This is a genomic window from Erwinia sp. GW821-FHT03D09, from assembly GCF_059420805.1.
In genome coordinates this window covers 88,888-146,558 of the sequence record NZ_JBWKUK010000013.1, presented here as the reverse complement: position 1 = coordinate 146,558, position 57,671 = coordinate 88,888, and the positions used below count along the sequence as shown (strand labels likewise).

Genomic DNA, 57,671 nt, shown 5'->3' with positions numbered 1-57,671 from the left:
GTTGGTGTACACCATGGTCACCCCGCGCAGCAGCAGCATCATCACCAGGGTGGCGATAAACGCCTGAACCTTGCCTTTCGCGACAATCGTACCGGTAATACCGCCGATCAGGGTGCCCAGCGCCAGCGAAGCGACAACCGCCACCAGCGCATTCACTTCCAGGCCAACGATCGATGCCGCCACCGCGCCGGTCAGCGCCAGCAGCGAACCAACGGAAAGATCGATGCCCGAGGTCAGGATAACCAGCGTCATCCCCACGGCCATAATGGCGTTAACCGAGGTCTGTTGCAGAATATTGAACAGGTTCGCCACGGTGAAAAAGTTCGGGCTCATGCTGGAGACAATGGCGATCAGCACCACCAGCGCAATCAGCGATTTCTGTTCAAGCAGCCATGCCTTACTGATCAGGCGGCGTGAAGGGATTTTTTGCGTACTCATAGTTATGCCAGCTCCGTGCTGTATTGTTTGCCTACCGCTGCCGCCATCAGAATTTCCTGCGAGGCTTGTTCAATCGGGAAGTCACCGCTCAGGCGCCCTTCGTGCATCACCAGCACGCGGTCGCTCATGCCCAGCACTTCCGGCATTTCAGAAGAGACAAGGATGATGCTCAGCCCCTCTTCTTTAAACTGGTTAATTAGCTGATAAATCTCTTTCTTCGCGCCAACATCCACGCCGCGAGTCGGTTCATCCAGGATCAGCACCTTAGGCCGGGTCATCAGTCCGCGGGCGATAGCCACCTTCTGTTGATTCCCGCCGGAAAGCAGGCCGATCGGCTGATTCATCGAGGGCGTTTTGATGTTAAACAGCTTGATAAAATCCCCGACGGCCAGCTGCTCTTCACCGTGCTTCAGGCGACCGCCGGTATGGCTGAAATACTTCAGGGCGGTCAGCGACATGTTCTCTTTTACCGACATCCCCAGCACCAGGCCATCGCGCTTGCGGTCTTCAGAGATATAGACGATGCCGTTAAGCAGCCCTTCTTCTGGCGAACGCGCCACTACCGTTTTACCGTCCAGCGTTACGGTACCGGCTGAACGCGGCAGCGCACCGTACAGCACCTTCATTAATTCGGTGCGTCCCGCGCCCATCAGGCCCGCCACGCCGAGGATCTCCCCTTTGCGCAGAGTAAAGCTGACATCGTCAACGCCGGAGCCGCTGAGGTGCTCTACTTTCAGACGAACATCACCCGGTGCTTTGTCCAGCCGCGGATACTGCTCTTCCAGCTTGCGACCCACCATCATTTCGATCAGCGACTCTTCGCTTAACGAGTTGACCTCCCGTTCGGCAATAAACTGGCCATCGCGGAAAATAGTCACATCATCGCAAATCTCAAAAATCTCTTTCATACGGTGGGAGATATACACAATGCCGCAGCCCTGCGCCTTCAGCTCTTTGATAACGCGGAACAGCGAGGCAGTTTCGGTATCGGTCAGTGCATCCGTTGGTTCGTCCATAATGATGACTTTAGATTCAAAGCTCAGCACCTTGGCAATCTCCACCATCTGCTGATCGCCGATCGACAGATCGCCCACCAGCTTATGGCTGCTGAAGCGCAGATTCAGGCGTTTCAGCAACGCATCCGCCTTCTCGTGCATCGCTTTCCACTGAATGCGTCCAAAGCGGTTAACGAATTCGCGACCGAGGAAAATATTCTCCGCAATGCTTAGCTGCGGGATCAGATTAAGTTCCTGGTGGATAATGCCGATCCCCGCTTCCTGCGAGGCTTTAGGTCCGTTGAACGTTGTTTCTTTCCCCAACCACTCAAAGTTGCCGGCGTCGCGAGCGTAGATCCCGGTCAGGACTTTCATCATGGTGGATTTACCGGCACCGTTTTCTCCCACCAGCGCCATGACGCGGCCAGGGTAAACGGCAAGTGCAGCCCCCGACAGCGCTTTCACGCCGGGGAAGGATTTATCAATGCCTTTCAGTTGCAGTAAAGGTTGCATAACGGCCTCAGAAGGTCACGCCAGCGTTAAGGATGATATTCGCATACGGAGAACACTCCCCGCTGCGAATAACAGCCTTACTACGTTGTGTTTGTTGTTTGAACTGTTCGTGACTGATATAGCTGATACTAATTGTATTACCCTGGTGTTGTTGCAAGGATTTAAGCAGGGCGATCAGTTCACTGTGGAGCTGCGGATTGTGTTGCAAAATCTCTTCCGCAAGGATGGCGCTCTCAACCTGCATTTCTTCAATTACCGTTTTGGTTACCTGCAAAAAACTGGGAATACCGTGAGTCAGCGCAAGATCGATGCGCTGCGGGCCATGCGGAACAGGCAGGCCGGCATCACCGATGGTCAGGCTATCAGTATGTCCCAAACGGGAAACCACGGACGAAATATCAGAATTCAGTAAGGTGCCTTTTTTCATCTTTCACTCCAGAGCGAAACGTTTCGCTAACTAACAGTTTAAGCAATGGGGAAGGGGAAACAATCATCAAGTTGTGAAAATGTGATCGCTATCGAAACGTTTCGCTAATGAGATGCACTAATTAGTTTGGGGTAATTCCTCCCTCTGAATAATCCTGATTTTTTTACTGCTCACGTCGCCATAACCTGACTTTCCTGTCTCGACGCACAACACACTAAGCAGATAATATTTAAGGCTTCTCTATGTAATGACGGCATATTTTAGTTTATCGCGTAGTTGTCACTCGATAATTTTTATCGAGTGACTATCATAAAACACAGGATAATATTCACCAACTTTATATGTAATAACTAATTAAGTTAAGCAAAACATATAAGACAACATATCAAAGGAACATATTATGCTTCTAAACGAAAGATTTGAAAAAATAAAAAAATACTATATTGACTTTAAGAATTGGTCTAATGAAATAACTGGGAATCACATTCTTTGCTATCAACCAATCAATGAAGAGCAGCTATTAGATATAGTAAACTTCGCTAAAAATAACAATAAAAAAGTCAGACCATTGGGAATGAAACATAATTGGTCTCCACTAACTATTATAAACGGAGAAAATAACAGCAATGTAATACTTGTTGACCTAAAAAAAACCGTAAAAAAAGTTGCCATTACAAAACTTGGTGAACATGCGCTGGTCACAGCAAGAACAGGAATTACGATGCTGGAATTTGTTACTCAGCTGGAGCAACAAAAGCTGGGCTACGTTGGAATGCCAGCACCTGGAGATCTAACATTAGGTGGTGTTTTAGCTATTGGTGGACACGGCACCTGTATACCCGCTAAAAATGAAAAATACCCTCAGGGTGGATCTTATGGTTCTATGAGCAACTCAATTATTTCTCTCAAGGCAGTAGTATGGAATTCAGAATCAGAAAATTATGAGATGAAAACCTTCCAACGAACTGAACCAGAGATGGCGGCATTTATGGTTCACGTTGGCCGGGCACTGGTTTATGAAGTCACTTTACAAGTACCTCGCAACCAACGTCTACGCTGCCAAAGTTATGTTAATATTACAGCTGATGAACTTTTTGCTAAAGATAGTAGCGGGAAAAAAACGTTCAGCTCTTTTCTGGACCAATGTGGACGCGCCGAGGCTATATGGTTCCCTTTCACCGAAAAACCATGGCTTAAGACATGGACTATAACTCCTGTTTATCCCTCTATATCACGTCCAGTTCATTCCCCCTTTAACTATGAATTTTCAGATAATCTTCCCCTAAAAATCTCCAATCTGATTAAAAAAATCAACAATGGACAACCGGAGCTCACTCCGTCACTTGGAAAATTACAAGCCGAGCTTGTCGATATTGGTCTCGGAATAACAAACACCTTTGATCTGTGGGGCTGGAGTAAAGACGTGCTGATGTATGTCAAACCTACTACGCTACGTGTAACCGCAAATGGTTATGCGATTTTGACACGAAGGGATAACATTCAGAGCGTATTGTACGATTTTGTTAGCCATTACAGAAAAATGGTCGCTAGCTATGAAAGCCATAACTCATGGCCGATGAATGGTCCTATTGAAATAAGAGTCACTGGATTGGATAAACCTGATGAAACACTGATTTCAGGAGCAGTAATGCCAGCATTATCAGCGATAAAACCAAATAAATCTCACCCTGAATGGGATGTTGCCGTCTGGCTGGATATCTTGACTATGCCAGGAACTCCGGATGCATGCAGGTTTTATAATGAAATGGAAAAATGGATATTCTCCCACTTCAATAATAATGATTGTGCAGTTCGTGTAGAATGGAGTAAAGGGTGGGCATACAGTAATGAATCCGCATGGGATAATCAAGAAACCCTCAAAAAAACCATCCCTGAAACATTTAGCAATAAAGAGGAGGATAGCCAAAGCTGGAATGATGCCATTAGTACGCTAAACAACTATGATCCTTACAATTTATTCACATCCCCATTCATTGAGAAGCTTTTTGATATTGGTTAATGAACCGTAATAAAAAACCTCCATAAATGGAGGTTTTTTATCAATTAAAGAATTGAATGTTAGCCACCCCATTCCCAATCATAATGATAGGTTATACGGCTAGCATCACCACCAAGAAGGCTACCAGCTCCAGCTACAGCCTTAAAAAGTCCATAACCCAACGAGTCGGCAAAACGATGTACTCCCCCCAGTCCAACTGCATCAAAACTTTTACCTACTGATGAAACAAGCGTCGTATTAAGCACATCATTCGTAACTTTCACAGAATCAATTATAACATTTCCTTTGAAGCGTAAAACATCAGAAAAAAAACCAGCGCCGGACACTTGCATAATTTCTTGTGTTGTAAGCTCTTTCATTTTCATATCCTTATAACAAGATGAGATTTACTAAAATAATGCGAACACATCATTAACTTATATAAGGGTAAAAACAATAGCAAAACATACTGTTAATATTATAATTGTTGTTTTTTCTTATAAGTTATCTATTTTACGAACCTGTTTCACATCCAGCTCCACTGAATTAAAGTTCTTATCCAGTTTACCCTGTAATTCGACCTTATCCTGCGGACCAACGACCAGTCCTTTCCAGCGCTTATGGTCAATCTCGACCGTCATAGTGCCGGTGGCATCGCGAAACAGATAGTCTTCATCACCGATGCGTTTCTCGATATTACCGCGCATCGTTACCCAGGCGTCGTCTTTCATATCCTGCGCCTGTTTTACGGTCACCATCGTGCCATTCGGGCCGCTAAAGCCCCCTTCCTGAACGACGGACGTCGGTGCACTCGGATCAACAAAGCCGCCTCCCTGTACGGCCAGAACCGGGGTAGAAATCAGGGCGGTAATCGCCAGTAATGCAGCTGTTTTTTTCATGTTCATCTTTATCACCTTTCTTCCTGAACGGAGGCAGCGTTCCACTGCCGGAGGGTCTCTGAAAGTGATTAAAACAAACGCTTCTTAACAGGATCTTAAGGAACGCCCGCTGATGAGTTTATTTCTGTTTGTTGCGTAAATTCAGGCAATTTCGCCGATGCTTCCTGTACAAGCCGCATCCTCATTTCGTATAAAACGGCTAACAACAAAGGATAAGCCGATGAGAATTTTACTGATTGAAGACGATCGCCTGATTGGTGACGGAATTAAAGCCGGGCTGGGCAAGCTGGGCTTTAGCGTTGACTGGTTTACTCAGGGGCATGACGGTTTACTCGCCCTCAGCGCCGCGCCCTACGATGCCGTGGTGCTGGACCTCAGCCTGCCGGAGATCGACGGGATGGACATTCTGCGCCAGTGGCGACAGCAGGGCCGCGATGAGCCAGTGTTGATACTGACCGCCCGCGACGCCCTTGAGCAGCGGGTCGAAGGCCTGCAGCAGGGCGCTGACGACTATCTGTGTAAGCCATTTGCCCTTACTGAAGTGGCGGCACGGTTGCAGGCACTGATCCGCCGACGTCACGGCCAGCTACAGCCTACGCTGCAACACGGCGGTGTGATCATGGAACCCGCTTCCCACAGCGTCACCCTGGACGGCAAACCGCTGGAGCTGAAAGCGCGCGAACTGGCGCTGCTGGAGCTGTTTCTGCTCAACCCGGGTCGAGTGCTGACCCGCGCCCGGCTGGAAGAGAAGCTCTACGGCTGGGATGAAGATGTCTCGAGCAATGCGGTTGAGGTGCATATCCATCACCTGCGCAAAAAGCTGGGCAGTGAATTTATCCGTACCGTTCACGGCATTGGCTACACGCTGGGGGCATTATGAAAAAAAGAAGCCTGCGGCTGCGGCTGACGGTCGGTTTTCTGCTGCTGAGCATTCTGTGCTGGGGGGCGGCCGCAGTAGGCGGCTGGTGGCAAACGCGGCACAATATCAATCAGCTGTTCGATACCCAGCAGATGCTGTTTGCCAAGCGGCTGGCGGCAATCAATCCTGAACGACTCAGCACCGATCCCCTCACCCTGCCAAAAACCAAAAAACTGCTGCGCCATCATCGTGGCGATCAGGAAGATGATGCGCTGGCCTTCGCCGTGTTCAGCCGCGAAGGGAAAATGCTGCTCAATGACGGCGATAACGGCAAAGATTTCCCCTTCAGCTACCAGCGCGACGGGTTCACCGACGGCAGGTTAAACGGCGATGACGATATGTGGCGGCTGGTGTGGCTGACTACGGCGGACGGTCGCTATATCGTGGCGGTGGGCCAGGAGTGGGAGTATCGCGATGATATGACCCGCGATCTGGTTCGGGCCAGCCTCAGCCCCTGGCTGGTTGCGCTACCGGTAATGCTGCTGCTGATGCTTTGGCTGGTCAGCCACGAACTGAAACCCCTCAAGTACATTGCGCGACAGCTGCGCCAGCGGGCGGCGGATGATGCCGCGCCGCTCGAAACAGGGCGCGTCCCACAGGAAGTCCGTCCCTTGCTGGACGAGCTGAATCAGCTGTTTGCCCGTATTAGTGCCATGCTACTGCGTGAACGGCGCTTCACCTCCGATGCCGCCCACGAGCTGCGCAGCCCACTGGCGGCGCTAAAGGTCCAGGCCGAAGTGGCACAGCTGGCACACGACGATGCCTCAACGCTCGGCCACGCGCTGAATAATCTGGATATCGGTATCGATCGCGCCACACGGCTGGTGGATCAGCTGCTGATCCTCTCGCGGCTGGATAACGGCCAGGATCTGCAAAAACAGCCGCTGGAAATGCAGTCTCTATTGCAGCAGGCGGTGGTCGAGCACTATGAACAGGCGCGGGAAAAAGGGATCGATCTTAGCCTGGATGCGCCAGAAGAATCGCTCAGGCGCCTGGCAAACCCGCTTCTGCTGGCCCTGCTGGTGCGCAATCTGCTGGATAACGCCATCCGCTATGCACCGGAGGGCAGCAAGGTGGGGCTGGTACTAACGGAAAACAGCCTGACGATAAGCGATAACGGCCCCGGTATTCCGGCGGACATCCTGCCGCGCATCGGCGAACGTTTTTACCGGCCTCCGGGCCAGGAGCAATCCGGTAGCGGTTTGGGATTATCGATCGTTCATCATATTGCCCGGCTTCACGGCATGAGGGTGACGCTGAAGAATCGGGATGAGGGAGGATTAGCCGTTACGGTATGGCTGTAGGGCGCGGCCATATTCAGACCGCGCCCGCCGATCAGATTTCGACCTGCGTACCCAGCTCGATCACCCGGTTAGGCGGGATTTCAAACTGATCCGGCGCGCGCAGGGCGTTCTTTTGCAGCATCAGGAACAGCTTGCCGCGCAGGCGCAGATACCACGGTCGTTTACCGATAATTAGCGATTCGTGGGACATAAAGAACGAGGTTTCCATCATCCGGCAGCTCAGCCCTTCCAGACCGCAGCGGTGGAAGATCTCCTCAACGTTTGGCGTTTCGCGCCAGCCATAGCTGGCCACCACGCGCCAGAAGGTTGGAGAAAGCTGCTCAATGGTCACGCGTTTCACATTATGCACGTACGGCGCATCTTCGGTGCGCAGCGTCAGCAGCACCACGCGTTCATGCAGCACCTTGTTATGCTTAAGATTATGCAGCATGGCAAAAGGGATCACGTTCAGCGCGCGCGACATATACACTGCGGTTCCTGGCACCCTGACCGGCGGCGATTTCTCCAGTGAGGCGATCATCGCCTCCAGCGAATTCCCGTGTTCATGCATACGGCGCAGCAGGCGGAAGCGTTCGCTTTTCCAGGTAGTCATAATCACAAACATTACCAGTGCCAGCGTCAGCGGTAGCCAGCCGCCGGAGAAAACCTTCACCAGGTTGGCCGAGAACAGGGAAACATCAATACACAGCATCGCCACAAGGATTAGCAGTGCCAGATAGCGATTCCAGTGCCAGTTTTTGATCGCCACCGTTGTACACAAAATAGCCGTCAGCACCATGGTACCGGTCACCGCAATACCGTAGGCCGCAGCGAGGTTGCTGGAGTGCTTAAAGCCAACGATCACGATCACCACGGCAACAAACAGCAGCCAGTTAATCACCGGAATATAGATCTGACCGGATTCCTGCTCTGAGGTGTAAACAATACGCATCGGCGGCAGATAGCCCAGACGAACCGCCTGGCGCGTCAGCGAGAATACGCCGGAAATCACCGCCTGAGAGGCGATCACCGTGGCCAGGGTCGCCAGCAGCAGCAGCGGGATCAGCGCCCAGTCAGGCGCCAGCAGGAAGAACGGGTTTTTGATGGCTTCAGGATGTTTCAACAGCAGCGCCCCCTGGCCAAAATAGTTCAGCACCAGCGACGGCAGCACCACGATAAACCACGCCAGTCGAATAGGGAATTTGCCAAAGTGGCCCATATCCGCATACAGCGCTTCCACCCCGGTAATTGCCAGCACCACGGCACCCAGCGCGAAGAACGACACGGTTTTATATTCAATAAAGAAGTGAACCGCCCAGTAAGGGTTCATTGCCTGCAGTACGTCCGGGTTATTGAGGATGCTGCGCGCGCCCAGCACCGCCAGCACCACAAACCACACCAGCATCACTGGCGCAAACAGCTTACCGACGATACCGGTACCGTGTTTCTGAATCACAAACAGCAGAGTCAGCACGGCAATCGCCAGCGGGACGATATAGCTGTCGAGCGACGGTGCCGCAATCTCCAGCCCTTCTATCGCCGACAGCACCGATACCGCCGGGGTTATCACCACTTCGCCATAGAAGAAGCTACCGCCAATCAGGCCCATAATCAGCAGGATCGCGGTTGCACGCCCGCCGGTATTGCGCCCGGCCAGCGACATCAGCGTCAGAATACCACCCTCACCGGCGTTATCCGCTCGCATGACGTAGGTGATGTACTTGAGGGATACCGTCAGAATCAACAGCCAGAAAATCAGGGAGAGGAAACCAAATACCGCATCACGCTCTACGCCAAAGCCGAACTGTCCCGACAGACATTCGCGCAGGGTATACAGTGGGCTGGTACCGATATCACCGTAGACCACGCCTATTGCGGCAAGGGTAACGGCACCAAGGGATTGCTTTTTGTCAGAGCTCATAGGTTAATCTTTTGTTGCAGCCGGCCAGCGCGGGATTGCGCACAGTATGCATGATTCATCACGAATGCCTATTGTTTATTGACGGGATATCGCCCAATCGGAACTCACTTCAATGGCCAGTGTCACCCTTTGACAATAAAAAAGCTGACTGCTATCAACTCTTTCAAGCATCATAGTCAGTAGTGTTTGCGCTCGCCAGCCATCAATGCTGGCCTGACCGTAGAAAAAGGATGGATGTTTGATTATGGCCCAGTCTCACCTACTGGCGGAGCGTATTTCCCGCCTGAGCAATGCATTAGAGAAAGGACTTTACGAACGCCATCACGCGATTCGACTCTGCCTTCTTGCCGCGCTATGTGGCGAAAGCGTTTTTTTACTGGGGCCGCCGGGCATAGCCAAGAGCCTGATCGCCCGACGCCTGAAGTTTGCTTTTCAGCACTCCCGCGCCTTTGAATATCTGATGACCCGCTTCTCAACGCCGGAAGAGGTGTTTGGCCCGCTGTCCATCCAGGCGCTTAAGGATGAGGGGCGCTATCAGAGGCTCACCAAAGGTTATCTTCCCGACGCGGAGATCGTCTTCCTTGATGAGATCTGGAAAGCCGGTCCGGCGATCCTCAATACCCTGCTGACCGCCATCAACGAGCGCCGTTTTCGCAACGGCGACAATGAAGAAAAAATTCCAATGCGGCTGCTGGTGACCGCCTCCAACGAACTGCCGGAAGCAGACAGCGGACTGGAAGCGCTGTATGACCGCATGCTGATCCGCCTGTGGCTGGATAACGTCCATGAGAAACAAAATTTCCGCAGCCTGCTGACCCACCAGCAGGATGAAAATCAGAATCCGGTGGCGGAATCGCTGTGCATCAGCGACGAGGAGTATCTGGCCTGGCAGCAGGGCATTACCAAAGTGAACCTGCCGGATGATGTCTTCGAGCTGATCTTCCAGCTGCGCCAGCTATTAGAGAACCAGCCGGGGGCGCCGTATATTTCCGACCGCCGCTGGAAAAAAGCCATTCATCTGCTGCAGGCCAGCGCCTTTTACAGCGGGCGCAATTCTATCGCGCCGATCGATCTGATCCTGCTGAAAGACTGCCTGTGGCACGACGTGAATTCGATGAAACTGCTGGATCGTGAAATTGATAATTTGCTGACTCAGCAGGCGTGGCAGCAGCAGCCGATCCTGATAAAACTGCAGCAGGTTAACGCCCGCCGTCTGGCGCTTCAGCAGCAGCAGAGCGTTGAGCAGGCCATTCGCCTGGAGAAGCACGGCGGCATGTTCAGCCGTAAACCGCACTTCGAGCTGCCCGCCGCGCTGTCGGCCGATGAGCTGACCCTGATGCTGCAAAAGCCGCTGACGCTGCATGATATGCAGGTTACGCACGTCACCCTTGCCCGCGAGGCGCTACATCACTGGCTGCAAAAGGGTGGAGAGGTGCGCGGCAAGCTGAACGGTATCGGCTTTGCGCAGGTGCTGGACCTGCACGTGGACGCTCAGGAATGCCTGACGCTGCGTGATATCAGCCTGCAAAGTTCGCGGCTGATGCTGCCCGGCAAACTCCAGCAGACGCTGCCGGAAGAGATTATCCAGACGCTGGATGAGCTGGATACTCAACTTCGCGCCCAGCGTACGCTGTTCAGCCAGCACCATCGCTGCCTGTTTATCAGCGATGACTGGCTGGCCCGCGTCGAAGACAGCCTGCAACAGGTGGCCGAACAGCTGAAGCAGGCACGTCAGTGATCTCACTCGATACGCTGAGTATGTTACTGACCATCAGCGAAAACGAGCTGATCGAAGAAGTGGCCATCGCCATGCTGGCCTCCCCCAAGCTGGCCGCTTTTTTTAAAAAATTCCCGGGGCTGAAAAATGCCCTGACCCGCGATTTACCCAACTGGAAAGCCGGGGTTCTGCAACAGCTGAAATCCACCCCGGTACCGGAGGATGTGGCCGAAGAGTTCAGCCGCTTCCAGCACTTTCAGTCACTGAACAGTCACGAATTCAGTGTCCAGTTGCCCGAACTGCTCACGTGGCTGGATACGCATTCATCCCAGTTTGCGGAAAAAGCCCGTCTGCTGGTCGAACATGCGGAGATCGGTCATCTCAGTGCGGCGCAGCAGACGCTGTTTCTACAGCGCTGGCGGCTGAGCCTGACGCTGCAAACCCTGTCGCTGAACCAACAGCTACTGGATCAGGAGCGCGATAAGCTGCTGGCGGAACTACAACACCGGATGGCAATGAGCGGCCAGCTGGCTCCGGTACTGGCCAGCGATGATGATGCCGCAGCGGGCAGGCTGTGGGATTTGACCCGCAGCTCGCTTCAGCGCGAGGATTATCAGCTGATTGTGCAGTACGGCGATTTTCTGGCGGGGCAGCCCGAGCTGATGAAGCTGGCCGAACAGCTGGGCCGCAGCCGCGAAGCCAAAGCCGTTCAGGCGGAAGAGGCACCGCTGGAAGCCTTCCACCAGCTGGTACGCGAGCCGGAAAGCGTGCCGGAGGAGGTCAACGGGCTGCATCAGAGCGATGATATCCTGCGCCTGCTGCCGCCGGAGCTGGCCACCCTCGGCATCAGCGAGCTGGAATTCGAATTTTATCGTCGGCTGGTGGAAAAACGGCTGCTCACCTATCGGCTGCAGGGTGAAAGCTGGCGCGATAAAATCACCGAGCGGCCCGTGATCCATCAGCATCATGACGAACAGCCGCGCGGGCCGTTTATCGTCTGCGTGGATACCTCCGGTTCCATGGGCGGGTTTAACGAACGCTGTGCAAAAGCCTTCTGCCTGGCGCTGCTTAAAGTGGCGCTGGCCGACAACCGCCGCTGCTACGTTATGTTGTTTGCCCATGAGGTTGTGGGCTACGAACTGACCGCCGGAGACGGCATCAGCCAGGCGATACGATTTCTCAGTCAGCGCTTTCGCGGCGGTACCGACCTCGCCGCCTGTCTGGATGAAGTGCTGAAAAAACTCAGCAGCAGCCCGTGGCAGGATGCCGATGCGGTGATCCTCTCCGATTTTATCGCTCAGCGCCTGCCGGAAGAGCTGGTCAAACGCGTTCGCGATCATCAGAACCGCCAGCAGCAGCGCTTCCACGCCGTTGCCATGTCCGATCATGGAAAACCGGCCATCATGCGCATCTTCAACCATATCTGGCGCTTTGACACCGGGCTGAAAAGCCGCCTGCTGCGCCGCTGGCAGCGCTAACCCCTCTCCCCTGCGCCCTTTGCGCAAAATCCTGCAAACCTTATTTGCTATAGTCATATATCGGCTTTAGCCAACCGGCAGATGGGAGCATCACGTGACAGCACAACAACAACATCAGAGCGGACTTCCCGCCCCTACCCGCACGCTTCTTCTTAACGGCGGCGATCCCGAACAAAAACGTCAACAGCTGCTCGCTTACTTCCGCCAGACTTGGGAACTCTACGAGCGCCTGTTTGACTGCCTGGCGGACGAACAGGCGTATTACACTAAAGCGATCCCGCTACGCCATCCGCTGATCTTCTATTTTGGCCATACCGCCACCTTCTACATTAATAAACTGATGGCGGGCAGGCTGATTGACGCCCGAATTGATGACCGGATCGAAGCCATGATGGCGATCGGCGTTGATGAAATGAGCTGGGACGACCTGGATAACAGCCACTACAGCTGGCCATCGGTCAGCGAACTGCGTGACTATCGCGGTAAGGTCCGTACCCGCGTGGAGCAGTTTATCGAAACCATGCCGCTGTCGCTGCCTATCGGCTGGGACAGCCCGGCGTGGGTGATCCTGATGGGGATTGAACACGAACGCATTCATCTGGAAACCTCCAGCGTGCTGATGCGCCAGCTGCCCATCGAATGGGTCAAGCCTCAGCCCCACTGGCCGGCATGTGCTGATGCCCGTCACGATCGCCATGCGGTTCCGGAAAATTCGCTTATCGCCGTGGCCGGTGGCCGGGTGACCCAGGGAAAAACCGATCAAACTTACGGCTGGGATAACGAATACGGCACGCAGGTAAGTGAAGTGAAGCCCTTCCGCGCCAGTAAAATGCTGGTCAGCAACGCCGAGTTCTTCACCTTCGTCGCGGCGGGTGGCTATCAACAATCACGCTGGTGGGATGAAGAAGGCCTGGGCTGGCGGGAATTTTCTAAAGCCACCATGCCAACCTTTTGGGTCGGGGACGCCGAACAGCCGGATACCTTACGCCTGAGGTTGATGACGGAAGAAGTGCCGATGCCGTGGGACTGGCCTGCCGAAGTGAACCAGCTTGAGGCCGCCGCTTTCTGCCGCTGGAAGGCCGAGGAAACCGGTAAATCTATCCAGCTTCCCGCAGAGAGCGAGTGGATGCTGCTGCGTGAGCAGGTTGCTGGCGATCAGCCCGACTGGGACACCGCGCCGGGCAATATCAATCTGGCCTACTGGGCCTCTTCCTGCCCGGTGGATTGCTTCAGTCAGGGTGATTTCTTCGATCTGATCGGCAACGTCTGGCAGTGGACCACCACGCCCATTAACGGCTTTGAAGGATTTCGCGTGCATCCGCTGTACGACGATTTCTCCACACCGACCTTTGACGGCAAACATGCGCTGATCAAAGGCGGAAGCTGGATCTCCACCGGTAACGAGGCGCTGAAATCTGCGCGCTATGCCTTCCGCCGCCACTTCTTCCAGAATGCCGGATTCCGCTATGTTGTTTCCAGCCATCAGGAAACCATGGCGCAAAATCCGTACGAAACCGACACCATGGTGTCACAGTATCTGGATTTCCAGTACGGCCCGGAATATTTCGGCGTGGCCAACTATGCACGCGCGCTGGTGGAAATCGCCTGCGGTCTGACGGATAAAAGACAGCGTGCGCTGGATATCGGCTGTGCCACCGGCCGTGCCAGCTTTGAACTGGCTCGTCATTTCGAGCAGGTGGTGGGCATGGACTACTCGGCACGCTTTATTGACGTGGCGCTGCAGCTCACCGGCGGAGAGGATTTCCGCTATGTCACCCAGGAAGAGGGTGAGCTGGTGGAATATCGCCAGGTCCGGCTGAAAGATTTTGGTCTGGATACCCAACAGGCCAGCCGAATTCACTTCGTACAGGGCGATGCCTGCAACCTGAAACCGCAGCCGGAATACTACGATCTGGTACTGGCCTCCAACCTGATCGACCGGTTACGCCAGCCTGAGCGCTTCCTGGAGGATATCAGCGGTATGATCCGTAGCGGCGGCGTACTGATGCTCTCCTCACCCTATACCTGGCTGGAGGAGTATACGCCGAAAGAAAACTGGCTCGGTGGAGTGCGTGAGAATGGGGAAGCCCTGACCACTTACCAGGCATTACAGCGACTGCTGGCGGCGGATTTTGAAGAGATCGCGCCGGCACAGGATATTCCGTTTGTCATTCGCGAAACGGCACGTAAATACCAGCACACACTGGCGCAGCTGACCCTGTGGCGTAAACGCTGACCTCCCCTACCCCGCAGGCACTCTGCTGCCTGCGGTTCACTTCAATCGATTGCCATCGCCTTCACTATCCCGCACAGTAACGCTATTGCAAGCGCCCGCTAATAATCATGGAGCCACTATGGCCGAAAATATACAGCCCGATAATCTCGATCGCGGCATTCTGATCGCCCTGATGGACAATGCCCGTACCGCCTACGCCGAGCTGGCCAAGCAGTTTAACGTCAGCCCCGGCACCATCCATGTGCGCGTCGAAAAGATGAAGCAGGCAGGGATCATCAAAGGCACGCGGGTAGAAATCGATCCAAAGCAGTTGGGTTATGACGTCTGCTGCTTTATTGGCATTATTCTCAAAAGCGCAAAGGATTACCCTTCAGCACTGGCCCGTCTTGAGGCACTTGATGAAGTGGTGGAAGCTTATTATACCACCGGGCATTACAGTATTTTTATCAAGGTGATGTGTCGATCTATTGATGCGTTACAGCAGGTGCTGATCAATAAGATCCAGACCATTGACGAAATTCAGTCCACGGAAACGCTGATCTCCCTGCAGAACCCGATCATGAGGGCAATCAAGCCCTGATCGGGCGCTTACTCGCCTCTCTCAGACGATCCTGTGAATCATTTTATGCACAGATGTTTTCCTTTGTGCTTAATGCTATATCCATGTAATACCCCTACTTACCCACAGGTAGATCCCAATCTGATCACAGAGTACAATGCCCACCTTTGTGACTCAGAGATCCCATCATGGCCGATATTACCTTAATCAGTGGCAGCACCTTAGGCAGCGCAGAATACGTTGCCGATCATCTGGCAGAGAAGCTGAACGAGGCGGGTTATACCACCGAAACACTGTACGGCCCGGAACTGGATGAAGTGAAGCCTGAAGGGATATGGCTGGTGGTGAGCTCAACCCACGGTGCCGGTGAACTGCCTGAAAATATTCAGCCGTTCTTTGATGCTATAAAGGAACAGCAACCGGATCTGAGTAACCTGCGCTACGGTGCGGTAGGCATAGGCAACCGTGAATACGACCTGTTCTGCGGTGCTATCGATCAGTTTGAAACGCTACTGAGCTCGCTGGGTGCGAAACGCATTGGTGATTGCCTGAAAATTGACGTCCTCGAACATGAGATTCCGGAAGATCCTGCCGGCGTTTGGGTGGAAACCTGGAAAGATTCGATCTAAATATCGCGTGGATCGGGCCTCGATCGACTGTCCGATCCACGCGGTCGAGGCTTTTCAGTATCTGAGTTTTGTAAATTATGTGCTTTTTCGCCTGGTTTTTCGGCATTCATCTGTGGATAACCATGCTTAATACCCCGTAATAACCAGTTGTTATCCCAAGAACAACTGAGTACCTTGACTGGGCCTGTGTATAACATGGGATTTAGATCCCAGCTTATACGGATCGGGATCACCGATCATTCACAGCTAATGATCCGCCTTAATATGTTGATCCTTATCAGCAAAAAGTGCTTATCCACAGACCAGGACGATCCTAATAGAAGATCTAATAAAGAGATCTTTAAATAAAAAAGATCTTCTTTTTAATACGTGAAGATCCCGCCGCTTTCCCCGTCGTCTAAAGTTGAGTAGAATTCACGCCCCGGGCAACGATCCCTTAATCGCACAAACCGCGAGGTGCAGTACCATGTTTTATCCAGATCCTTTTGACGTCATCGTAATCGGTGGTGGTCATGCGGGAACCGAAGCTGCAATGGCAGCTGCCCGTATGGGTCAACAAACCCTGTTATTAACCCACAACATCGATACGCTCGGGCAGATGTCCTGCAATCCGGCGATCGGGGGAATCGGGAAAGGACATCTGGTTAAAGAAGTGGATGCACTGGGTGGGCTGATGGCTCATGCCATTGACCAGTCCGGTATCCAGTTTAGGATACTAAACGCCAGCAAAGGGCCAGCAGTCAGGGCAACCCGTGCCCAGGCGGATCGCGTGCTGTATCGTCAAGCCGTTCGTACCGCACTGGAGAATCAACCAAACCTGATGATCTTCCAGCAGGCGGTTGAGGATCTGATTGTCGAAAACGATCGTGTCGTCGGTGCCGTTACCCAGATGGGCCTGAAGTTCCGTGCGAAAGCCGTGGTGCTGACCGTCGGGACGTTCCTTGATGGCAAAATCCATATCGGACTGGATAACTACAGCGGTGGCCGTGCCGGCGATCCGCCATCCATTCCACTGGCACGTCGCCTGCGTGAGCTGCCGCTGCGCGTTAACCGCTTAAAAACCGGTACACCGCCACGTATTGATGCCCGCACTATCGATTTTAGCGTGCTGGCAACCCAGCACGGTGATACACCGATGCCGGTCTTCTCGTTCATGGGTAACGTAGCTCAGCATCCAAAGCAGGTGCCGTGTTACATCACCTACACCAATGAGAAAACTCACGACGTGATCCGTAATAACCTCGATCGTAGCCCGATGTATGCCGGGATCATCGAAGGGATCGGTCCTCGCTACTGCCCGTCGATCGAAGACAAGGTTATGCGCTTTGCCGATCGTAATGCGCACCAGATCTTCCTTGAACCGGAAGGCCTGACCAGCAATGAAATCTATCCAAACGGCATCTCAACCAGCCTGCCGTTCGATGTGCAAATGCAGATCGTCCGCTCAATGCAGGGGATGGAAAATGCCAAAATCGTGCGTCCCGGCTACGCCATCGAATACGATTTCTTCGACCCGCGCGATCTGAAACCATCGCTGGAAAGTAAATATATTCAGGGTCTGTTCTTCGCCGGACAGATCAACGGTACCACTGGCTATGAAGAAGCCGCCGCCCAGGGACTGCTGGCCGGGCTGAATGCCGGTCGTTTCTCTGCGGATAAAGAGAGCTGGGCGCCGCGTCGCGATCAGGCTTATCTTGGCGTGTTGGTTGACGATCTCTGCACGCTCGGCACCAAAGAACCGTACCGCATGTTTACCTCACGTGCCGAGTACCGCCTGATGCTGCGTGAAGACAACGCCGACCTGCGCCTGACCGCTACCGGTCGTGAGCTGGGGCTGGTCGATGACGTCCGCTGGGCGCGCTTCAATGAAAAACTGGAGCGTATCGAACTGGAGCGCCAGCGCCTGCGTGATATCTGGGTTCACCCGAAATCCGCGACCGTTGATGAGATCAATACGGTTATCAGCGCACCGCTGACCAAAGAAGCCAGCGGTGAAGATCTGCTGCGTCGCCCTGAAATGACCTATCAACAGCTGATGACATTGAGCACTTTCGCCCCGGCGCTAAGCGATGAGCAGGCTGCCGAGCAGGTTGAAATTCAGGTGAAATATGAAGGTTATATCGCACGCCAGCAGGAAGAAATCGACAGACAGCAGCGTAATGAAAACACACTACTGCCGGTGGAGCTGGACTATCGTCAGGTGAGCGGCCTTTCTAACGAAGTGATCGCCAAGCTTAACGACCACAAACCGGGATCGATCGGGCAGGCTTCGCGTATTTCCGGCGTTACGCCTGCAGCGATTTCCATTCTGCTTATCTATCTTAAAAAGCAGGGACTGCTGCGCAAAAGCGCATAACGACGTCAACGGGGGACGGATAGTCATCCGCCCCCTGCCCGGCATTTCTGCTGCCGTAAATCTTAATTTTCTGGACCATCGACTGTGATCAACAAACTTTCCGTCCTGCTTAAGAGCGCCAACATTTCACTGACCGATCTGCAAAAACAGCACCTGATTGGCTACGTGGACATGCTGCACAAATGGAATAAGGCCTATAACCTGACCTCCATCCGCGATCCTGAACAGATGCTGGTGCGCCATATTCTCGACAGTATCGTGGTAGAACCGCATCTGGAAGGTGAGCGTTTTATCGATGTAGGAACCGGGCCCGGGCTTCCCGGCGTGCCGCTGGCTATTGTGCGCCCTCAGGCTCATTTCACGCTGCTGGACAGCCTGGGCAAACGCGTGCGTTTCCTGCGGCAGGTGCAGCATGAGCTGAAACTGGAGAATATAACTCCGGTGCAAAGCCGCGTTGAAGATTTTCCCGCTGAGCCACCGTTTGATGGCGTGATTAGTCGCGCATTTGCCTCGTTGAACGATATGGTCAGCTGGTGTCATCATCTGCCGGGCTCACAGGGGCGTTTCTATGCGCTGAAGGGCCTGCTTCCTCAGGATGAGATCGCTGCACTACCGGCGGGGTTCGTCGTTGAAAAGATAGCTTCGCTTGCTGTTCCCGAGCTGGAGGGTGAACGCCATCTGGTGGTCATTTCGCCAAAGGGCTGACTTTTTAAGTGAAAAAAACCGCCACTTTTGATGCTGGCGGTTTTTTTTCGCCATTTTTACCCTGTCGGGAGAGGTTAATTCAGGGTACTATCAGTCAATAACCCTTGAATTTGTATGATTTTTTTGTGCATTTATAGTGATAAGGCCGTTGCTGATTTTTAACCGTCCATCATTTTTTATTTTTTTCGGACCAATCAGCCTGGACGGAGCTGTTGCTATAGCGTTAAATCAGAGCGCGGAAACGGACTGACAACTTTGTTTACATTTAACGTTCTATTTACAATTTATTATCACAACGATCACCTTATCCATAGCATTTTAGATAGAGAATAGTCACATGAGAAAATATATCTTCTTAATAAATTCTCGTAAGTAATGGCTTTGAAGTTGTTAAATATTTGCTGGCGATGTCAATAAGCGGTTTTAATCAAGACAACAATCTATTTTACTAACAAGTTTAATTTAAATTATTGATATTAAATAACTTATCTCTATGTTGGTAATGATTATTAGCATCAATCTTGTTTCAATGATGGAAATCATATTACTAATTTGTGATCTTCCGCACGCTTTATGAGCAAAATAGCCTCCGTATTTCAGAAAAATGGACGAATGAGGCGGAAGTCATTTGTTTTGGAAAATAGGCCGCTGGAAAGAATTTTAAATAATTGTTCACCTTTTCTCTACTTATCCATTGAAATCACAGGTGCGCCCCGTATAATTTGCACGTTTTTTGCTGCTTGACTCAGAAGAGTAAAGGCAGTTTTATACGACACGCGGCATAGCCCGAGCGGGGCAGGAGAGTTTCAGCGTCATGTCAGTGTCCCTTTACAGAGTGAAATTTGCCCGAACCGTGCTGATGTTACAGCTGGTGACATTCGTCTTAATCGGTGCGCTGTTTGCCCTTAAAGATTTGACCTGGGGCGTGTCCGCTCTGTTGGGTGGACTGGCAGCCTGGCTGCCAAACATGTTGTTTATGATTTTTGCCTGGCGCCACCAGGCGGGACATGAAGTAACAGGTCGGCTTGCCTGGACGTTCGTCCTCGGTGAGGCGCTGAAAGTGGTCATTACTATTCTCATGCTAATCGTGGCGCTGGGTGTGTTTAAGGCGGTGTTTACACCGCTGGGACTGGCCTGGTTATCGGTGCTGATTGTGCAAATCGTCGCACCGGCTGTAATCAACAACAAAGGGTAAGGGCATCATGGCTGCAGGAGAAATCTCTACGCCGCAAGAATACATAGGTCACCACCTGACGCACCTTCAGCTGGACCTGCGTACCTTCGAGCTAGTGAATCCGCACGACGCTCCGGCGACGTTCTGGTTATTAAATATCGACTCCATGTTTTTCTCTGTGGTGCTGGGACTGGTATTCCTGGTGCTGTTTCGCCAAGTCGCGAAGTCAGCCACCAGCGGTGTACCGGGCAAGTTACAGGCCGCTATCGAGTTAGTTGTTGGCTTCGTTGACGACAACGTACGCGATATGTACCACGGTAAAAGCAAACTTATCGCTCCGCTGGCCCTGACGATTTTCGTCTGGGTATTCCTGATGAACTTCATGGATCTGCTGCCAATCGATCTGTTGCCATACATTGGTGAACATGTCTTTGGGCTGCCAGCATTGCGTGTTGTGCCTTCCGCAGACGTGAACGTTACGCTGTCGATGGCGCTTGGCGTATTTATTTTGATTCTGTTCTACAGCATCAAGATGAAAGGCATTGGCGGCTTTACTAAAGAGCTGACTCTGCAACCCTTCAACCACCCCGTCTTTATTCCGATCAACCTGATTCTGGAAGGTGTGAGCCTGCTGTCCAAGCCTGTTTCTCTGGGTCTGCGACTGTTCGGAAACATGTACGCGGGTGAATTGATTTTTATCCTGATTGCCGGCCTGCTGCCGTGGTGGTCACAGTGGGTTCTGAATGTGCCTTGGGCCATTTTCCACATCCTGATCATTTCGCTGCAAGCTTTCATTTTCATGGTCTTAACGATTGTCTATCTGTCGATGGCATCTGAAGAACACTGATTTTTTCTCAACACTACTGCGTTTTAACTGAAACAAACTGGAGACTGTCATGGAAAACCTGAATATGGATCTGCTGTACATGGCTGCCGCTGTGATGATGGGCCTGGCGGCAATCGGTGCTGCGATCGGTATCGGCATCCTCGGAGGCAAATTCCTGGAAGGCGCCGCGCGCCAACCGGATCTGATTCCTCTGCTGCGTACGCAGTTCTTTGTTGTAATGGGTCTGGTGGATGCAATCCCAATGATCGCCGTTGGTCTGGGTCTGTACGTGATGTTTGCTGTCGCGTAAATAACCGATTGTTTATCGCTGGCGCAGGTCAGCGATAAACGGCTTCTGCCGCTGTAAAGGCGGCAGAAAAAGTTAACTTAATAAGAGGCATTGTGCTGTGAACATTAATGCAACAATCCTCGGCCAGGCCATCGCGTTCATTCTGTTTGTCCTGTTCTGCATGAAGTACGTATGGCCGCCGCTGATGGCCGCTATCGAAAAGCGCCAGAAAGAAGTATCTGAAGGCCTTGCTTCCGCTGAACGTGCCAAAAAAGATTTGGATCTCGCGCAGGCTAATGCGACCGATCAGCTGAAGAAAGCGAAAGATGACGCCCAGGTAATCATTGAGCAGGCGAACAAACGCCGTGCGCAGATCCTGGACGAAGCGAAAGCCGAGGCTGAACAGGAACGTAACAAGATCGTCACCCAGGCGCAGGCTGAAATCGACGCCGAGCGTAAACGTGCACGTGAAGAGTTGCGTAAGCAGGTCGCGATGCTGGCTGTTGCCGGCGCCGAGAAAATCATTGAACGCTCCGTGGATGAAGCTGCTAACAGCGACATCGTAGATAAACTGGTCGCTGAACTGTAAGGGAGGGGCTGATGTCTGAATTTACTACCGTAGCTCGCCCCTACGCTAAAGCCGCTTTTGACTTTGCGGTTGAGCATCAAAGTGTCGATCGCTGGCAGCAGATGCTGGCGTTTGCCGCCGAAGTGGCTGGCAATGAACAGGTATCAGAACTTCTTTCCGGCGCTCTGGCGCCGGAAGCGTTGTCTGGCGCGTTCATCGCAATCTGTGGTGACCAACTCGACGAAGCCGGCCAGAACCTGATTAAGGTTATGGCTGAAAACAAACGTTTGCCAGCACTTGCCGATGTACTGGATCAGTTCATCCAACTGCGTGCCGCACATGATGCGACCGCCGAGGTTGAAGTTATCTCTTCTTCTACATTGAGTGACGCGCAGCTGACCAAAATCAGCACCGCGATGGAAAAACGTCTGTCACGCAAAGTTAAGCTGAATTGCAAAATTGATAAGTCTGTAATGGCAGGCGTAATCATCCGTGCGGGTGATATGGTCATTGATGGCAGCGTACGCGGCCGTCTTGAGCGCCTTACCGACGTCTTGCAGTCTTAAGGGGACTGGAGCATATGCAACTGAATTCCACCGAAATCAGCGAACTGATCAAGCAGCGCATTGCTCAGTTCAATGTAGTGAGCGAAGCTCACAACGAAGGTACTATTGTTTCCGTCAGTGACGGTATCATCCGCGTCAACGGCCTGGCCGATGTGATGCAGGGTGAGATGATTGCCCTGCCGGGTAACCGTTACGCAATCGCACTGAACCTGGAGCGCGACTCCGTAGGTGCAGTAGTGATGGGCCCATACGCTGACCTCGCCGAAGGCATGAAGGTTAAGTGTACTGGCCGTATCCTGGAAGTACCGGTAGGCCGTGGCCTGCTGGGCCGCGTGGTGAACACACTGGGTGCACCAATAGACGGTAAAGGCGCAATCGACAACGACGGCTTCTCGCCGATCGAAGTGATTGCACCTGGCGTTATCGATCGTCAGTCCGTTGACCAGCCTGTACAGACCGGTTACAAATCTGTCGATGCGATGATTCCAATCGGCCGTGGTCAGCGTGAGCTGATCATCGGTGACCGTCAGACCGGTAAAACCGCAATGGCGATCGATGCGATCATCAACCAGCGCGATTCCGGCATCAAATGCGTTTACGTTGCTATCGGTCAGAAAGCTTCTACCATCGCTAACGTGGTGCGTAAGCTGGAAGAACACAACGCGCTGGCTAACACCATCGTTGTGGTTGCAACCGCATCTGAGTCTGCTGCTCTGCAATACCTGGCACCATACGCCGGTTGTGCGATGGGCGAATACTTCCGTGACCGCGGTGAAGACGCGCTGATCGTATACGATGACCTGTCTAAACAGGCCGTTGCTTACCGTCAGGTTTCCCTGCTGCTGCGTCGTCCACCGGGCCGTGAAGCATTCCCAGGCGACGTGTTCTACCTCCACTCCCGTCTGCTGGAGCGTGCTTCCCGCGTGAGCGCCGACTACGTTGAGCGTTTCACCAACGGTGAAGTGAAAGGTAAAACCGGCTCTCTGACCGCGCTGCCAATCATCGAAACCCAGGCGGGTGACGTTTCTGCGTTCGTTCCGACCAACGTAATCTCGATTACCGATGGTCAGATCTTCCTGGAAACCAACCTGTTTAACTCTGGTATTCGTCCAGCGGTTAACCCGGGTATCTCGGTATCCCGTGTTGGTGGTGCAGCTCAGACCAAGATCATCAAGAAACTGTCCGGTGGTATCCGTACCGCTCTGGCACAGTATCGTGAACTGGCTGCGTTCTCTCAGTTCGCATCCGATCTGGACGAAGCAACCCGCAAACAGCTGAGCCACGGTCAGAAAGTGACCGAACTGCTGAAACAGAAACAGTATGCGCCGATGTCTGTAGCGCAGCAGGGTCTGGTGCTGTTTGCTGCCGAGCGTGGCTTCCTGAATGACGTCGAACTGGCGAAAATCGGTAGCTTCGAAGCGGCACTGCTGGCCTTCGCGGATCGCGATCACGCCGAGCTGATGGCTGATATCAACCAGTCTGGTAACTATAACGGCGAAATCGAAGAGAAGCTGAAAGGCCTCCTCGAGACGTTTAAAGCAACCCAGTCCTGGTAATGTCTGGCGGCTTGTCCCTTAGGGGGCAGGCCGCAAGGCTTTGAGGAGAAGCTTATGGCCGGCGCAAAAGAGATACGTAGTAAGATCGGCAGCGTGCAAAACACGCAGAAGATCACCAAAGCGATGGAAATGGTCGCCGCCTCCAAAATGCGTAAATCGCAGGAACGCATGGCGGCCAGCCGTCCTTATGCAGAAACCATGCGCAAAGTGATTGGTCACATTGCGTTAGGTAATCTGGAATACAAGCACCCTTACCTGGAAGAGCGCGACGTTAAACGCGTTGGCTATCTGGTCGTATCTACCGACCGCGGGCTTTGTGGTGGTTTGAACATTAACCTGTTCAAAAGATTGCTGGCGGATATGAAAGACTGGGCGGATAAAGGCGTTGAGAGCGATCTCGCCATTATCGGTTCCAAAGGTCTGTCATTCTTCAGTTCTGTCAGTGGCAACGTGGTTGCTCAGGTAACCGGAATGGGCGACAAACCTGCCCTCTCCGACCTGATTGGCCCGGTCAAAGTGATGCTGCAAGCATACGATGAAGGCCGCCTGGACAAGCTGTTTATTGTCAGCAACAAATTTATCAACACCATGTCTCAGTCTCCACAGATCGAACAGCTGCTGCCGTTACCTGCAGCCGATGATTCGGAAGGCGTTGTGAAGAAGAGCACCTGGGACTATCTGTATGAGCCCGATCCGAAAGCGCTGCTGGACACGTTACTGCGTCGCTATGTCGAATCTCAGGTTTACCAGGGTGTTGTAGAAAACCTGGCCAGCGAGCAGGCCGCGCGAATGGTGGCGATGAAAGCCGCAACCGACAACGGCGGAAACCTGATCAAAGAGCTGCAGTTGGTATACAACAAGGCTCGTCAGGCCAGCATCACCCAGGAACTTACCGAGATCGTCTCGGGGGCCTCCGCGGTTTAACCAGGTATACCCTGCTGCGTTTCGAACCGGCGGGGTATAAACGAATTAGGTAGAGGATTCAAGATGGCTACTGGAAAGATTGTCCAGGTAATCGGCGCCGTAGTTGACGTCGAATTCCCTCAGGACGCAGTACCACAAGTGTACAGCGCCCTTGAGGTTAAAAATGGTGATGCTCGTCTGGTGCTGGAAGTTCAGCAGCAGCTGGGTGGTGGCGTGGTTCGTACCATCGCTATGGGTTCTTCAGACGGCCTGAAGCGTGGTCTGGAAACCGTTGACCTTGAGCACCCGATCGAAGTACCAGTAGGTACTGCAACACTTGGCCGTATCATGAACGTGCTGGGTGAGCCAATCGATATGAAAGGCGATATCGGTGAAGAAGAGCGCTGGGCGATTCACCGCGCGGCTCCTTCATACGAAGACCAGTCAAACTCTCAGGAGCTGCTGGAAACCGGTATTAAAGTTATCGACCTGATGTGTCCTTTCGCTAAAGGCGGTAAAGTCGGTCTGTTCGGTGGTGCGGGTGTGGGTAAAACCGTAAACATGATGGAGCTTATCCGTAACATCGCGGCTGAGCACTCAGGTTTCTCCGTATTTGCCGGTGTGGGCGAGCGTACTCGTGAGGGTAACGACTTCTATCACGAGATGACCGACTCTAACGTTATCGACAAAGTATCACTGGTTTATGGCCAGATGAACGAGCCACCAGGAAACCGTCTGCGCGTTGCGCTGACCGGCCTGACCATGGCTGAGAAGTTCCGTGACGAAGGTCGTGACGTACTGCTGTTCATCGATAACATCTACCGTTATACCCTGGCCGGTACTGAAGTATCAGCACTGCTGGGTCGTATGCCTTCTGCGGTAGGTTATCAGCCAACGCTGGCGGAAGAGATGGGCGTTCTGCAGGAACGTATCACCTCTACCAAGACCGGTTCAATCACCTCCGTACAGGCCGTTTACGTTCCTGCGGATGACTTGACTGACCCATCACCAGCCACCACCTTTGCGCACCTTGACGCAACCGTGGTACTGAGCCGTCAGATCGCTTCCCTGGGTATCTACCCGGCGGTTGACCCACTGGATTCTACCAGCCGTCAGCTGGACCCACTGGTTGTTGGTCAGGAACACTATGACACTGCGCGTGGCGTTCAGTCACTGCTGCAGCGTTATCAGGAACTGAAAGACATCATCGCCATCCTGGGTATGGACGAACTGTCAGAAGAAGACAAACTGGTGGTAGCACGCTCTCGTAAGATGCAGCGTTTCCTGTCCCAGCCGTTCTTCGTGGCAGAAGTATTCACTGGTTCTCCGGGTAAATACGTGTCGCTGAAAGATACCATCCGTGGCTTTAAAGGCATTATGGAAGGCGAGTTCGACCATCTGCCAGAGCAGGCTTTCTACATGGTAGGTTCCATCGAAGAAGCCGTGGAAAAAGCGAAGAAACTGTAATTTTTACCCTTAGTCATTCAGGTTGCAGCAATGCAGCCTGAAGTATGACGGGTTAGTTTCTCAGGAGGTTAATTATGGCTATGACTTTTCACCTGGACGTTGTCAGCGCAGAACTGCAAATGTTCTCCGGTCTGGTACAAAGCATCCAGGTATCAGGTAGCGAAGGTGAGCTGGGTATTCGCCCAAACCACGCCCCGCTCCTGACTGCCATTAAGCCTGGTATGGTTCGCATCGTTAAGCAGCACGGTGACGAAGAGGTGATTTACCTCTCCGGCGGTGTGCTGGAAGTGCAGCCTGGCGCGGTTACCGTGCTGGCTGATACCGCGATCCGTGGTACCGACCTTGATGAAGCGCGCGCGCTGGAAGCGAAACGCAAAGCTGAAGAGCATATGAACAGCTCTCACGGCGATGTTGACTTCGCTATCGCGTCGGCTGAGCTGGCGAAAGCCATTGCTAAGCTACGCGTCATTGAGTTGACCAAGAAAGCGATGTAACTCAGGTTTAAGCTGCAGAATGCCGGTCAGGAAACTGACTGGCATTTTTTTTGCCTGCCGTTTGGGATTTCCACTGTTCTGAAAGCTAATTTCGGGCCAAGAAAAATGTAGTATTCTTAGCGCTAAACCGCTTTACTTTCCTCATCAAAACACAAATCAGGATGTCTATGTCTACCAGCCCGATGAGCGTGGTGATCCTTGCCGCTGGCAAAGGAACCCGTATGTACTCCGACCTGCCAAAAGTGCTACACCTGCTGGCCGGAAAACCGATGGTTCAGCACGTTATCGATGCTGCAAAAGTGTTAAACGCGCAGCAGGTTAATCTGGTTTACGGTCACGGAGGCGATCTGCTGAAAAGCACGCTGAATGATGCCTCGCTGAACTGGGTGCTCCAGGCCGAGCAGCTGGGAACCGGGCACGCGATGCAGCAGGCTGCACCTCATTTTGCCGATGATGAAGATATTCTGATGCTGTACGGCGACGTGCCGCTGATCTCGGTGGATACTCTGCGCCGGCTGCAGGCGGCTAAACCCGAAGGCGGCATTGGCCTGCTGACGGTGATCCTGGATAACCCAACGGGTTACGGTCGCATCATCCGTGAAGGTGGCAATGTGGTTGGCATTATCGAGCAAAAAGATGCCGCGCCGGAACAGCTGCTGATCAACGAAATCAACACCGGCATCCTGATCGCCAACGGTGCCGACCTCAAGCGCTGGCTGAGCAAGCTCACCAATAATAACGCGCAGGGTGAATACTACATCACCGATATCATTGCGCTGGCGCATCAGGAAGGCCGCGATATTGAGGCGGTGCACCCTGCCCGCACCACGGAAACCGACGGCGTGAACAACCGCCTGCAGCTGGCCACGCTGGAACGCGTCTGGCAGGCCGAGCAGGCGGAAAAATTGCTGCTGGCCGGGGTGATGCTGCTGGACCCGGCGCGCTTCGATCTGCGCGGTACGCTGGAGCATGGTCGTGATGTGGTGATTGATACCAACGTGATTATTGAAGGCCACGTTACCCTGGGTAACCGGGTCAAAATCGGCAGCGGCTGCGTGATTAAAAACAGCGTCATCGCCGACGACAGCATTATCAGCCCCTACACCGTCATTGAAGATGCGCAGCTGGCCGAAGCCTGCACCGTCGGGCCATTCGCCCGTCTGCGTCCGGGAAGCGAACTGGCAGAAGGCGCCCACGTCGGTAACTTTGTCGAGATGAAAAAAGCGCGCCTCGGCAAAGGCTCCAAGGCAGGGCATCTCAGCTATCTGGGTGATGCCGAGATTGGTACAAACGTCAATATTGGAGCCGGTACAATCACCTGCAATTATGACGGGGTGAATAAATCGAAAACCATCATCGGTGATGATGTGTTCGTCGGTTCCGATACCCAGCTTATCGCGCCGGTCAGGGTGGCTGATGGCGTCACTATCGCCGCAGGAACGACTATTATGAAAGACGTGCCCGCAGCGGGGCTGGTCTACAATCGGAAAGAGCAGCAGCTGAACGCCAGCTGGCAGCGCCCGGTAAAGAAAAAATAGTATTTTAACGGGCTGGGGTTCTCCCCGCTCCGCGATAAAAAGCAGTAAACATAAAAATAATCCCCACTCTCTACAAGGCTCGGGGAACCGGAAAATGCCGGAAAATCAGGTCAGAAGACAACGCTGATGGCATACGAAATGCCATTAAGTCAGGAAAATTTACTATGTGTGGAATTGTTGGTGCTGTAGCGCAGCGTGATATTGCAGAAATCCTGCTTGAAGGCCTGCGTCGTCTGGAGTATCGCGGTTATGACTCCGCCGGTCTGGCCGTTGTTGACCAGCAGGGACATGTCACCCGCCTGCGTCGCTTGGGTAAGGTGGTTAACCTGGCCGAAGCGGCGGAAGAAACACCGCTGGTGGGGGGAACCGGTATTGCTCATACCCGCTGGGCGACTCATGGAGAGCCGTCGGAGGCCAATGCGCATCCGCATATTTCCGACCATATCATCATTGTTCACAACGGTATTATTGAGAATCATGAACCGCTGCGCGAGCTGTTGATCGAGCGCGGTTACTCATTTTCTTCCGAAACCGACACCGAAGTGGTTGCCCATTTGGTTCACTGGGAGCAAAAACAGGGCGGATCGCTGCGTGAGGTGGTGCTGCGCACAATACCTCAGCTGCGCGGTGCCTACGGCATGGTCATTATGGACAGCCGCGATCCGTCTACGCTGATAGCGGCGCGTTCAGGCAGCCCGCTGGTGATTGGTCGCGGTGTGGGTGAGAACTTCATCGCCTCCGATCAGCTGGCACTCCTGCCGGTAACGCGTCGTTTTGTCTATCTGGAAGAAGGCGATATTGCTGAAATCACCCGCCGTGACGTGATCATCCTCAATCGCGACGGTAACGCGGTGAAACGTGCGGAAATTGAATCCAACGTGCAATATGACGCCGGTGATAAAGGGATTTATCGACACTATATGCAGAAAGAAATTTATGAACAGCCTGTCGCGATTAAAAACACCCTCAGTGGGCGTTTCAGTCACGGCGAGGTGGATCTCTCCGAGCTGGGGCCAAATGCCGATGCGCTGCTGGCTAACGTTGAGCACATCCAGATTGTGGCCTGCGGTACCTCCTACAACTCCGGTATGGTGTCCCGCTACTGGTTTGAATCGTTGGCCAACGTGCCGTGCGACGTGGAGATCGCCTCTGAGTTCCGCTACCGCAAATCCGCAGTGCGTAAAAACAGCCTGCTGATCACCCTGTCACAGTCCGGTGAAACCGCTGACACGCTGGCGGCGCTGCGTCTTTCGAAAGAGCTGGGCTATCTGGGATCGCTGGCCATCTGTAATGTGGCCGGTTCATCGCTGGTGCGTGAGTCGGATCTGGCGCTGATGACCAAAGCCGGTACTGAAATCGGCGTGGCCTCGACTAAAGCGTTCACCACCCAGCTGACCGTGCTGCTGATGCTGGTGGCGCGCGTGGGCCGCCTGAAAGGTATCGACCCGCAGGTTGAGCACGATATCGTGCATGCCCTGCAGGCGCTGCCGAGCCGCATTGAACAGATGCTGTCGCAGGATGAGCTGATTGCCGAGCTGGCGGAAGATTTCTCCGACAAACAGCATGCGCTGTTCCTCGGCCGTGGCGATCAGTATCCGATCGCCATGGAAGGGGCGCTGAAGCTGAAAGAGATCTCCTACATCCATGCGGAAGCCTATGCGGCGGGTGAGCTGAAGCACGGTCCGCTGGCGCTGATTGATGCCGATATGCCGGTGATCGTAGTCGCGCCAAACAACGAACTGCTGGAGAAGCTGAAATCGAACATTGAAGAAGTTCGCGCGCGCGGTGGCCTGCTGTACGTGTTTGCCGATGTCGATGCCGGGTTTGCCAGCAGCGAAGGGATGCGGATTATTTCGCTGCCGCACGTTGAAGAGGTGATTGCACCGATCTTCTACACCGTACCGCTACAGCTGCTCTCCTATCACGTTGCCCTGATTAAGGGCACCGACGTCGATCAGCCGCGCAACCTGGCGAAATCCGTCACCGTAGAATAATTTCTGCTTCACCGTTTCTGTTCGCAGATCCCGGCTAAAATATAATCCAGCCCGCTGCCCCTCAGCTGGCTGGATTTTTTTTATCTTTCGGCAGCAGGATTATCCGGACGGGTTGCAGGAGCAGGACATGTTACTGAAAAAGTTGATGACAATACTGATGGGGTTTGGTGGACTGATCGGCATTTCCGGCGTTGTGCAGGCAGCCCGCCCGCAGCAGGTGGCGATAGATGCGCCCGGGGAATGCCGCGACAGTGCCTTCCTGCAGCAGTATCCGCTGACGGAAACCCTGCGCGCGGAGCCTTTTGTGATTTTCTACACCCGCAGCGGCGACAATGCGCCACCGCTGGATGACACCACCGGCAGCGGCACGCCGGACTACGTCAAAAACGTGGCGATCCAGCTACAGGCCGCCAATCAGTACTATCAACAGATGCTGCGATTAACTCCGCCGCTGGAACAGCCGCGTTACCGGCTGGCAAAAGCCATTCATGTTTATCTGTTTGATCTGCCGCGAGGCAACGGGATGGCGTTTGATGAAGTGACGCGGGTGAAAGGAGAGGACGGCAGCTGGCTACCCTGTGCGTTAACCATCCGCATCAGTTCTAAGCTCAATCAGCCCCTGAATCCCACCCCGGCTCACGAGCTGTTTCACCTTTACCAGTACGGCTACACCCAGTTTAAAGTGGGCTGGCTGCTGGAGGGGATGACGCGCTGGATCGAATCAGCGTATAACGGCGAAATCGTCATGTCGAAAAAACTGCAGGCGCGGCCACCGCTGAAAGGCGCTGAGCTTTATGCCCTGCGCTATTCCGCCTGGCCTTTCTGGCAGCGCCTTGCGAGGGAAAAATACGGCACGGTCACGCTGTCGCCGGAGCTTGAGGCTGTTCGCTATCTTGACGGTAATCCGGTATTTCGCACTACCACGCTGCCGGGCGGAGAGGCGCTGGAGCCTTTGCTTACCCGACTTCAGGCGTTAAGTAAGGAGCAGTCGCGACAGGCAAATCTGCCCTACTATCAGTGGCCGGAAAAACTTCAGCAGTCACACCAGTTTGATGATGTGATCTGCCAGGCAATGGAAGGAATTGAGTGTTCGCGCTAAATACCAGAAAGACGGGGAGTGAAATATCCGGCTCCCCCGCGGTTTATGCCGGTTTCACCACTTTTCTGACGCGTATTGATTTCTGATGGGTGAAGGCTTCATAGGAGTATTTACCGTGGTAGCTGCCCATCCCCGATGGCCCAACGCCACCGAACGGCAGCCATGGCGTTGATGCGTGCATCACCAGCGTATTGATGCTGGCATCCCCGGAGGGAATGGCGTCAATCAGCGCGCGGCCATGCTCAGGATCGACAGTAAAAACATAGGCCGCCAGCGGTTTCGGGTGTCGGCTATTCACATTCGTAGCGATTTCACTCTCGTCCTCAAAGGTCAGTACCGGGAAGATCGGCCCGAACAGTTCGCCCTGCATTGAGCTGTCATCGAAATTCGCATCATCAATAACGATCGGGCTGAAATAACGCTGTGCTTTATCCGCGTCACCACAGCGCAACACCTTGCCTTTGCTGGTGGCGACAATATTTTCCAGCCTGTTCCAGGCCTGTTCGGTGATGATTCTACCGTTGCTGCCCGCCTGATGATAATTCGCTTTCAGCGCTGCGCTCAACTTGCTGACCAGGCATTCTTTAATCCGCTTATCGGCATAAATATAATCCGGCGCCACGCACGTTTGCCCACTGTTAAACATTTTGGCACCCACCAGCTCCTGCACGGCCTGGTCCAGATCGGCATCCCCCAGCACAATCGCCGGACATTTTCCGCCCAGTTCCAACAGAACCGGCGTCAGATTTTTAGCCGCTGCGGCCATGACGATTTTACCCACCTGCGGACTGCCGGTGAAAAAGATCAGATCGAACGGTAATGACAGCAGGTACTCGTTTTCCTCGCGCGCGCCCTGGAACACGTAAGCATAGGTCGGGTCGAAGGTGTTATTAACTATTTTTTCAATGACTTTTGACGTTTCTGGCGTGGATTCTGACGGTTTAATGATTGCCGTATTACCGCCAACGATCGCTCCCACCAGCGGCCCGCCGGTCAGATAAACCGGATAGTTAAAAGGTGAAATAATATAGACGACGCCATAGCCTTCGCGACTGATATAACTCCGCGTGTGGCTGAGTTCGCTGGGTGTGGGCACGCACTGTTCCTGCGTCCACTCATCAAGATGGGTCAGGGCAAAATCAATCTCATTAAGCAACGGCTTAATTTCTCCGCTATCCACGCCCTCTTCGCTGCGACCTAAATCCACCGCCATTGCCTGGCGAAGCTCGTTACGATAATGATTAACGGCCTCTTTCAATTTGAGCAGCTGTGCTTTTTTAAACGCATTGCTTTGGGTGACGCCGGACAAAAAAAGTTTTTTCTGTTCGGCAAAGACCACACTCATTTTATGCTGGGTTTGCTTATCCATGACGTTCGTTCCTTGATTTTTTAATGGGCTGATAACGGTCTGTTCAGGGGCGATATGACTTATCGATAATCAGTACCGGTTTGATGGTTGCGCCGCTGGCGGAATCCTGGCTGGCCTGATTGATATCGCTGAAGTCATAAAACTTCACCAGTTTCTCGATGGGGAACAGGCCGCGTTGGTGATAGTCAATCAACTGTGGGATTGAGGTTTGTGGAACGGCATCCCCCATCAGTACGCCGATCATACGTCGGCTGGAGGCCACCAGATCACGCATGGTGTTGAAGGAAATATCATGGCGGGTCACAGCCACCGGAGCCAGCGTGCCGCCGATAGCAAGGACATCCAGCGCCGTTTTCATTACCGCTGACTGGCCGGTGGTATCAACGGATGCACTGACCCCGTCATTCTGAGTCAGGGATTTGATAACGGCCAGCGCATCCTGCTGTTTGCTATTGATGGTATGAGTTGCGCCGAGTGACCGGGCCAGTTCAAGGCGTGAATCATGGATATCCACGGCAACAATGGTGCGGCAGCCGGCAATTTTCGCCGCCATCATCGCACCAAGACCAACGGCCCCGGTACCAAAAATGGCGATGGTTGAACCTGCGGCGGGTTTCAGGCCGTTAAATACCGTACCCGCCCCGGTTAACAGCCCACAGCCGAGCGGTGCAGCCAGGCGCAGGTCCATTTTTTTATCAAGTACGATCAGGTTGTGAAATTTGGTCAGGGTATGGGTGGCGAAGGAGGACTGTGAAAAGAAGTTGGCTACCGGCGTACCGTCTTTTTTACTGAAGATGGCGCTGCCGTCCGGGCGAAAACCGCCTTGATTCAGGGGTATCCAGTCATGGCAGAGGGAAGGATGCCCGTGCCGACATTGTGGACAGTGCCCGCACCAGGCATAGGACATCACCACGTGATCGCCGGGCTTAACGCCTTTGACTGCGCTGCCGACCTCTTCAACAATGCCCGCGCCTTCATGGCCTAAGACGGCGGGAAATGTGTAGGGGCCATCCCCTACGCGTATGGCTTCATCCGAGTGGCAAATCCCGGAAGCGACGACCTTCACTTTGACTTCATCTGGTTGGAGGGCGCTCAGCTGCAGTTCTTCCAGCTGATAGGGGGCGTGGGTTTCATTAATAACGGCGGCGGTAACGTTCATAACAGTTCCTTGCATTTAATAACTATTGTAACTATTAGCAAGGTAATCGTACCACCGAAAAAAAGAATGTAACATACATGTTATTGCTAATCGCAGTTAATGTTAAATTGTTAAGAGGAGAGATCGCCGTATCTATGATTAAAAACCTGCACGAGTGATATCTCCACGAACAGTGCGCAACAATCCAACAACGCCGGTGGAAGAATCGCCAGTCAGTCCAAAGCAGGTTGTCATAAAAGTGTCATATTTTGTACATTTTACTGTCACCAAACTGTCCTATTTTTCCTCCAGCAGCAAACATTAATCAGATAAACACAGCACTGGCCTGACTTTTAATCCCGTGGAGGGAACATGACACTGATGCACAAAACCCTGGCTCAATTCGTCGCGGTAACCCTGTCTCTGAGCGCAGTTTCTGCCATGGCAGCCACCAATCTGACTGGCGCTGGCGGTACTTTCCCGGCTCCGGTTTATAACAAGTGGGCTGCTGAGTACAACACAGCAACAGGTACTCAGGTTAACTATCAGGGGATCGGTTCCTCCGGCGGCGTTAAGCAGATCATTGCTAAAACCGTAGATTTCGGTGCGTCTGATGCGCCAATGAAAGACGAAGACCTTGAGAAAAATGGTCTGTTCCAGTTTCCGACAGTTATTGGCGGCGTGGTACTGGCGGTTAATATTCCTGGTATCAAATCTGGCCAGCTGATCCTTGACGGCAAAACCGTTGGCGACATCTACCTGGGCAACATCAAAAAGTGGAACGACGAGGCGATCACCAAGCTGAACCCGGGCGTGAAACTGCCAGATTCTGACATTAACGTGGTGCGCCGCGCGGACGGTTCCGGTACCTCTTTCGTGTTCACCAGCTACCTGTCTAAAGTGAACAGCGACTGGAACAGCAAAATCGGTAAAGGCAGCACCGTTAACTGGCCGGTGGGTCTGGGTGGTAAAGGCAACGACGGCGTAGCTGCATTCGTACAGCGTCTGCCGGGTTCAATCGGTTACGTAGAATACGCTTACGCTAAGCAAAACAACCTGGCGCACACCAAGCTGGTGGATGCGGATGGTAAAGCAATCGAGCCAGGCGAGAAGAGCTTTAGCGATGCCGCTAAAGGCGCAGACTGGAGTAAATCGTTCGCCCAGGATCTGACCTTCCAGAAAGGCGACAACGCGTGGCCAATCACCTCTGCCACCTTTATCCTGGTGCACAAAGAGCAGGCTAACGCTGATAAAGGCGCAGCCGTACTGAAGTTCTTCGACTGGGCTTACAAAAACGGCAGCAAAACCACCGCTGGCCTGGACTACGCTTCACTGCCTGAGTCAGTGGTAACGCAGATCCGCGCAGCATGGAAAGCGAACGTGAAAGACAGCTCAGGTAAAGCGCTGTACTAAGCTTCGGCTGACTATCCCTGGGGTCAGGTTCGCCTGACCCGATACTTATCCGCAGTATCAAAATCGAGAAGACTATGGCTGCAACTAAGCCGACATTCAAAGCCCCCGGCAAACAGGGTGACATTATTTTCGGTGCGCTGGTAAAACTGTCCGCGCTGATTGTTCTGCTCCTCCTCGGTGGCATTATTGTTTCCCTGATATTTTCCTCCTGGCCCAGCATCCATAAATTTGGTTTCTCCTTCCTGTGGACCAAAGAGTGGGATGCGCCTAACGAACAATTCGGTGCGCTGGTTCCGATTTACGGCACCATCGTCACCTCTGTTATTGCCCTGATTATTGCTGTTCCGGTGAGCTTTGGTATTGCACTGTTCCTGACCGAGCTGGCTCCAAACTGGCTGCGCCGCCCTCTTGGCGTGGCAATTGAACTCCTGGCGGCAATTCCAAGTATCGTTTACGGCATGTGGGGTCTGTTTATTTTCGCGCCCCTGTTTGCGAAATACTTCCAACAGCCGGTCGGCGATGTTCTGTCCAACATCCCGATTGTGGGTGCGCTATTCTCCGGCCCGGCATTCGGTATCGGTATCCTGGCGGCGGGTATCATCCTGGCGATCATGATTATTCCGTATATCGCCTCGGTGATGCGCGACGTCTTCGAGCAGACGCCGGTGATGATGAAAGAGTCCGCCTACGGCATCGGTTGCACCACCTGGGAAGTCATCTGGCGCATCGTCCTGCCGTTCACCAAAAACGGTGTAATCGGCGGCGTGATGCTGGGACTGGGACGTGCGCTCGGTGAAACGATGGCGGTAACCTTTATTATCGGTAACACCTATCAGCTCGACAGCGCCTCGCTGTTTATGCCGGGTAACAGTATTACCTCGGCACTGGCTAACGAATTCGCTGAAGCCGAATCCGGCGTACATACCGCTGCGCTGATGGAGCTGGGGCTGATTCTGTTTATGATTACTTTTATCGTGCTGGCCTGTTCCAAGATGATGATTACGCGTCTGGCGAAAAGTGAAGGAGCGCGCTCATGACCACGATGGAAATGCAGGCTCGCGCTGAACTGGAAGCATCACGCCGTAAAATGCAGTCCTGGCGTCGGACCAAGAACCGTATCGCCCTCACCCTGTCGCTGTTGACCATGGCTTTCGGCCTGTTCTGGCTGGTGTGGATCTTGTTCGCCACCGTGACTCGTGGTATCGACGGCATGTCCCTGTCGCTGTTTACCGAAAACACCCCACCGCCAAACACGGCGGGTGGCGGTCTGGCTAACGCCCTGGCGGGCAGCGGCCTGTTGATTTTCTGGTCAACCACGTTCGGAACACCGTTGGGCATTATGGCGGGGATCTATCTGGCCGAGTACGGACGCAAGTCCTGGCTGGCTGAAATTATCCGCTTTATTAACGATATCCTGCTCTCGGCGCCGTCGATTGTGGTGGGTCTGTTCGTCTACACCATCGTGGTGGCGCAGATGCAGCACTTCTCCGGCTGGGCTGGCGTTGTTGCGCTGGCGCTGTTGCAGATCCCTATCGTTATCCGTACGACGGAAAACATGCTCAAGCTGGTTCCTGACAGCCTGCGTGAAGCGTCCTACGCGCTGGGTACGCCAAAGTGGAAGATGATTTCGGCGATTACGCTTAAAGCGTCAATCTCCGGCATCCTGACCGGCGTGCTGCTGGCGATTGCCCGTATTGCCGGGGAAACCGCCCCGCTGCTGTTTACATCACTGTCGAACCAGTTCTGGAGTACCGACATGATGCAGCCGCTGGCGAACATGCCGGTCACCATCTTTAAGTTCGCCATGAGTCCGTTTGCCGAATGGCAGAGCCTGGCCTGGGCGGGTGTGCTGATTATTACGCTGTGTGTACTGTTACTGAACATCCTGGCACGCGTGATTTTCGCCAAGAGTAAACATTAATTAAGCAGCGCGGCTGCGGCGGCGCGGACTAAGTGAGAGCAAAATGATTAATACTTCCGCTAAGATGATTCAGGTTCGCGATTTGAACTTCTATTACGGAAAATTCCACGCGCTGAAAAACATTAATCTGGATATTGCCAAAAACCAGGTTACTGCGTTTATCGGTCCGTCCGGCTGTGGTAAATCCACCCTGCTGCGTACCTTTAACAAGATGTTTTCGCTCTACCCGGAGCAGCGTGCGGAAGGCGAAATCCTGCTGGATGGCGACAATATTCTGAATGCCAGCCAGGATATCGCCCTGCTGCGTGCGCGTGTGGGCATGGTCTTCCAGAAGCCAACGCCGTTCCCGATGTCAATTTATGACAACATCGCCTTCGGCGTACGCCTGTTCGAAAAACTGTCCCGTGCCGATATGGATGAACGCGTGCAGTGGGCGCTGACCAAAGCCGCGCTGTGGACGGAAACCAAAGACAAGCTGCATCAGAGCGGTTACAGTCTGTCCGGCGGCCAGCAGCAGCGCCTGTGTATCGCGCGCGGCATCGCGATTCGCCCGGAAGTGCTGCTGCTTGATGAGCCGTGTTCAGCGCTGGACCCGATCTCAACCGGCCGTGTTGAAGAACTGATTACCGAGCTGAAGCAGGATTACACCGTGGTGATCGTGACCCACAACATGCAGCAGGCCGCACGCTGCTCCGATCACACCGCGTTTATGTACCTGGGTGAACTGATTGAATTCAGCGATACCGATACGCTGTTTACCAAGCCAGCTCAGAAACAAACAGAAGATTACATTACCGGCCGCTATGGCTGAAAACAGGCAGTTACTCTTGCCAATTTGCGGCGGCGGGTTGCCCGCCCCCAAACTGACTGCGTTCTTAACGCCTGTTTTAAACAGGTCTGGAGTTTGAGATGGAAAGCTTAAATCTGAACAAACACATCTCCGGCCAGTTCAACGCCGAGCTGGAGCATATTCGTACCCAGGTGATGACCATGGGGGGAATGGTGGAGCAGCAGCTGACTGACGCCATTACCGCTATGCATAACCAGGATGGCGAGCTGGCCAACAAAGTGATTGAAGGCGATCACAAGGTCAACATGATGGAAGTGGCGATCGATGAAGCCTGCGTGCGCATCATCGCCAAACGTCAGCCGACCGCCAGCGATCTGCGCCTGGTCATGGCGATCATCAAAACCATCTCCGAGCTGGAACGCATCGGTGACGTGGCGGAGAAGATCAGCCGTACCGCGTTGGAGAAATTTACCCAGCAGCAACAGCCGCTGCTGGTGAGCCTGGAATCGCTGGGCCACCACACCATTGAGATGCTGCACGACGTGCTGGATGCGTTTGCGCGTATGGATCTGAATGCGGCAATTGAAATCTATCGCGAAGATAAGAAGGTTGACCAGGAATATGAAGGCATCGTGCGCCAGCTGATGACCTATATGATGGAAGACCCGCGCACCATCCCAAGCGTGCTGACCGCGCTGTTCTGCGCCCGCGCCATCGAGCGTATCGGTGACCGCTGCCAGAATATCTGCGAAATCATCTTCTACTTCGTGAAGGGTCAGGATTTCCGTCACGTCGGCGGCGATCAGCTGGATAAGCTGCTGGCCGGTGATGACAGCGACAGCAACCCAGCCTGATACTCAGCGGGGCCGATAATCGCGGCCCCGCTTTTATGATTTATCCCTCCGAGTTATCCGCAACGACAGCCCTTTTCCCCCACCCGCCGCCCTACTGATGCAACCAGATTTATTTCAGGTATATACTTGGCGCACAATTTGAACGATATGGCTTTGAAATAATGTCTTCTTCTCCTTCCGCTAAACGCGGCGTGACGCCGGGTAAAGCGATGGTTGCCGCGGTCAGCGGTTATGCAATGGATGGTTTTGACCTGCTGATCCTCGGCTTTATGCTGCCGGCGATCAGCGCCTCGCTGGTGCTTAACGCGTCTCAGGCGGGGTCTCTGGTGACCTGGACGCTGATCGGCGCGGTGATTGGTGGGATTGTCTTCGGCCACCTCAGTGACCGGCTGGGGCGTATTCGCGTACTGACCTTCACCATTCTGATGTTTTCGGTGTTTACCGGACTTTGCGCCGTGGCGCAGGGCTACTGGGATCTGCTGGCGTATCGCACGCTGGCCGGGATGGGATTAGGCGGTGAATTCGGCATCGGCATGGCGCTGATCGCCGAGGCCTGGCCCGCGAATAAACGCAACCGTGCCTCGGCGTGGGTGGGCATGGGCTGGCAACTCGGCGTGCTACTGGCGGCGTTTATCACCCCGTTCCTGCTGGACATTATCGGCTGGCGCGGTATGTTCCTCGTCGGCCTTCTCCCGGCGCTGGCCTCTTTTGCCATTCGTCGCGGTATGGGAGAACCGGAAGCCTTTACGAAACATGTCGATGTGAATCAGGGGTTGTCGTTCCCGGCGCGCATTCGGCTGCTGTTTGCCGACAGGGCGACGTCTAAGGCCAGTATCGGCATCTTTATCCTCTGTTCGGTGCAGAACTTCGGCTACTACGGGCTGATGATCTGGATGCCGAGCTACCTCTCCTCCAACTTTGGTTTCTCGCTGACCAAATCCGGTTTGTGGACCGCCGTGACCGTGGTGGGCATGACCTTTGGCATTTGGCTGTTTGGCCTGCTGGCGGATCGCTTCGCGCGCTGGAAGATTTTCCTGATTTATCAGATTGGTGCGGTGGTGATGGTGGTGGTTTATGCCCAGCTGCGCGATCCGACGGTGATGCTGTTTACCGGTGCACTGATGGGGATGTTCGTTAACGGCATGATTGGCGGCTACGGTGCGCTGATCTCTGACACCTATCCAGTGAAGGTGCGCGCCACCGCACAGAACGTCCTGTTTAACCTCGGTCGCGGCGTTGGCGGTTTTGGTCCGCTGGTAATTGGTCTGCTGGTGGGGCAGTGGTCCTTCACCGCAGCGATTACCCTGCTGGCGCTGATTTACCTGCTGGATATCATCGCCACCCTGTTCCTGCTGCCGAAAAAACAGGGCAGCGAGGATGTGCTGGGTGCGATTGGCTGATTAGCGCGTCAGCTGCCAGCCCTTTTCGCGCCACAGCGCCGGCAGCTGCGCCATACCGGTAAACACGGTGACCAGCGGATGGTCGATGGCGGGATTGTGCGCGTCCGCGCAGTAGTAAAATACCGGGATCCCGGCGGCGATCCCCGCTTTTGCCCCGGCTTCGGAGTCATCCACCAGGATGCAGTGCTCAATCGGGATGCCCATCTGCTGCGCGGCGTGGTGCATCAGCTCCGGCTCGGGCTTCCAGTGCTGGATATCGTAACCGCTGTAGAGGCGATCGCTGAAAAACGGCAGCAGCCCGGTCAGGCCCAGCGAGTGCTGCATTTTCGGTGCCGTACCGTTGGATACGACACACATTGGCACCTGAATGCTTTCTACCAGCGCTTTAGCGCCGGGGATCGCCTTCAGTTCCAGATCGAACAGTCTTGCTACTTCTACGCGGTAGGCCGGTTCAAGCACCTCAACCGGGGTGGTCAGGCCATGCTGTTCGCAGACATCGGCCACGATGTCATACAGTTTTACGCCTTTATACTTCTCGAACATCTCCTGCAGCGAAAGCGTAACGCCAAACTGCGCGAAGGTATTCACATAGCCCTGGGTACAGAGCACTTCGCTGTCTACCAGCGTTCCATCACAATCAAAAAATACACACTCCACTGACATCTGCGCGTCCTTCAGGCCGGTTAAGCTTTCTTTTCTACTTTACGCGACTGTAGCAGGATTGCGACTGCAAATGTCAATTACGGTTAATGGCGGTGATTCGACGGCGAAAACAGCGCAATCGGTTGCGAAAAAACCGGTTACCCCCCATCCAAAATGCGTCATTATGGGGTAGGATAGCCATCGACTTTTTTCTCCGTTCTGGAAACACATAATGACTAATCCCGGTTTGTTACAACGGATTTTTAAATTGCAGGAGCATGGCACCACGGCCCGTACTGAGGTGATTGCGGGCTTCACCACGTTTCTGACGATGGTGTACATCGTTTTTGTTAACCCGCAGATCCTCGGCGTGGCCGGTATGGATACGCAGGCGGTGTTTGTCACCACCTGCCTGATCGCCGCTGTTGGCAGCATCCTTATGGGGCTGGTGGCCAACCTTCCGGTTGCGCTGGCACCGGCAATGGGCCTGAATGCCTTCTTTGCCTTCGTGGTGGTGGGTGCGATGGGCATCTCGTGGCAGGTGGGCATGGGGGCAATCTTCTGGGGCGCAACCGGCCTGCTGCTGCTGACCATTTTCCGCGTGCGCTACTGGATGATTGCCAATATCCCGGTCAGCCTGCGCGTGGGGATCACCGCCGGTATCGGGCTGTTTATCGCGATGATGGGCCTGAAAAATGCCGGGATCATCGTGCCGAACGAAGCCACGCTGGTCAGCGTCGGTAACCTGACCTCGCACAGTGTGCTGCTGGGTGCGCTGGGCTTCTTTATCATCGCAATTCTGGCATCCCGCAATATTCACGCGGCGGTACTGGTTTCCATCGTGGTGACTACCGGGATTGGCCTGGCGATTGGTGATGTGAAATACACCGGCATTTTCTCTGCGCCGCCGCCGGTCACCTCGGTACTGGGCCAGGTAGATCTTGCCGGCTCACTGAACATTGGCATGGCCGGGATTATCTTCTCCTTTATGCTGGTTAACCTGTTTGACTCTTCCGGCACGCTGATTGGCGTCACCGATAAGGCCGGTCTGACCGATGAGAAAGGCACATTCCCACACATGAAGCAGGCGCTGTACGTTGACAGCATCAGCTCGGTGGCCGGTTCATTTATCGGTACTTCCTCCGTTACCGCCTACATCGAAAGCTCTTCCGGCGTGTCCGTCGGTGGGCGCACGGGACTGATGGCGGTGGTCACCGGAATTCTGTTCCTGCTGGTGATGTTCCTGTCTCCGTTAGCCGGTACGGTGCCTGCCTATGCGGCCGCCGGTGCCCTGATTTACGTTGGCGTACTGATGACTTCCAGCCTTGCACGCGTGAAATGGGACGATCTGACCGAAGCCGTTCCGGCGTTTGTGACCGCCGCGATGATGCCGTTCAGCTTCTCGATTACCGAAGGGATCGCGCTTGGCTTTATCTCTTACTGCGTGATGAAGCTGGGCACCGGCCGCTGGCGTGAAATCAGCCCGTGCGTGGTGGTGGTGGCGCTGCTGTTCGTGCTGAAGATTGTGTTTGTTGACGCACATTAAGTGCTCTGCAATAGCAGGGTGGCCTTGCGCCACCCTGCTATCAGGAATAGTAGTGCTGCTTCTCGGCGGGCAGGCTGGTTAAACGCAGCGCCCGTGGCCCCATATTCAACGAATAGACGTTAATACTCTGCAGTGAATTCCAGCCTTCAGAATCATCATATTCCCACAGATGTAGCCGATCGGTTCCCGGTGAGAGCGCGCACGACCACACCATCAGCGCTTCCACATCACAGATAGCCTGAATATCGGCCAGTGTGGAAGAACGCAGCCTTCCCGAAGCGGGATGCAGGCGCAGCGCATCAAAACCACCGTTACCCTCCCCGGTCATCTTCAGAATGCTTTGGCGAAGAGTCCAGATTTGAGTACAGGCTTCTGAAGGATCGTTCTGGGCGTTGATCCAGGCTTTTTCACCGGATGAAAAAGAGTGCAGGTACTGCTCTAGAGTCTGGCGGCTGTGCGCGCGAAAAATTTCCATATCCAGTCCGGCACGGCAACCCTCTTCCGCCAGCAGAACACCAACCACATTTCCGGCGTAGGAGATGCTGAAGTCAGGAAGATCGGGATCGGAAAAACAGGGGCGCCCGCCGTCAGCAAGGCGAATATTCGGAAGCTGGGAGATGCCGTAGACCCGTAGCATCAGTTCCGCCAGCAGCGTTCTGGCCGCGAGATAGCGGCGACGGCGCCTCTCCGCCAGGCTGGCTGAATGCTCTACCAGCTGCAACGGAAGTCGGTGAACCTGTGCTGTAGTCTGGACAAGTGTCCATCGTGCAAAATGACTTGCCATCTGTCACTCCATGAAAATGGTCGGGTAATCATCAACTCTATTGTAAGAATAATCCTACGAACTTTCACCCGTGATTCCCTTAACGGGGCGAAATTCGGGTTAATATTATTTCTTAAGTGGTTAAACATAGTAGATCAATACGTAATAGGAAAACAGCCAGTTAATCATCGCTTTTAATGCCATTTGTACAGCATAAACACCATAAATTAGCTAAATGTTGCTCATTCCCCGCTATATCCTTCCGCTGATGATGCAGTGCTGCTGCTGAGCCTGTTCTTCCGCTATACGCACACCGGCCTGGCATTTCGTGCAGTGGCGGATGACGCCTTTGCCGGGCTGGCGGTGGGCCTGAATATTGGCCGCCTGTGGGCGGTGGTCTGGCGGCTGGTTAACAGCTCGGCCGGGCGCAACTTTATCGCCGTGCGCGACAATCCACTGGCGGCGAGGGCTATCGGCGTACCGGTGCTGCGAACCCGGATGATCGCCTTCGGCTTCTCCTCTTTCATTATCGGTATTGCCGGCGTGCTGTGGTCATTTACCTATCTGCGTAATGTTGAACCGGCGGGTTTCAATCTGGACCGGTCATTCCAGCTGCTGTTCATCATCATTACGGTTCGCGGTGCGTTTGCAGTCGCAGTGGCTGACTATTCGCCGGGCGAAACCGGATTACGTGGTGCTGCGCGGCTTTGGCGTGATGAACCCGGTGGCGCTGAAAACCGCGCAGAAGGTCGGTTATCCGGCGGACCATATTATCGGCAACGTCTGGTCGAACTCCGAAGAGGACGCGATCCCGGCGGGGAACGCGGCGAAGGGTTACATCGCACTGACCACCCAGGCCTCCGGCTCGGTCTATCCGGTAGTGAAAGAGATTATTGATAAGGTGTACGGTGCCGGTAAAGGGAATCTGCAGGATCGTAAACGCATCGGCAGCGTCTATCATAATCTCCGTTAACGGCATTCTGAACGTTGAGGCTATCCGTATTACGCAGCAGAAGTTTGGCCACCGCACGCTGACCGGCGACGAAATTCGCTGGGGCTTCGAGCATTTGCAGCTTGATCCTGCCCGTGTGGAGGCGCTGGGTGCCAAAGGCCTGTTCCACTCGATTAACGTGACCTGCGAGGACCACGAAGGCCAGGGCCGTGTGACTTTCCAGCAGTGGGACGGCAGCCAGTGGAAAGTGATCAGCGACTGGATTTCACCGGACTGGGCACTGCTACGGCCGATCATTGAGAAATCCGCCAGCGCCTGGGCGAAGGAAAATAACATTACCCTGCGGAACTGCCAGGCTGAGAATTAATTGGTAACCTTATTGATGAAGTGAGCCGATTAATACGCAAAAACAGAACCCCATATCAGAAATTTGCATGGGGTTTTTTATTTTTACGGCGTGAGTATCCCGATGCCGAACCGACTTTCTTTAAATAGCCATATTGGTTTCTCGTCAGTGATGACCAGTTGATTAAAATCCGTCACGTATGGCATTTCTGTTTGAGTCTTATTACCAATTGCCACGCAATCTGTACCCGCGGAAAGTGCGGCATCAATACCAAGCCGAATCTTCAAAAACCAGTGTTTCTTCAGCACGGCAGTTGAATTTTTCGATCGCCGTAATGCAAGGCTCTGGATCGGGTTTTCTGCGGGAAACATCATGACGAGAGACGATATAACTGAACATATCAAGATGATGCTCTTCAAGCACGTGATTGATTTTAGCTGGCCAACTGCTGGTGACCAACCCGATGTTAACCGAATAGCCGGTCAGCTTCCTTAAGAAGCCCTCTACGGCAGGAATGAGTGTGCACTCAGCCTGCTGTTCAAATTGGTCTACCAGCCGATGAATTTTCTGATGTTGCTGAGGACCCTCTTCTGGAAATATTTTTGATAATGTATATTTCGCTGATGCGCCAATAATGAACTTGTCCACCATTTCATCACTAATAGAATATCCAAACTTACCAGCCGCATATCGCCATGCCCGAATGATGACATCGTTGGAATCGATAATCACGCCATCGAGATCGAATAAAATAGTAGAAATAATATTCCCATTTTTTTGGTTCATGTATCCTCCCTCATAGTTAGCGCATAGTTATCATTTATTATTACGTCTATGATTTTCTCTTTTAAAACAGCTATAGCTTGTCTTAGAGTGTTAATTATTGGCTCTTCATGCCGATTGAAGGATGTATTGACCAGGCAGGGTTGTCCTGATAATTCATACCATTTATTAATTAGTCGATACATGAAAGGATCTTTGCTCTCATTAATAATCTGTGGTCGGGCTGTATTATCAATGTGAACGACAGCTGGACATTTCTCATTCATTATTTTATTGCATTGGTATGTGATCGTCATGTACTCAGATGATATATCTTCTTTCTTCCAGTTTTTAAAACAAATCTTTGCCAGTTTTTCAGTTGTAACGGGTGCAAACGGCATAAAATCTGTTCGGCTAAGCTTAGCGTTAAGCCAAACGTTGATGTCTGGATTGTGTGCGTGGTAAATAATACTTCTGTGACAAAGTGCTCTTGCACCGAACTCCATTTTACCTCGCGTTAGTGCTATGATTTTCTCACTTTTAAGAAGTCCAGTAATATGATCAATCATATCTAATGGCCTGACGAAAACTAAATCTGGTGATGAATTTATGATTTCTTTGATTTCGTCTATATCCCTTTCGGGACCGAGGTTCATGGTGGGAAACTGACGGCGAGTTTTTCACTCTCTCCATGCTGTTGTAACGGCCGACGCTGGTAGCAATCCCTCATCAGTCAATATGCTTTGAGCCTGGCGAAAGGAACTCGAGGCAACCTGGCCGTCGGATTTGGTATCTCTGCTATCAGATTAGCACCCGGCTGGGTTGCGGCATTTCGCCAGCGCTGCCCGAATGTTTCCATCAGCCTGGAAAATATGCCCTCCCGGCTGCAAACGGCTGGATTACTGAATGGGCAGTTGCAGTTAGCGTTTACTCGCCTGCCGGTCGAGCCGCCGTTAACTGCGCAACTGGTTTTGCGTGAAACACTGGTGCTGGCCGTACCGCGAGGTACCTGTATCGCAAACCGATTGAAGGATGAAGGTTATGATGTGCTGGCGACATTGCCGCTGTTGATGCTGACGCCGGACAGAGGGCCGGGGCTGGACAGCCAGATTGCTCATTTGCTGAGGTTTCAGCAGATCACGCCCCATGTGGTACAACATGCCGGGGATATTCAGACGCTGATAGCGCTGGTTTCGGCAGGCGCGGGTGTCGCGATGGTACCTCATAGCGCAACGTGGTTTGCTGGTCCCGATATTGAGTTGATCTCGCTCTGCGGTCCCTACACGGAATGGGATATTGGACTGGCATGGAATCCTTCAATGGACGATCCAGTGCGCGATCTGTTTATCCAGATGATTGACGAATTGAGCCTACCCGTTCTTGCGCCTGGATTGCAGAACAAAAGCGGATAAAGATATTGCGTTAGAAGCCTTTTGTGGAAAAATATGTGCATTAACAGTCCGTTAATGCAAGTCAGTAAATGCTCACTTTTGGATGTAAATGACACGCTATAGCAGGTGAACTAAATCTTAACGGCTATAGCGTGTCATTTTTGTATTCTATTAATTACTTACCAATACAGAAACTAGAGAATATCCGCCCCAGCAGGTCATCGGAGCTGAATTCCCCGGTGATTTCACTCAGACTTTGCTGCGCCAGGCGCAGCTCTTCCGCGAGCAGTTCCCCCGCCCAGGCGCCAAGCAGCTGATGTTTGCCCTGCTGCAGATGCTCTGCCGCCAGTTCCAGTGCCTGCAGGTGTCGGCGACGGGCCAGGAATCCCCCTTCCATATTGCCCGAGAAGCCCATGCTGGCCTTCAGATGTTCGCGCAGCACGTCCACGCCTTCGCCGGTGCGGGCGGAAAGGCGAATAAGTGAGTGACCGTTTACTTCCATAATTCCCAGCGTCTCACCGGTCATATCGGCTTTATTACGCACCACGGTGATCGGCAGCGCCTCCGGCAGACGGGCAATAAAATCCGGCCAGATCTCCGCAGGCTCGGTTGCACCAGTAGTGGTGCCATCGACCATAAACAGCACGCGATCGGCCTGTTCGATCTCTTTCCATGCGCGTTCGATACCGATGCGTTCAACTTCGTCGCTGGCTTCGCGCAGGCCCGCAGTATCAATAATATGCAGCGGCATGCCGTCGATATGAATGTGCTCGCGCAGCACGTCACGTGTGGTGCCGGCAATATCGGTGACGATAGCGGCGTCGCGACCGGCCAGCGCATTAAGCAGGCTGGATTTACCGGCGTTGGGGCGCCCGGCAATGACCACCTTCATGCCTTCGCGCAGCAGGCTACCCTGGCGCGCTTCGGCACGTACGCCGTCGAGATCGGCAATCACCTTATGCAGCAGCGCTTCAATTTTACCGTCGGAGAGGAAGTCGATCTCCTCATCCGGGAAGTCGATGGCCGCTTCCACATAGATCCGCAGGTGAGTAAGTGCTTCCACAAGGTTGTTAACGCGGGTGGAGAAAACGCCCTGCAGCGAGTTAACGGCCGAGCGTGCCGCCTGCTCGGAGCTGGCGTCGATCAGGTCGGCAATCGCTTCTGCCTGGGCCAGATCCAGCTTGTCGTTGAGGAAGGCGCGCTCGGAGAACTCACCCGGATTGGCAATGCGCAGCCCGGGGAGTGCCACAATGCGCTTCAGCAGCAGATCCAGGATCACCGGGCCGCCGTGGCCCTGAAGCTCCAGCACATCTTCACCGGTAAAGGAGTTAGGGCCGGGGAACCACAGCGCGATACCCTGATCGAGGGTGCTGCCGTCGGCGTCACGGAACGGCAGATAGTCGGCGTAGCGTGGCTTAGGCAGCCTGCCCAGCAGCAGCTGTGCTACTTCCGCCGCTTTGCTGCCGGAAACGCGCAGAATACCTACGCCGCCGCGTCCTGGCGGGGTTGCCTGGGCAACAATCGTATCGCTATGGCTCATGGTTAACTCTCTTTTGATGCAAAAAAATAAGGCGGTCTGAGTGACCGCCTTAGTGTAAACAGTGTGTTTGTTATTGGCACGCGGCAACCGTAAAAAGGCTGCCCCGTGTTTTTACTCTTACGCTTTCTTCTTGTCGCGGCTGTGCAGGCCACGTTTTTCCAGGCCGCGATAAATCAGCTGCTGCTGGATAATGGTTACCAGGTTACTGACGATGTAGTACAGCACCAGACCTGAAGGGAACCACAGGAAGAACACGGTGAAGATGACCGGCATAAAGGTCATGATCTTCTGCTGCATCGGATCGGTCACGGTGGTCGGCGACATCTTCTGGATGAAGAACATCGTGATACCCATCAGGATCGGCAGGATGTAGTACGGGTCCTGCGCTGACAGATCGTGTATCCACAGTGCAAACGGTGCATGACGCAGTTCTACCGAGCCCATCAGCATGTAGTACAGGGCCAGGAAGATAGGCATCTGGATAACCAGAGGCAGACAGCCGCCCAGCGGGTTAACCTTCTCAGACTTATACAGCGCCATCATTTCCTGACTCATGCGCTGTTTGTCATCGCCTAAACGCTCACGCATCGCCTGAATCTTCGGCTGCAGCATGCGCATTTTCGCCATGGAGGTGTACTGCGCTTTAGTCAGCGGGTACATGATGCCACGAACGATAAAGGTGATAACGATAATCGAGAAGCCCCAGTTACCGATAAAGCTGTGCAGGAATTTCAGCAGCTTAAACAGTGGCTGAGAGATAAACCACAGCCAGCCGTAGTCTACGGTCAGATCCAGGTGTGGGGCAATCGCCGCCATTTTGTCCTGAATTTCCGGGCCAACCCACAGCGTGGCTTTCAGCTCCTGCTGGGAACCTGCCGCGATAGTCACCGGTGCAGATTTGAAGCCTACTGCCGCGATGCCGTTACCCAGGTTGCTGGTGTACAGCGTGTTGCTGCCAGCGGTCTGCGGTACCCAGGCCGTCGCGAAGTACTGCTGCAACATCGCCACCCAACCGTTGGTGGTGGTGGTGCTCAGGTTTTCGTTTTCGCTGATCTTATCGAATTTATACTTCTCGTAGTTGGTCTCACTGCTGGAGTAAGCCGCGCCACGGAAAGTATGCAGAGCAAAGTTGTTGCTGCCGGTATCACGATGCTTAGGCAGATCGATAGTCTGTTTCAGCTGACCGAACATCGACACTTCCAGCGGTTGCTGGCTGGCGTTGTTGATCTGATAGTCAACGCCAATGGCATATTCGCCGCGCTTCAGCACAAAGGTCTTGGTGTAGACCGCGCCGTTTTCAGCGGTAAAGGTCAGCGGGATACGCAGTTCGCTCTGACCATCGGCCAGCTCGAAGCTATCCTGGGAAGCCGTGTAAAGAGGACGACCGCCGTTGGCCGGGTTATCCGGGCCATTACGACCGGTCAGGCCGCTCTGTGCCTGGTACAGGAAGTCAGGCGTATTTTCCAGCAGCAGGAAAGGCTTATCGGAACCCAGTGAGTCCGGATAGGTCAGCAGCTGTGCCTGGTCAATATCACCACCGCGCGTATTAATGATTAAAGACAGGACATCGGTCTTAACGGTGATCGTTTTGCCCTGGCCGCTGGCAGGAACACCCTGATTAGCGACATCACCCGCTGCTGTCGTGGTCTGCGTGGTCTGAGTTTGCAATGGCTGAGGATTATTATCCGTCTGCCAGGCTTGCCAGATCATAAAAGACACGAACAGAAAAGCGATGAGAAAGAGATTGCGTTGCGAATCCATCGTTAATGTTCTCTGGTATCAATGGTTGTTTGGCGGTACCGGATCGTCGCCACCTGGGTTCAAAGGGTGGCATTTTAATATGCGTTTCATCGTCAACCAACTCCCTTTTATCACTCCAAACCTGCGCAATGCCTCAATTCCGTACTGCGAGCAGGTAGGATGAAATCGGCAGTGAGGTCCTAATAGCGGGCTGATTACGCGCTGATAGACGCGAATCAGCGCGATTAGGAACCGCGAGCCAGGCGACAATGGCGGCGCCATAATTTCTCCAACGCTTCCGTCAACGCCTTATTATCCAGGTCAGCGACCCCTTTCTTCGCCACAATCACAAAATCCATTGCGGGAAGTTCATGCTGGCGCAGGCGAAAGCTTTCACGGGTCAATCGCTTGATCCGATTACGCTCGTGCGCACGCTTAACATGTTTTTTTGCGACGGTCAGACCGATGCGGGGATGCCCCAGCGTGTTCAGGCGGCCGAGAATGGTGATTTGCGGCGTGCCAGCCCGTTGTGGCTGCTGGAAGACGAAAGTGAAATGAGTGGGAGTTAACAAACGTAACTCCCTGGGAAATGCGAGCTTAACCACTCAGCGGTTAGCTTTTATTACTTAGAAACGGTCAGACGAGAACGGCCTTTAGCACGACGACGTGCCAGAACCTGACGACCATTTTTATTTGCCATACGAGCACGGAAACCGTGTGAACGGTTACGCTTCAGTACGGACGGTTGAAAAGTGCGTTTCATGGCGATTTCTACCTAAACTTGAATAATTTCACTTAGTGACGCGTTAACTGGCCCGATAAACCGACCGACGCCTCAGTGTATCTTTAAATTAAAGAGGCGGGATTGTAATAATTGTACAGTCCAGAGTCAATTTACTTCGCGTGAAAACTGCGCCCTGATTGCCCGTTTTGACCCGCAAAAACAGCCATAAGGGCCACGGCGCAGCACGCCAGGGCAAGAATTATACGGCCTCTGCTAAAAAGCGCAAGGATCGTGCAGGATCATCTCGCGATCCCGTTACATTGTTTTTGCGGCAATAACGTGATGGCACCATTAAATTTCACTGAATGCAGACGATCCTGAATGTCTTTTGCGCAAGGTGGCGTAAACTAATCTGCGTTGTATGCGCCTGTGGATAAATTGGATCAAAACTGTGTAGAAAGTGAAGATCTCTGCGACGGTTTACGCTATGATCCGCCGTTCCGCTAACGATCCTCCGGGTCGTCTTGCTAACCGCATGCTTCCAGGATGCCGGGCAAGAGTGGAGTAACCGTAGATAACGGTTCGCATGCGTCTCATCGGCATGCGTCAACAATGATGAAATTATCGCTTCAGCGCCCTTATTATTTCTTATCGAATTTTTTTCGAGTGGAGTCCGCCGTGTCACTTACGCTTTGGCAACAGTGTCTTGCCCGTTTGCAGGATGAGCTACCTTCCACAGAATTCAGCATGTGGATACGCCCCTTGCAGGCCGAACTGAATGACAACACGCTGGCATTATACGCACCAAATCGGTTTGTACTCGACTGGGTTCGGGATAAATACCTGAATAATATCAATGCACTGCTAAATGACTTCTGTGGGCCGAACGTTCCGCTGTTGCGTTTTGAAGTGGGTAGCAAACCGGTGATACAGCCCGTTAGCCAGCCGGTGATGGCTAGCGCGCACGCCAGTGCGCCGGGTTTCGGCAGCCGTGCGGCTCCGGTTCGCCCAAGCTGGGACAGCGTACCTGCTCCGGCGGAACTGTCATACCGCTCGAACGTCAATACCAAGCACAACTTTGATAATTTCGTTGAGGGTAAATCAAACCAGCTGGCACGCGCGGCGGCGCGTCAGGTGGCCGATAATCCCGGCGGCGCATACAACCCGTTGTTTCTGTACGGCGGTACGGGCTTAGGTAAAACGCACCTACTGCATGCGGTCGGCAACGGCATTATGGCGCGCAAGCCCAACGCCAAAGTGGTGTATATGCACTCAGAGCGTTTCGTACAGGACATGGTTAAAGCCTTACAAAACAACGCTATCGAAGAGTTTAAACGCTACTATCGTTCGGTCGATGCGCTGCTGATCGATGATATCCAGTTCTTTGCCAACAAAGAGCGTTCTCAGGAAGAGTTCTTCCATACCTTTAATGCGCTACTGGAAGGCAATCAGCAGATCATTTTGACCTCGGATCGCTATCCGAAAGAGATCAACGGGGTAGAAGATCGTCTGAAATCCCGTTTTGGCTGGGGCCTGACGGTGGCGATCGAGCCGCCTGAGCTGGAAACCCGCGTCGCGATTCTGATGAAAAAAGCGGATGAGAATGACATCCGTCTGCCGGGTGAAGTGGCATTCTTTATTGCCAAGCGCCTGCGTTCTAACGTCCGCGAGCTGGAAGGGGCACTGAACCGCGTTATCGCCAATGCTAACTTTACCGGGCGTGCCATCACTATTGATTTCGTTCGTGAAGCGCTGCGCGATCTGCTGGCACTGCAGGAAAAGTTGGTCACTATCGACAACATTCAAAAGACGGTTGCCGAATACTACAAAATTAAAGTGGCCGATCTGCTGTCTAAACGGCGATCCCGCTCCGTAGCTCGTCCGCGCCAGATGGCGATGGCGATGGCGAAAGAGCTGACCAACCACAGTCTGCCGGAAATCGGCGACGCTTTCGGGGGTCGTGACCATACCACCGTGCTACATGCCTGCCGTAAAATTGAGCAGCTGCGTGAAGAGAGTCACGACATTAAAGAAGATTTCTCAAATCTAATCAGAACATTATCTTCCTGACTATGAAATTTATTGTAGAACGTGAGCGTTTGCTTAAACCATTACAGCAGGTCAGCAGCCCGTTAGGCGGCCGCCCTACTCTGCCAATCCTCGGTAACCTGCTGCTGCAGGTCGATGAAGGCACTCTGCGGCTGACCGGTACCGATCTTGAGATGGAAATGGTCGCGCGTGTGGCCCTGACTCAGGATCATCAGCCAGGCGCCACCACGGTTCCGGCACGTAAATTCTTTGATATCTGCCGTGGCCTGCCCGAAGGTGCGGAGATCACCGTGATTCTGGACGGTGACAGAATGCTGGTGCGCTCCGGTCGCAGCCGCTTCTCACTTTCCACTCTGCCCGCCAGTGACTTCCCGAACCTGGACGATTGGCAGATCGATGTGGAATTCACCCTGCCGCAGGCGACCATGAAGCGCCTGATCGAAGCCACGCAGTTCTCGATGGCGCATCAGGACGTCCGCTACTACCTGAACGGTATGCTGTTTGAAACCGAAGGCGAAGAGCTGCGCACCGTGGCCACCGACGGACACCGTCTGGCGGTCTGTTCAATGCCGGTGGGGCAGTCTCTGCCCAACCATTCGGTGATCGTGCCGCGTAAAGGGGTGATTGAACTGGTTCGTCTGCTCGACGGTGGCGATACGCCGCTGCAGGTACAAATTGGCAGTAACAATATCCGCGCACACGTTGGTGACTTCATCTTCACCTCGAAGCTGGTTGACGGCCGTTTCCCTGACTATCGCCGCGTACTGCCGAAAAATCCGGACAAAACCCTGGATGCCAGCTGCGATCTGCTGAAGCAGGCGTTTTCCCGTGCGGCGATTCTTTCTAACGAGAAGTTCCGCGGCGTGCGTCTGTATATCAGTGAAAACCAGCTGAAAATCACCGCCAATAACCCGGAACAGGAAGAAGCAGAAGAGATTCTGGACGTGAGCTACGGCGGCACCGATCTCGAAATCGGCTTCAACGTCAGCTACGTGCTGGACGTTCTGAACGCGCTGAAATGCGAGAACGTGCGTCTGCTGCTGACGGATTCGGTTTCCAGCGTGCAGATTGAAGATGCAGCAAGCCAGAGCGCGGCCTACGTTGTTATGCCAATGCGGTTATAATTCCGGGCTAACCTGCACGTTGCCCGTTAATGCACTGGCCTGACGTACAGAAAGGACAGGGTGCTGTTATATCGCCGGTATTGGGATTTCGTCTGCTATGGCTTTAACCCGCCTTCTTATTAAAGATTTTCGTAATATCGAAAATGCGGATCTGACGCTGGCCCCGGGGTTTAACTTCCTTGTGGGCCCCAACGGCAGCGGCAAAACCAGCGTGCTGGAAGCGATCTATACCCTTGGCCACGGGCGTGCGTTTCGCAGCCTGCAGGCCGGGCGGGTGATCCGCCACGATCAGGACGCCTTTGTGCTACATGGCCGCATTGGCGGCGCTGAACGCGAGATCTCGGTTGGCCTGACCAAAAATCGTGCCGGGGACAGTAAAGTCCGCATTGACGGCAGCGATGGCCATAAAGTGGCCGAGCTGGCGCAGATGCTGCCGATGCAGCTGATTACGCCGGAGGGGTTTACCCTGCTGAACGGCGGGCCGAAATTTCGCCGCGCCTACATAGACTGGGGCTGCTTCCACAACGAGCCGGGCTTTTTTAACGCCTGGAACAATCTGCGCAGGCTGTTAAAGCAGCGCAACGCCGCGCTGCGTCAGGTAACGCGCTACCAGCAGATTCAGGCATGGGATCGTGAACTGGCCCCGCTTGCCGAGCAGATAAGCGCATGGCGTGCGGCCTACAGCGAAGCGATTGCCGCCGATATCAATACGACCTGCGCGCAGTTTTTACCCGAGTTCGAACTGAGTTTCTCTTTCCAGCGCGGCTGGGATAAAGAGAGTGACTATGCGGAACTGCTCGAACGTCAGTTCGAGCGCGATCGCGCGCTGACCTATACCGCCACCGGCCCTCACAAAGCGGATTTCCGCATTCGTGCCGAAGGGACGCCGGTGGAAGATTTACTCTCACGCGGCCAACTTAAGCTGCTGATGTGCGCCCTGAGGCTGGCGCAGGGTGAGTTTCTCACCCGACAGAGCGGGCGTCGTTGCCTGTATCTGATAGATGATTTTGCCTCTGAACTGGATGAGACGCGTCGTCAGCTGCTGGCGTCGCGTTTGAAAGCCACTCAGGCCCAGGTTTTCGTTAGTGCCATTGGTACTGAACATGTGTTCGATATGGCTGACGAAAAGGGCAAGATGTTCCACGTGGAACAAGGTAAAATAGCGGTTCAACCTGAAGATTAAATGAGCGAGAAACGTTGATGTCGAATTCTTATGACTCCTCAAGTATTAAAGTTCTTAAAGGACTTGATGCTGTACGCAAGCGCCCTGGTATGTATATCGGCGATACGGATGACGGTACCGGTCTGCATCACATGGTCTTCGAGGTCGTGGATAACGCCATTGACGAAGCACTTGCCGGTTACTGCTCTGATATTGTTGTTACCATTCATGCCGATAACTCTGTTTCTGTGCAGGATGATGGCCGTGGTATCCCGACCGGTATTCACCCGGAGGAAGGGGTTTCCGCTGCCGAAGTGATCATGACCGTGCTGCACGCAGGCGGTAAATTTGATGACAACTCTTATAAAGTTTCCGGCGGTCTTCACGGCGTGGGTGTCTCAGTGGTTAACGCCCTGTCTGAAAAGTTGGAACTGACCATCCGTCGCGACGGGCAGGTTCACCAGCAGATCTACGTGCACGGCGTGCCGCAGGCCCCGCTGAGCGTCACTGGAGAAACCGAACTCACCGGTACCCGCGTGCGCTTCTGGCCAAGCCACCAGACCTTTACCAACGTTACCGATTTCGAATATGAGATCCTGGCAAAACGCCTGCGTGAGCTTTCCTTCCTGAACTCCGGCGTTTCTATCAAGCTGGAAGACAAGCGCGACGATAAGAAAGATCACTACCACTACGAAGGCGGTATTAAGGCGTTTGTGGAGTATCTGAACAAGAATAAAACCCCTATTCACCCAAACGTGTTCTATTTCTCTACCGAAAAAGACGGCATTGGTGTGGAAGTGGCGCTGCAGTGGAACGACGGCTTCCAGGAGAATATTTACTGCTTCACTAACAACATTCCTCAGCGCGACGGCGGTACGCACCTGGCCGGCTTCCGTGCGGCGATGACCCGTACGCTGAATGCCTACATGGATAAAGAAGGCTACAGCAAGAAAGCCAAAGTCAGCGCCACCGGTGACGATGCGCGTGAAGGCCTGATTGCGGTCGTGTCGGTGAAAGTGCCGGACCCTAAATTCTCCTCACAGACCAAAGACAAACTGGTCTCTTCTGAGGTGAAATCGGCGGTTGAACAGCAGATGAACGAACTGCTGAGCGAGTACCTGCTGGAAAATCCGGGCGACGCGAAAATCGTGGTCGGTAAAATTATTGATGCTGCGCGTGCGCGTGAAGCCGCACGCCGTGCCCGTGAGATGACCCGTCGTAAGGGCGCGCTGGACCTGGCTGGCCTGCCGGGCAAGCTGGCCGACTGTCAGGAGCGCGACCCGGCGCTGTCTGAAATCTACCTGGTGGAGGGTGATTCTGCAGGCGGTTCCGCCAAGCAGGGTCGTAACCGTAAAAACCAGGCGATTCTGCCACTGAAAGGTAAAATCCTGAACGTTGAGAAAGCGCGTTTCGACAAGATGCTCTCTTCGCAGGAAGTAGCGACGCTGATCACCGCGCTGGGCTGCGGCATTGGCCGCGACGAATACAACCCGGATAAGCTGCGCTATCACAGCATCATCATCATGACCGATGCCGACGTCGATGGTTCGCATATCCGTACTCTGCTGCTGACCTTCTTCTATCGTCAGATGCCGGAAATCATCGAGCGTGGCCACGTGTATATCGCCCAGCCGCCGCTGTATAAGGTGAAGAAAGGCAAGCAGGAACAGTACATCAAAGACGACGAAGCGATGGATCAGTACCAGATCGCTATCGCGCTGGATGGCGCCACGCTGCACACCAACGCCAATGCCCCGGCGCTGGGCGGCGAGCCGCTGGAGTCGCTGGTGGCGGAGTTCAACGGCACGCGTAAGATGATCAAACGTATGGAGCGCCGCTATCCGGTCGCGCTGCTTAACGGGCTGATCTATAACCCGACGCTGAGCGATCTGTCGGCACAGCCTGCGGTGCAAAGCTGGCTCGACGGTCTGGTCAACTGGCTGAACGAGAAAGAGCAGCACGGCAGCAGCTACCTCGGTGAAGTGCGCGAAAACCGCGAACTGCATATCTTCGAGCCGGTGCTCCGCGTGCGTACGCACGGCGTGGATACCGATTATCCGCTGGATACCGAGTTTATGCTCGGCGGCGAATACCGCAAAATCTGTACGCTGGGTGAAAAACTGCGCGGCCTGATTGAAGAAGATGCGTTTATCGAACGTGGCGAGCGCCGTCAGCCGGTAGCCAGCTTCGAGCAGGCGATGGACTGGCTGGTGAAAGAGTCACGCCGTGGCCTGTCCGTCCAGCGCTACAAAGGTCTGGGTGAGATGAACCCGGAACAGCTGTGGGAAACTACCATGGACCCGGACAGCCGCCGCATGCTGCGCGTGACGGTGAAAGATGCGATTGCGGCCGATCAGCTGTTCACTACCCTGATGGGTGATGCGGTTGAGCCACGTCGTGCCTTTATCGAAGAAAACGCCCTGCGGGCGGCAAACATCGATATCTAATCTCGGGTGCAGGGGCGGCTTGTTTTCAGGCCGCCCCTGAATAACCTTTC

The 57,671-nt window shown here is 53.7% G+C and carries 52 protein-coding genes and 1 pseudogene (1 of these 53 running past the window's edge); 36 read left to right on the top strand and 17 right to left on the bottom strand.

The features are described from left to right. The 3 genes in view from rbsC to rbsD are tightly spaced (at most 7 nt apart) and all read right to left on the bottom strand, a layout consistent with a single transcriptional unit that may run on beyond the window. A protein-coding gene (gene rbsC, locus AC07U6_RS14770) for a ribose ABC transporter permease (RefSeq protein ID WP_494764359.1) crosses the window boundary here: on the bottom strand, positions 1-438 show its 5' end (the start). Its footprint begins 531 nt before the window's first position; the window shows 438 of its 969 coding nt (coding positions 1-438); the start codon lies at positions 436-438; the stop codon falls past the left edge of the window. A 2-nt stretch (positions 439-440) separates the two neighbouring features. Continuing rightward, positions 441-1,946: a ribose ABC transporter ATP-binding protein RbsA gene (gene rbsA, locus AC07U6_RS14765; RefSeq protein ID WP_494764360.1), complete on the bottom strand. Its 1,506-nt coding sequence runs from the start codon at positions 1,944-1,946 to the stop codon at positions 441-443. Positions 1,947-1,953: 7 nt separating this feature from the next. Then, positions 1,954-2,373 carry a D-ribose pyranase gene (rbsD, locus tag AC07U6_RS14760; protein WP_494764361.1) on the bottom strand — a complete coding sequence of 140 codons (420 nt, stop codon included), beginning with the start codon at positions 2,371-2,373 and terminating at the stop codon, positions 1,954-1,956. 400 nt (positions 2,374-2,773) lie between these two features. Here rbsD and AC07U6_RS14755 point away from each other — a divergent pair, with 400 nt between their 5' ends. Beyond that, positions 2,774-4,393 (top strand): cholesterol oxidase substrate-binding domain-containing protein, encoded by a 1,620-nt coding sequence (locus AC07U6_RS14755; RefSeq protein ID WP_494764362.1) that lies wholly within the window; start codon positions 2,774-2,776, stop codon positions 4,391-4,393. Between the two features lie 59 nt (positions 4,394-4,452). Here the strand turns inward: AC07U6_RS14755 and AC07U6_RS14750 are convergent, their stop codons facing one another. Next, entirely contained in the window at positions 4,453-4,752 is a 300-nt protein-coding gene (locus AC07U6_RS14750; protein WP_494764363.1) for a hypothetical protein, read from the bottom strand. Positions 4,753-4,869: 117 nt separating this feature from the next. Further along, positions 4,870-5,271: a YgiW/YdeI family stress tolerance OB fold protein gene (locus tag AC07U6_RS14745; RefSeq protein WP_494764364.1), complete on the bottom strand. Its 402-nt coding sequence runs from the start codon at positions 5,269-5,271 to the stop codon at positions 4,870-4,872. A 220-nt stretch (positions 5,272-5,491) separates the two neighbouring features. Here AC07U6_RS14745 and qseB point away from each other — a divergent pair, with 220 nt between their 5' ends. After that, positions 5,492-6,151, top strand: coding sequence for a quorum sensing response regulator transcription factor QseB (qseB, locus tag AC07U6_RS14740; protein ID WP_494764365.1), 660 nt, complete (start codon positions 5,492-5,494; stop codon positions 6,149-6,151). After that, entirely contained in the window at positions 6,148-7,494 is a 1,347-nt protein-coding gene (gene qseC, locus AC07U6_RS14735) for a quorum sensing histidine kinase QseC (RefSeq protein WP_494764366.1), read from the top strand. Before qseB ends, qseC begins: the two co-directional genes overlap by 4 nt. A gap of 31 nt (positions 7,495-7,525) precedes the next feature. Here the strand turns inward: qseC and kup are convergent, their stop codons facing one another. Beyond that, the gene (kup, locus tag AC07U6_RS14730; RefSeq protein ID WP_494764367.1) at positions 7,526-9,394 is read right to left on the bottom strand and encodes a low affinity potassium transporter Kup; all 1,869 of its coding nucleotides are present in this window, start codon (positions 9,392-9,394) and stop codon (positions 7,526-7,528) included. 244 nt (positions 9,395-9,638) lie between these two features. Here kup and ravA point away from each other — a divergent pair, with 244 nt between their 5' ends. The 19 genes from ravA to AC07U6_RS14635 all read left to right on the top strand — a co-directional run bounded on the left by ravA (position 9,639) and on the right by AC07U6_RS14635 (position 31,548). After that, positions 9,639-11,132 (top strand): ATPase RavA, encoded by a 1,494-nt coding sequence (gene ravA, locus AC07U6_RS14725; protein ID WP_494764368.1) that lies wholly within the window; start codon positions 9,639-9,641, stop codon positions 11,130-11,132. Next, positions 11,129-12,589, top strand: a complete 1,461-nt coding sequence (viaA, locus tag AC07U6_RS14720; protein WP_494764369.1) for an ATPase RavA stimulator ViaA — start codon at positions 11,129-11,131, stop codon at positions 12,587-12,589. The genes ravA and viaA overlap by 4 nt, the downstream gene beginning before the upstream one ends. Before the next feature lie 94 nt (positions 12,590-12,683). After that, the gene (gene ovoA, locus AC07U6_RS14715) at positions 12,684-14,825 is read left to right on the top strand and encodes a 5-histidylcysteine sulfoxide synthase (RefSeq protein ID WP_494764370.1); all 2,142 of its coding nucleotides are present in this window, start codon (positions 12,684-12,686) and stop codon (positions 14,823-14,825) included. A 118-nt stretch (positions 14,826-14,943) separates the two neighbouring features. Next, positions 14,944-15,405 carry a transcriptional regulator AsnC gene (gene asnC / locus AC07U6_RS14710; protein ID WP_494764371.1) on the top strand — a complete coding sequence of 154 codons (462 nt, stop codon included), beginning with the start codon at positions 14,944-14,946 and terminating at the stop codon, positions 15,403-15,405. A gap of 167 nt (positions 15,406-15,572) precedes the next feature. After that, a complete protein-coding gene (gene mioC, locus AC07U6_RS14705; protein WP_494764372.1) occupies positions 15,573-16,013 on the top strand; it encodes an FMN-binding protein MioC in 441 nt (146 codons plus the stop codon). A gap of 466 nt (positions 16,014-16,479) precedes the next feature. Further along, positions 16,480-18,369 (top strand): tRNA uridine-5-carboxymethylaminomethyl(34) synthesis enzyme MnmG, encoded by a 1,890-nt coding sequence (gene mnmG / locus AC07U6_RS14700; RefSeq protein ID WP_494764373.1) that lies wholly within the window; start codon positions 16,480-16,482, stop codon positions 18,367-18,369. 84 nt (positions 18,370-18,453) lie between these two features. Then, positions 18,454-19,074 (top strand): 16S rRNA (guanine(527)-N(7))-methyltransferase RsmG, encoded by a 621-nt coding sequence (rsmG, locus tag AC07U6_RS14695; protein ID WP_494764374.1) that lies wholly within the window; start codon positions 18,454-18,456, stop codon positions 19,072-19,074. 814 nt (positions 19,075-19,888) lie between these two features. Next, complete coding sequence (gene atpI, locus AC07U6_RS14690) at positions 19,889-20,269, top strand: F0F1 ATP synthase subunit I (protein WP_494764375.1); 381 nt, start codon at positions 19,889-19,891, stop codon at positions 20,267-20,269. A gap of 7 nt (positions 20,270-20,276) precedes the next feature. After that, positions 20,277-21,095, top strand: a complete 819-nt coding sequence (gene atpB / locus AC07U6_RS14685) for a F0F1 ATP synthase subunit A (RefSeq protein ID WP_494764376.1) — start codon at positions 20,277-20,279, stop codon at positions 21,093-21,095. Between the two features lie 49 nt (positions 21,096-21,144). Next, positions 21,145-21,384 (top strand): F0F1 ATP synthase subunit C, encoded by a 240-nt coding sequence (atpE, locus tag AC07U6_RS14680; RefSeq protein WP_003849523.1) that lies wholly within the window; start codon positions 21,145-21,147, stop codon positions 21,382-21,384. Between the two features lie 97 nt (positions 21,385-21,481). Then, positions 21,482-21,952 carry a F0F1 ATP synthase subunit B gene (gene atpF, locus AC07U6_RS14675; protein WP_494764377.1) on the top strand — a complete coding sequence of 157 codons (471 nt, stop codon included), beginning with the start codon at positions 21,482-21,484 and terminating at the stop codon, positions 21,950-21,952. A gap of 11 nt (positions 21,953-21,963) precedes the next feature. Next, on the top strand, positions 21,964-22,497 hold the full coding sequence (gene atpH, locus AC07U6_RS14670; RefSeq protein WP_494764378.1) for a F0F1 ATP synthase subunit delta: 534 nt from the start codon (positions 21,964-21,966) through the stop codon (positions 22,495-22,497). Between the two features lie 14 nt (positions 22,498-22,511). Beyond that, positions 22,512-24,053 (top strand): F0F1 ATP synthase subunit alpha, encoded by a 1,542-nt coding sequence (atpA, locus tag AC07U6_RS14665; protein WP_133844851.1) that lies wholly within the window; start codon positions 22,512-22,514, stop codon positions 24,051-24,053. Positions 24,054-24,107: 54 nt separating this feature from the next. Next, positions 24,108-24,977, top strand: coding sequence for a F0F1 ATP synthase subunit gamma (atpG, locus tag AC07U6_RS14660; protein ID WP_494764379.1), 870 nt, complete (start codon positions 24,108-24,110; stop codon positions 24,975-24,977). Positions 24,978-25,040: 63 nt separating this feature from the next. Next, entirely contained in the window at positions 25,041-26,423 is a 1,383-nt protein-coding gene (gene atpD / locus AC07U6_RS14655; protein WP_105595289.1) for a F0F1 ATP synthase subunit beta, read from the top strand. 74 nt (positions 26,424-26,497) lie between these two features. Then, entirely contained in the window at positions 26,498-26,917 is a 420-nt protein-coding gene (locus AC07U6_RS14650) for a F0F1 ATP synthase subunit epsilon (RefSeq protein ID WP_105595290.1), read from the top strand. A 167-nt stretch (positions 26,918-27,084) separates the two neighbouring features. Continuing rightward, positions 27,085-28,455 carry a bifunctional UDP-N-acetylglucosamine diphosphorylase/glucosamine-1-phosphate N-acetyltransferase GlmU gene (gene glmU, locus AC07U6_RS14645; RefSeq protein WP_494764380.1) on the top strand — a complete coding sequence of 457 codons (1,371 nt, stop codon included), beginning with the start codon at positions 27,085-27,087 and terminating at the stop codon, positions 28,453-28,455. A 164-nt stretch (positions 28,456-28,619) separates the two neighbouring features. Further along, entirely contained in the window at positions 28,620-30,449 is a 1,830-nt protein-coding gene (gene glmS, locus AC07U6_RS14640) for a glutamine--fructose-6-phosphate transaminase (isomerizing) (RefSeq protein WP_494764381.1), read from the top strand. A gap of 127 nt (positions 30,450-30,576) precedes the next feature. Continuing rightward, positions 30,577-31,548, top strand: a complete 972-nt coding sequence (locus tag AC07U6_RS14635; protein ID WP_494764382.1) for a peptidase — start codon at positions 30,577-30,579, stop codon at positions 31,546-31,548. Between the two features lie 43 nt (positions 31,549-31,591). Here the strand turns inward: AC07U6_RS14635 and mdlD are convergent, their stop codons facing one another. Next, entirely contained in the window at positions 31,592-32,950 is a 1,359-nt protein-coding gene (gene mdlD, locus AC07U6_RS14630; protein ID WP_494764814.1) for an NAD(P)-dependent benzaldehyde dehydrogenase MdlD, read from the bottom strand. Between the two features lie 10 nt (positions 32,951-32,960). Beyond that, positions 32,961-34,076 (bottom strand): NAD(P)-dependent alcohol dehydrogenase, encoded by a 1,116-nt coding sequence (locus tag AC07U6_RS14625; RefSeq protein ID WP_494764383.1) that lies wholly within the window; start codon positions 34,074-34,076, stop codon positions 32,961-32,963. Between the two features lie 351 nt (positions 34,077-34,427). On the opposite strand from AC07U6_RS14625, the gene pstS reads away from it, so the two are divergent. The 6 genes from pstS (at position 34,428) to AC07U6_RS14595 (ending at position 40,433) form a co-directional block, all read left to right on the top strand. Then, positions 34,428-35,468 (top strand): phosphate ABC transporter substrate-binding protein PstS, encoded by a 1,041-nt coding sequence (gene pstS / locus AC07U6_RS14620; RefSeq protein WP_494764384.1) that lies wholly within the window; start codon positions 34,428-34,430, stop codon positions 35,466-35,468. Positions 35,469-35,542: 74 nt separating this feature from the next. Continuing rightward, on the top strand, positions 35,543-36,505 hold the full coding sequence (gene pstC / locus AC07U6_RS14615) for a phosphate ABC transporter permease PstC (RefSeq protein ID WP_494764385.1): 963 nt from the start codon (positions 35,543-35,545) through the stop codon (positions 36,503-36,505). Then, a complete protein-coding gene (gene pstA, locus AC07U6_RS14610; RefSeq protein ID WP_494764386.1) occupies positions 36,502-37,389 on the top strand; it encodes a phosphate ABC transporter permease PstA in 888 nt (295 codons plus the stop codon). The genes pstC and pstA overlap by 4 nt, the downstream gene beginning before the upstream one ends. A 43-nt stretch (positions 37,390-37,432) precedes the next feature. Beyond that, a complete protein-coding gene (pstB, locus tag AC07U6_RS14605; protein WP_105595299.1) occupies positions 37,433-38,200 on the top strand; it encodes a phosphate ABC transporter ATP-binding protein PstB in 768 nt (255 codons plus the stop codon). A gap of 98 nt (positions 38,201-38,298) precedes the next feature. Then, the gene (gene phoU / locus AC07U6_RS14600) at positions 38,299-39,033 is read left to right on the top strand and encodes a phosphate signaling complex protein PhoU (protein ID WP_494764387.1); all 735 of its coding nucleotides are present in this window, start codon (positions 38,299-38,301) and stop codon (positions 39,031-39,033) included. 161 nt (positions 39,034-39,194) lie between these two features. Then, on the top strand, positions 39,195-40,433 hold the full coding sequence (locus tag AC07U6_RS14595) for an MFS transporter (protein ID WP_494764388.1): 1,239 nt from the start codon (positions 39,195-39,197) through the stop codon (positions 40,431-40,433). Here the strand turns inward: AC07U6_RS14595 and yieH are convergent, their stop codons facing one another. Next, positions 40,434-41,096 (bottom strand): 6-phosphogluconate phosphatase, encoded by a 663-nt coding sequence (yieH, locus tag AC07U6_RS14590; protein WP_494764389.1) that lies wholly within the window; start codon positions 41,094-41,096, stop codon positions 40,434-40,436. It lies immediately after the preceding gene. A gap of 211 nt (positions 41,097-41,307) precedes the next feature. Here yieH and AC07U6_RS14585 point away from each other — a divergent pair, with 211 nt between their 5' ends. Beyond that, the gene (locus AC07U6_RS14585; protein ID WP_494764390.1) at positions 41,308-42,621 is read left to right on the top strand and encodes an NCS2 family permease; all 1,314 of its coding nucleotides are present in this window, start codon (positions 41,308-41,310) and stop codon (positions 42,619-42,621) included. A gap of 40 nt (positions 42,622-42,661) precedes the next feature. Here the strand turns inward: AC07U6_RS14585 and AC07U6_RS14580 are convergent, their stop codons facing one another. Next, positions 42,662-43,405: a 4'-phosphopantetheinyl transferase family protein gene (locus AC07U6_RS14580; protein WP_494764391.1), complete on the bottom strand. Its 744-nt coding sequence runs from the start codon at positions 43,403-43,405 to the stop codon at positions 42,662-42,664. Positions 43,406-43,660: 255 nt separating this feature from the next. Here AC07U6_RS14580 and AC07U6_RS14575 point away from each other — a divergent pair, with 255 nt between their 5' ends. Together AC07U6_RS14575 and AC07U6_RS14570 are read left to right on the top strand one after the other, a co-directional pair. Further along, positions 43,661-44,281 carry a branched-chain amino acid ABC transporter permease gene (locus AC07U6_RS14575; protein WP_494764392.1) on the top strand — a complete coding sequence of 207 codons (621 nt, stop codon included), beginning with the start codon at positions 43,661-43,663 and terminating at the stop codon, positions 44,279-44,281. A gap of 11 nt (positions 44,282-44,292) precedes the next feature. Then, on the top strand, positions 44,293-44,703 hold the full coding sequence (locus tag AC07U6_RS14570; RefSeq protein ID WP_494764393.1) for a hypothetical protein: 411 nt from the start codon (positions 44,293-44,295) through the stop codon (positions 44,701-44,703). A gap of 243 nt (positions 44,704-44,946) precedes the next feature. Here AC07U6_RS14570 and AC07U6_RS14565 read toward each other — a convergent pair whose 3' ends face one another. Together AC07U6_RS14565 and AC07U6_RS14560 are read right to left on the bottom strand one after the other, a co-directional pair. After that, positions 44,947-45,468 carry an HAD family hydrolase gene (locus tag AC07U6_RS14565; RefSeq protein ID WP_494764394.1) on the bottom strand — a complete coding sequence of 174 codons (522 nt, stop codon included), beginning with the start codon at positions 45,466-45,468 and terminating at the stop codon, positions 44,947-44,949. Continuing rightward, entirely contained in the window at positions 45,465-46,013 is a 549-nt protein-coding gene (locus tag AC07U6_RS14560; protein ID WP_494764395.1) for a carbamoyltransferase C-terminal domain-containing protein, read from the bottom strand. The genes AC07U6_RS14565 and AC07U6_RS14560 overlap by 4 nt, the downstream gene beginning before the upstream one ends. A gap of 174 nt (positions 46,014-46,187) precedes the next feature. On the opposite strand from AC07U6_RS14560, the gene AC07U6_RS14555 reads away from it, so the two are divergent. Beyond that, a complete protein-coding gene (locus AC07U6_RS14555; protein ID WP_494764396.1) occupies positions 46,188-46,856 on the top strand; it encodes a LysR family substrate-binding domain-containing protein in 669 nt (222 codons plus the stop codon). Positions 46,857-47,010: 154 nt separating this feature from the next. Here AC07U6_RS14555 and mnmE read toward each other — a convergent pair whose 3' ends face one another. The 5 genes and pseudogenes from mnmE to rpmH all read right to left on the bottom strand — a co-directional run bounded on the left by mnmE (position 47,011) and on the right by rpmH (position 50,878). Further along, positions 47,011-48,375: a tRNA uridine-5-carboxymethylaminomethyl(34) synthesis GTPase MnmE gene (mnmE, locus tag AC07U6_RS14550; RefSeq protein ID WP_494764397.1), complete on the bottom strand. Its 1,365-nt coding sequence runs from the start codon at positions 48,373-48,375 to the stop codon at positions 47,011-47,013. Between the two features lie 117 nt (positions 48,376-48,492). After that, positions 48,493-50,136, bottom strand: coding sequence for a membrane protein insertase YidC (gene yidC, locus AC07U6_RS14545; protein ID WP_494764398.1), 1,644 nt, complete (start codon positions 50,134-50,136; stop codon positions 48,493-48,495). Positions 50,137-50,138: 2 nt separating this feature from the next. After that, positions 50,139-50,397, bottom strand: a pseudogene (yidD, locus tag AC07U6_RS14540) (membrane protein insertion efficiency factor YidD). Next, positions 50,361-50,720 (bottom strand): ribonuclease P protein component, encoded by a 360-nt coding sequence (gene rnpA / locus AC07U6_RS14535; RefSeq protein WP_105595320.1) that lies wholly within the window; start codon positions 50,718-50,720, stop codon positions 50,361-50,363. The pseudogene yidD and the gene rnpA overlap by 37 nt, the downstream one beginning before the upstream one ends. 17 nt (positions 50,721-50,737) lie before the next feature. Then, positions 50,738-50,878: a 50S ribosomal protein L34 gene (gene rpmH / locus AC07U6_RS14530; RefSeq protein WP_003023858.1), complete on the bottom strand. Its 141-nt coding sequence runs from the start codon at positions 50,876-50,878 to the stop codon at positions 50,738-50,740. A gap of 639 nt (positions 50,879-51,517) precedes the next feature. On the opposite strand from rpmH, the gene dnaA reads away from it, so the two are divergent. The 4 genes from dnaA to gyrB all read left to right on the top strand — a co-directional run bounded on the left by dnaA (position 51,518) and on the right by gyrB (position 57,621). Beyond that, on the top strand, positions 51,518-52,909 hold the full coding sequence (dnaA, locus tag AC07U6_RS14525) for a chromosomal replication initiator protein DnaA (RefSeq protein WP_494764812.1): 1,392 nt from the start codon (positions 51,518-51,520) through the stop codon (positions 52,907-52,909). Positions 52,910-52,911: 2 nt separating this feature from the next. Continuing rightward, complete coding sequence (gene dnaN / locus AC07U6_RS14520) at positions 52,912-54,012, top strand: DNA polymerase III subunit beta (RefSeq protein WP_494761049.1); 1,101 nt, start codon at positions 52,912-52,914, stop codon at positions 54,010-54,012. 97 nt (positions 54,013-54,109) lie between these two features. Continuing rightward, positions 54,110-55,195 (top strand): DNA replication/repair protein RecF, encoded by a 1,086-nt coding sequence (gene recF, locus AC07U6_RS14515; protein WP_494761050.1) that lies wholly within the window; start codon positions 54,110-54,112, stop codon positions 55,193-55,195. A gap of 17 nt (positions 55,196-55,212) precedes the next feature. Further along, the gene (gene gyrB, locus AC07U6_RS14510; RefSeq protein WP_494761051.1) at positions 55,213-57,621 is read left to right on the top strand and encodes a DNA topoisomerase (ATP-hydrolyzing) subunit B; all 2,409 of its coding nucleotides are present in this window, start codon (positions 55,213-55,215) and stop codon (positions 57,619-57,621) included. Positions 57,622-57,671 lie beyond the last annotated feature (50 nt).

Coding starts and splice junctions, on each gene's coding strand:
- rbsA (WP_494764360.1), bottom strand. CDS start 1,946: ATGCAACCTTTACTGCAACTGAAAGGCATTGATAAATCCTTCCCCGGC.
- rbsD (WP_494764361.1), bottom strand. CDS start 2,373: ATGAAAAAAGGCACCTTACTGAATTCTGATATTTCGTCCGTGGTTTCC.
- AC07U6_RS14755 (WP_494764362.1), top strand. CDS start 2,774: ATGCTTCTAAACGAAAGATTTGAAAAAATAAAAAAATACTATATTGAC.
- AC07U6_RS14750 (WP_494764363.1), bottom strand. CDS start 4,752: ATGAAAGAGCTTACAACACAAGAAATTATGCAAGTGTCCGGCGCTGGT.
- AC07U6_RS14745 (WP_494764364.1), bottom strand. CDS start 5,271: ATGAAAAAAACAGCTGCATTACTGGCGATTACCGCCCTGATTTCTACC.
- qseB (WP_494764365.1), top strand. CDS start 5,492: ATGAGAATTTTACTGATTGAAGACGATCGCCTGATTGGTGACGGAATT.
- qseC (WP_494764366.1), top strand. CDS start 6,148: ATGAAAAAAAGAAGCCTGCGGCTGCGGCTGACGGTCGGTTTTCTGCTG.
- kup (WP_494764367.1), bottom strand. CDS start 9,394: ATGAGCTCTGACAAAAAGCAATCCCTTGGTGCCGTTACCCTTGCCGCA.
- ravA (WP_494764368.1), top strand. CDS start 9,639: ATGGCCCAGTCTCACCTACTGGCGGAGCGTATTTCCCGCCTGAGCAAT.
- asnC (WP_494764371.1), top strand. CDS start 14,944: ATGGCCGAAAATATACAGCCCGATAATCTCGATCGCGGCATTCTGATC.
- mioC (WP_494764372.1), top strand. CDS start 15,573: ATGGCCGATATTACCTTAATCAGTGGCAGCACCTTAGGCAGCGCAGAA.
- mnmG (WP_494764373.1), top strand. CDS start 16,480: ATGTTTTATCCAGATCCTTTTGACGTCATCGTAATCGGTGGTGGTCAT.
- atpI (WP_494764375.1), top strand. CDS start 19,889: ATGTCAGTGTCCCTTTACAGAGTGAAATTTGCCCGAACCGTGCTGATG.
- atpB (WP_494764376.1), top strand. CDS start 20,277: ATGGCTGCAGGAGAAATCTCTACGCCGCAAGAATACATAGGTCACCAC.
- atpE (WP_003849523.1), top strand. CDS start 21,145: ATGGAAAACCTGAATATGGATCTGCTGTACATGGCTGCCGCTGTGATG.
- atpH (WP_494764378.1), top strand. CDS start 21,964: ATGTCTGAATTTACTACCGTAGCTCGCCCCTACGCTAAAGCCGCTTTT.
- atpA (WP_133844851.1), top strand. CDS start 22,512: ATGCAACTGAATTCCACCGAAATCAGCGAACTGATCAAGCAGCGCATT.
- atpG (WP_494764379.1), top strand. CDS start 24,108: ATGGCCGGCGCAAAAGAGATACGTAGTAAGATCGGCAGCGTGCAAAAC.
- atpD (WP_105595289.1), top strand. CDS start 25,041: ATGGCTACTGGAAAGATTGTCCAGGTAATCGGCGCCGTAGTTGACGTC.
- AC07U6_RS14650 (WP_105595290.1), top strand. CDS start 26,498: ATGGCTATGACTTTTCACCTGGACGTTGTCAGCGCAGAACTGCAAATG.
- glmU (WP_494764380.1), top strand. CDS start 27,085: ATGTCTACCAGCCCGATGAGCGTGGTGATCCTTGCCGCTGGCAAAGGA.
- glmS (WP_494764381.1), top strand. CDS start 28,620: ATGTGTGGAATTGTTGGTGCTGTAGCGCAGCGTGATATTGCAGAAATC.
- AC07U6_RS14635 (WP_494764382.1), top strand. CDS start 30,577: ATGTTACTGAAAAAGTTGATGACAATACTGATGGGGTTTGGTGGACTG.
- AC07U6_RS14625 (WP_494764383.1), bottom strand. CDS start 34,076: ATGAACGTTACCGCCGCCGTTATTAATGAAACCCACGCCCCCTATCAG.
- pstS (WP_494764384.1), top strand. CDS start 34,428: ATGACACTGATGCACAAAACCCTGGCTCAATTCGTCGCGGTAACCCTG.
- pstC (WP_494764385.1), top strand. CDS start 35,543: ATGGCTGCAACTAAGCCGACATTCAAAGCCCCCGGCAAACAGGGTGAC.
- pstA (WP_494764386.1), top strand. CDS start 36,502: ATGACCACGATGGAAATGCAGGCTCGCGCTGAACTGGAAGCATCACGC.
- pstB (WP_105595299.1), top strand. CDS start 37,433: ATGATTAATACTTCCGCTAAGATGATTCAGGTTCGCGATTTGAACTTC.
- phoU (WP_494764387.1), top strand. CDS start 38,299: ATGGAAAGCTTAAATCTGAACAAACACATCTCCGGCCAGTTCAACGCC.
- AC07U6_RS14595 (WP_494764388.1), top strand. CDS start 39,195: ATGTCTTCTTCTCCTTCCGCTAAACGCGGCGTGACGCCGGGTAAAGCG.
- yieH (WP_494764389.1), bottom strand. CDS start 41,096: ATGTCAGTGGAGTGTGTATTTTTTGATTGTGATGGAACGCTGGTAGAC.
- AC07U6_RS14585 (WP_494764390.1), top strand. CDS start 41,308: ATGACTAATCCCGGTTTGTTACAACGGATTTTTAAATTGCAGGAGCAT.
- AC07U6_RS14580 (WP_494764391.1), bottom strand. CDS start 43,405: ATGGCAAGTCATTTTGCACGATGGACACTTGTCCAGACTACAGCACAG.
- AC07U6_RS14565 (WP_494764394.1), bottom strand. CDS start 45,468: ATGAACCAAAAAAATGGGAATATTATTTCTACTATTTTATTCGATCTC.
- AC07U6_RS14560 (WP_494764395.1), bottom strand. CDS start 46,013: ATGATTGATCATATTACTGGACTTCTTAAAAGTGAGAAAATCATAGCA.
- mnmE (WP_494764397.1), bottom strand. CDS start 48,375: ATGAGCCATAGCGATACGATTGTTGCCCAGGCAACCCCGCCAGGACGC.
- yidC (WP_494764398.1), bottom strand. CDS start 50,136: ATGGATTCGCAACGCAATCTCTTTCTCATCGCTTTTCTGTTCGTGTCT.
- rpmH (WP_003023858.1), bottom strand. CDS start 50,878: ATGAAACGCACTTTTCAACCGTCCGTACTGAAGCGTAACCGTTCACAC.
- dnaN (WP_494761049.1), top strand. CDS start 52,912: ATGAAATTTATTGTAGAACGTGAGCGTTTGCTTAAACCATTACAGCAG.
- recF (WP_494761050.1), top strand. CDS start 54,110: ATGGCTTTAACCCGCCTTCTTATTAAAGATTTTCGTAATATCGAAAAT.
- gyrB (WP_494761051.1), top strand. CDS start 55,213: ATGTCGAATTCTTATGACTCCTCAAGTATTAAAGTTCTTAAAGGACTT.